This window comes from Chryseobacterium sp. 6424 (genome assembly GCF_003692615.1).
Lineage (GTDB): Bacteria > Bacteroidota > Bacteroidia > Flavobacteriales > Weeksellaceae > Kaistella.
On the sequence record NZ_CP023540.1, the window covers coordinates 807,401 to 865,071 of the forward strand.

Annotated in this window: 43 protein-coding genes (1 of these 43 cut by a window edge); 17 read left to right on the top strand and 26 right to left on the bottom strand. The window is 37.4% G+C overall.

Annotated elements, in window-relative coordinates; all coding sequences use genetic code 11:
• Nucleotides 1-628: 628 nt before the first annotated feature.
• The 23 genes from CO230_RS03800 to pnuC form a co-directional block, all read right to left on the bottom strand.
• Nucleotides 629-1,624: a DNA-processing protein DprA gene (locus tag CO230_RS03800; protein WP_122027380.1), complete on the bottom strand. Its 996-nt coding sequence runs from the start codon at nt 1,622-1,624 to the stop codon at nt 629-631.
• On the bottom strand, nt 1,625-2,893 hold the full coding sequence (locus CO230_RS03805; RefSeq protein ID WP_122027381.1) for an HAD hydrolase-like protein: 1,269 nt from the start codon (nt 2,891-2,893) through the stop codon (nt 1,625-1,627). It abuts the gene before it with no gap.
• Nucleotides 2,894-3,031: 138 nt separating this feature from the next.
• Nucleotides 3,032-4,282: an exodeoxyribonuclease VII large subunit gene (locus tag CO230_RS03810; RefSeq protein ID WP_122027382.1), complete on the bottom strand. Its 1,251-nt coding sequence runs from the start codon at nt 4,280-4,282 to the stop codon at nt 3,032-3,034.
• A gap of 20 nt (nt 4,283-4,302) precedes the next feature.
• A complete protein-coding gene (locus CO230_RS03815) occupies nt 4,303-10,143 on the bottom strand; it encodes a DEAD/DEAH box helicase (protein ID WP_122027383.1) in 5,841 nt (1,946 codons plus the stop codon).
• Nucleotides 10,144-10,152: 9 nt separating this feature from the next.
• Nucleotides 10,153-13,200: a hypothetical protein gene (locus tag CO230_RS03820; RefSeq protein WP_122027384.1), complete on the bottom strand. Its 3,048-nt coding sequence runs from the start codon at nt 13,198-13,200 to the stop codon at nt 10,153-10,155.
• Between the two features lie 135 nt (nt 13,201-13,335).
• Nucleotides 13,336-13,650 carry a hypothetical protein gene (locus tag CO230_RS12325; protein WP_228438178.1) on the bottom strand — a complete coding sequence of 105 codons (315 nt, stop codon included), beginning with the start codon at nt 13,648-13,650 and terminating at the stop codon, nt 13,336-13,338.
• The gene (locus tag CO230_RS03825; RefSeq protein WP_228438179.1) at nt 13,617-16,307 is read right to left on the bottom strand and encodes a type I restriction endonuclease subunit R; all 2,691 of its coding nucleotides are present in this window, start codon (nt 16,305-16,307) and stop codon (nt 13,617-13,619) included. The genes CO230_RS12325 and CO230_RS03825 overlap by 34 nt, the downstream gene beginning before the upstream one ends.
• A gap of 15 nt (nt 16,308-16,322) precedes the next feature.
• Nucleotides 16,323-17,663, bottom strand: a complete 1,341-nt coding sequence (locus tag CO230_RS03830; protein ID WP_122027385.1) for a restriction endonuclease subunit S — start codon at nt 17,661-17,663, stop codon at nt 16,323-16,325.
• A complete protein-coding gene (locus CO230_RS03835) occupies nt 17,663-19,405 on the bottom strand; it encodes a class I SAM-dependent DNA methyltransferase (protein WP_122027386.1) in 1,743 nt (580 codons plus the stop codon). The genes CO230_RS03830 and CO230_RS03835 overlap by 1 nt, the downstream gene beginning before the upstream one ends.
• Before the next feature lie 66 nt (nt 19,406-19,471).
• A complete protein-coding gene (locus tag CO230_RS03840) occupies nt 19,472-20,428 on the bottom strand; it encodes a hypothetical protein (RefSeq protein WP_122027387.1) in 957 nt (318 codons plus the stop codon).
• 3 nt (nt 20,429-20,431) lie between these two features.
• Entirely contained in the window at nt 20,432-21,994 is a 1,563-nt protein-coding gene (locus tag CO230_RS03845) for an AAA family ATPase (protein WP_122027388.1), read from the bottom strand.
• Nucleotides 21,995-22,009: 15 nt separating this feature from the next.
• Nucleotides 22,010-22,948 carry a hypothetical protein gene (locus CO230_RS03850; protein ID WP_122027389.1) on the bottom strand — a complete coding sequence of 313 codons (939 nt, stop codon included), beginning with the start codon at nt 22,946-22,948 and terminating at the stop codon, nt 22,010-22,012.
• A gap of 6 nt (nt 22,949-22,954) precedes the next feature.
• Nucleotides 22,955-24,769: a DUF3696 domain-containing protein gene (locus CO230_RS03855; protein ID WP_122027390.1), complete on the bottom strand. Its 1,815-nt coding sequence runs from the start codon at nt 24,767-24,769 to the stop codon at nt 22,955-22,957.
• Between the two features lie 117 nt (nt 24,770-24,886).
• Complete coding sequence (locus CO230_RS03860) at nt 24,887-25,876, bottom strand: helix-turn-helix transcriptional regulator (RefSeq protein WP_122027391.1); 990 nt, start codon at nt 25,874-25,876, stop codon at nt 24,887-24,889.
• 346 nt (nt 25,877-26,222) lie between these two features.
• Nucleotides 26,223-28,376 carry a VapE domain-containing protein gene (locus tag CO230_RS03865; protein WP_122027392.1) on the bottom strand — a complete coding sequence of 718 codons (2,154 nt, stop codon included), beginning with the start codon at nt 28,374-28,376 and terminating at the stop codon, nt 26,223-26,225.
• A 314-nt stretch (nt 28,377-28,690) separates the two neighbouring features.
• Nucleotides 28,691-28,972, bottom strand: a complete 282-nt coding sequence (locus CO230_RS03875; RefSeq protein WP_088470040.1) for a helix-turn-helix domain-containing protein — start codon at nt 28,970-28,972, stop codon at nt 28,691-28,693.
• An 89-nt stretch (nt 28,973-29,061) separates the two neighbouring features.
• Nucleotides 29,062-29,664, bottom strand: coding sequence for a hypothetical protein (locus CO230_RS03880; protein WP_122027394.1), 603 nt, complete (start codon nt 29,662-29,664; stop codon nt 29,062-29,064).
• Nucleotides 29,601-29,969, bottom strand: coding sequence for a hypothetical protein (locus CO230_RS03885; RefSeq protein WP_122027395.1), 369 nt, complete (start codon nt 29,967-29,969; stop codon nt 29,601-29,603). Before CO230_RS03885 ends, CO230_RS03880 begins: the two co-directional genes overlap by 64 nt.
• Before the next feature lie 271 nt (nt 29,970-30,240).
• Nucleotides 30,241-31,458, bottom strand: coding sequence for a site-specific integrase (locus CO230_RS03890; protein WP_122027396.1), 1,218 nt, complete (start codon nt 31,456-31,458; stop codon nt 30,241-30,243).
• Between the two features lie 392 nt (nt 31,459-31,850).
• On the bottom strand, nt 31,851-34,427 hold the full coding sequence (locus tag CO230_RS03895) for a TonB-dependent receptor domain-containing protein (protein WP_122027397.1): 2,577 nt from the start codon (nt 34,425-34,427) through the stop codon (nt 31,851-31,853).
• 121 nt (nt 34,428-34,548) lie between these two features.
• On the bottom strand, nt 34,549-35,583 hold the full coding sequence (gene mltG, locus CO230_RS03900) for an endolytic transglycosylase MltG (protein WP_122027398.1): 1,035 nt from the start codon (nt 35,581-35,583) through the stop codon (nt 34,549-34,551).
• Between the two features lie 25 nt (nt 35,584-35,608).
• A complete protein-coding gene (gene dapF, locus CO230_RS03905) occupies nt 35,609-36,385 on the bottom strand; it encodes a diaminopimelate epimerase (protein ID WP_122028878.1) in 777 nt (258 codons plus the stop codon).
• A 97-nt stretch (nt 36,386-36,482) separates the two neighbouring features.
• A complete protein-coding gene (gene pnuC, locus CO230_RS03910; protein WP_122027399.1) occupies nt 36,483-37,154 on the bottom strand; it encodes a nicotinamide riboside transporter PnuC in 672 nt (223 codons plus the stop codon).
• 163 nt (nt 37,155-37,317) lie between these two features.
• Here pnuC and CO230_RS03915 point away from each other — a divergent pair, with 163 nt between their 5' ends.
• The 3 genes from CO230_RS03915 to hemN all read left to right on the top strand — a co-directional run bounded on the left by CO230_RS03915 (nt 37,318) and on the right by hemN (nt 41,535).
• Complete coding sequence (locus CO230_RS03915; RefSeq protein ID WP_122027400.1) at nt 37,318-38,859, top strand: APC family permease; 1,542 nt, start codon at nt 37,318-37,320, stop codon at nt 38,857-38,859.
• 36 nt (nt 38,860-38,895) lie between these two features.
• The gene (locus tag CO230_RS03920) at nt 38,896-39,909 is read left to right on the top strand and encodes a glycosyl hydrolase (RefSeq protein ID WP_122027401.1); all 1,014 of its coding nucleotides are present in this window, start codon (nt 38,896-38,898) and stop codon (nt 39,907-39,909) included.
• Nucleotides 39,910-40,161: 252 nt separating this feature from the next.
• Nucleotides 40,162-41,535 carry an oxygen-independent coproporphyrinogen III oxidase gene (gene hemN, locus CO230_RS03925; protein WP_122027402.1) on the top strand — a complete coding sequence of 458 codons (1,374 nt, stop codon included), beginning with the start codon at nt 40,162-40,164 and terminating at the stop codon, nt 41,533-41,535.
• A 33-nt stretch (nt 41,536-41,568) separates the two neighbouring features.
• Here the strand turns inward: hemN and CO230_RS12330 are convergent, their stop codons facing one another.
• The 3 genes from CO230_RS12330 to CO230_RS03935 all read right to left on the bottom strand — a co-directional run bounded on the left by CO230_RS12330 (nt 41,569) and on the right by CO230_RS03935 (nt 44,497).
• Entirely contained in the window at nt 41,569-42,213 is a 645-nt protein-coding gene (locus CO230_RS12330) for a T9SS type A sorting domain-containing protein (RefSeq protein ID WP_228438180.1), read from the bottom strand.
• Entirely contained in the window at nt 42,131-42,925 is a 795-nt protein-coding gene (locus CO230_RS12335) for a PQQ-dependent sugar dehydrogenase (RefSeq protein WP_228438181.1), read from the bottom strand. Before CO230_RS12335 ends, CO230_RS12330 begins: the two co-directional genes overlap by 83 nt.
• 477 nt (nt 42,926-43,402) lie before the next feature.
• On the bottom strand, nt 43,403-44,497 hold the full coding sequence (locus CO230_RS03935; protein WP_122027403.1) for a tyrosine-type recombinase/integrase: 1,095 nt from the start codon (nt 44,495-44,497) through the stop codon (nt 43,403-43,405).
• A gap of 175 nt (nt 44,498-44,672) precedes the next feature.
• Between CO230_RS03935 and CO230_RS03940 the strand changes: the two genes are divergently transcribed.
• The 14 genes from CO230_RS03940 to CO230_RS04005 form a co-directional block, all read left to right on the top strand.
• Nucleotides 44,673-45,122, top strand: a complete 450-nt coding sequence (locus CO230_RS03940) for a GNAT family N-acetyltransferase (protein WP_122027404.1) — start codon at nt 44,673-44,675, stop codon at nt 45,120-45,122.
• Nucleotides 45,123-45,296: 174 nt separating this feature from the next.
• Nucleotides 45,297-46,136: a hypothetical protein gene (locus tag CO230_RS03945; RefSeq protein WP_122027405.1), complete on the top strand. Its 840-nt coding sequence runs from the start codon at nt 45,297-45,299 to the stop codon at nt 46,134-46,136.
• A gap of 270 nt (nt 46,137-46,406) precedes the next feature.
• The gene (locus CO230_RS03950; protein WP_122027406.1) at nt 46,407-47,324 is read left to right on the top strand and encodes a type II restriction endonuclease; all 918 of its coding nucleotides are present in this window, start codon (nt 46,407-46,409) and stop codon (nt 47,322-47,324) included.
• Nucleotides 47,321-48,310, top strand: a complete 990-nt coding sequence (locus CO230_RS03955; protein ID WP_122027407.1) for a DNA adenine methylase — start codon at nt 47,321-47,323, stop codon at nt 48,308-48,310. The genes CO230_RS03950 and CO230_RS03955 overlap by 4 nt, the downstream gene beginning before the upstream one ends.
• Before the next feature lie 259 nt (nt 48,311-48,569).
• Nucleotides 48,570-49,319 (top strand): carbonic anhydrase family protein, encoded by a 750-nt coding sequence (locus CO230_RS03960; RefSeq protein WP_122027408.1) that lies wholly within the window; start codon nt 48,570-48,572, stop codon nt 49,317-49,319.
• Nucleotide 49,320: 1 nt separating this feature from the next.
• The gene (locus tag CO230_RS03965; RefSeq protein WP_122027409.1) at nt 49,321-50,103 is read left to right on the top strand and encodes a DUF2490 domain-containing protein; all 783 of its coding nucleotides are present in this window, start codon (nt 49,321-49,323) and stop codon (nt 50,101-50,103) included.
• A 231-nt stretch (nt 50,104-50,334) separates the two neighbouring features.
• Nucleotides 50,335-51,093, top strand: coding sequence for a subclass B1 metallo-beta-lactamase (gene bla, locus CO230_RS03970; RefSeq protein ID WP_122027410.1), 759 nt, complete (start codon nt 50,335-50,337; stop codon nt 51,091-51,093).
• A 317-nt stretch (nt 51,094-51,410) separates the two neighbouring features.
• Complete coding sequence (locus CO230_RS03975; RefSeq protein ID WP_122027411.1) at nt 51,411-51,713, top strand: hypothetical protein; 303 nt, start codon at nt 51,411-51,413, stop codon at nt 51,711-51,713.
• 60 nt (nt 51,714-51,773) lie between these two features.
• Nucleotides 51,774-53,459, top strand: coding sequence for a DUF262 domain-containing protein (locus CO230_RS03980; RefSeq protein ID WP_122027412.1), 1,686 nt, complete (start codon nt 51,774-51,776; stop codon nt 53,457-53,459).
• Between the two features lie 280 nt (nt 53,460-53,739).
• Complete coding sequence (locus CO230_RS03985; protein WP_122027413.1) at nt 53,740-54,255, top strand: hypothetical protein; 516 nt, start codon at nt 53,740-53,742, stop codon at nt 54,253-54,255.
• A 231-nt stretch (nt 54,256-54,486) separates the two neighbouring features.
• Nucleotides 54,487-54,900: a hypothetical protein gene (locus CO230_RS03990; RefSeq protein ID WP_122027414.1), complete on the top strand. Its 414-nt coding sequence runs from the start codon at nt 54,487-54,489 to the stop codon at nt 54,898-54,900.
• Between the two features lie 235 nt (nt 54,901-55,135).
• Entirely contained in the window at nt 55,136-56,440 is a 1,305-nt protein-coding gene (locus CO230_RS03995) for a DUF2268 domain-containing putative Zn-dependent protease (protein WP_122027415.1), read from the top strand.
• Nucleotides 56,418-57,065 (top strand): hypothetical protein, encoded by a 648-nt coding sequence (locus tag CO230_RS04000; protein ID WP_228438183.1) that lies wholly within the window; start codon nt 56,418-56,420, stop codon nt 57,063-57,065. Before CO230_RS03995 ends, CO230_RS04000 begins: the two co-directional genes overlap by 23 nt.
• Before the next feature lie 370 nt (nt 57,066-57,435).
• Nucleotides 57,436-57,671: the 5' portion of a DNA-methyltransferase gene (locus CO230_RS04005; RefSeq protein ID WP_122027416.1), read on the top strand. The gene runs 643 nt beyond the window's last position; only the first 236 of its 879 coding nucleotides appear in the window; its start codon is at nt 57,436-57,438; its stop codon lies beyond the right edge, outside the window.

The following is a 57,671-nucleotide window of genomic DNA, read 5'->3' on the forward strand; positions in this document are numbered from 1 at the left end:
CTCGCAAAATTATAAAAAGAGCCTAAAAAATCAAACTTATACTGTAAGCGGTTGCTGCCTATGTCCTGGAGGAATATGGGAAAGCTTCGGCAACTCCATTGCGATAAAGAAGTACTAAAGGAGCTGGAAAGACAGCGGTATGGAGGGCAATGGAAAAAATGCGTGATGGTGCTGGAGGGGGGCAAAGGGAAAGCGATGGCTTACGCATTTTTTTGTTGCCCAGAATACTGCTGTGCGCGGTGCTGAAGTGCATAGCCTGTTGACTTACCTGTATTTTCAGAAACTGAATTTGGTACAGGCTGTGGACTGCAGGCACTTGGCTATTTTAGAACCGTACTTTCCGGGTAGCGCAGTGGATTGGGAAAATAGACTTCTAAATTATAACTATCCTGGCGGCTGGAAGGCGGTGGCTTGTGTGGGCTTCGCACAGACAAAAGGAAAGCATTTAGCATAATTTTCAATTATAGGTGATAATGGTGCTGGTTTGCACGTAACGCAGCGGAGCGGAGTGGAGGGCAACGGTTTGCGATGGCAAATTGACTATAATTGCAATTATGTTATTTGCTGTGGCAGAGTGGGGATTTTAAGCCGAATACTGGCTAAGTTCAATACCATAATAGCTTTGTAACTAGAATAAGGTATTGTTGCCTTCCGCGCTTTTTTTTGCTTCAAGCATTGATTTTTCAAATGAAACATAGTCATCTTTTGATTTAATTGTGTGAAAAGACGATATTGCTATTTTTTCAGATTTTAATTCTGTCATTTCAGTAATGCCCTTCCTGGAATTATGAATTATTTCAATATTTGCTTCGTAAAACTGTAAGGCATCAGCATCACCGATTGGATTGATTACCGCTAACGGCCGATAATGTTCAGCAAATGCTTTTACTGTGTATTTTGAGCCACCGGTCAGTGAACTTTGAACCAGCAAGAGGCCATGTGACATTCCGGCTTGGATTCTGCAGGATTTTACTACTGAGAATGTATCCTCTTTTTTGTTTATGGGCATTTCTGATATCAGAAGCCCACTGTTTTCCAAGATTTTCTCGGCATTTGCGACTGTAGACTTAAGTAGTGTTTTACTAGAATTGTAGTTCAGCCCCCCTGCAAGAACACCGATCACATTCTCATAATACTTTGTACCATCTTTTATTGAAAAAGTATCAATTCCCTCCGCAAGGCCATTGCATATACTCCATTTGTTTTCTGAAAAATACCTTCCCACCCGTTTAGAAATTTCTTTTCCTATCTCATTCGGTCCTCTTGTTCCGATGATGCAGACTGTATTGCTTTGGAGATTTTTTAAGTTGCCCTTTAAAAAAATAACCGGTGGTGCATCTTTGAGGGCTTTTAGCTGCAAAGGATATTCATCGGAAAAAATGGACACAGCCTGAATGTTATTTTCTGCTGTTTCGCTGTAAATTTTGTAAGCATTATCGATCTGAAAATTAACCTCGTCAGCATCAAATGTCTTTTTTCCTACAGTCAATATATTTTCGATTTCATCCAGTAGATTATCCGAGGCAAAATGAGATGTATTTATATATTTATTTATAAAGGCGGGACCAATTCCCTTTAAGGAAGAAACTGCCAACAAACCAATCAGTTGAGTATTGCTTTTCATTTAGTTAATATTTTCAATGTGACCACAGCCATTACCGCCAAACCTTGCCGGCAGACATGAATAGAATTTTGAACCTTCGGTTCTTTTGACTTTAATTTTTAAAGGGAGACCGCATTTGGGGCATGGTTTACTAACTATCGGACTAATGAGGTAAAAAAAGGCAATAAACAAGATATTTTTGACCCCTTTTGCTCTTAACTGGTGACAAATTTCCCACGCCGTAGCTGAAGATGTAAACTGATCATCCACTACAATAATGTTTTTACCCTGTAATTCAACGGAAGAGTTTATTTGTAGGTATCTTGAAATGAATTCACGCCTATCTTTGTAATTGGCTTTATTTCTTAAGCTTCCTTCAACATCTCCTGACCATTCAAACAGCTTATTTTTTGGTGTCTTGGATATTATCATGTCAAAAATTTCCTGCATTTTGTTCGGTGGAACTGTAGTTTTTTTGTCTGAAACATAAGATAAATAATCCCAGTGATATTCCGGAAATCGTTCCACAAGATTTAAATAATTAGAAATTCCTTTAGAGAGTGTTTTTAGAAACTCATCTGATCTGTCAGGATTATCAATTTGATAGTATTTATCCGCCCTGGAAAAACGGTCACACTCTCCATCTTCCTGACGAGCCAAACATCTGAATGCTATAAAACCTTCAGCACTTTTTCGGTACATAAATCTCACCATTTTTTCCGAATCCACATTCTGAAAAGCAGCTTCAACAGCCAAAAGATTGAGAAAAGGGTTTTTAATTATATTCTGAATATCTTCATAATTGGTAGCGTAAAATGTTGGACCCATTTTTATGGCTTTCCATGACTGGCCGATGCCGTCTCTTTCTTCCACTGACGATGCTTTATAAAAATCTGTTAAGACGGTACTCATACCAAGCCTTCTACCAAGTTCAATATCTAACCAGCTGTCACCTATCATAAGACAGGCATCCTTATTTAGGAATTGTGTTTTTAAAGATGGATTTTCCCCGATAAACTTTAGCGTTTTGTCTGTATTTGGCTTATCAGTCAGACTTACTGCCGGAATATTGAAGACCTCTGCAGCAATTTTGTTTACATATCTGGGGTGACTATCTGAAACAATCACCGGCGTATGCCCATCATTTACCAGCTGACGAATAAACTCCTGCGCCCCATTGAACAAGGGAATACTGCTCACTGCGAAATCATTCAAACCATCTTTATAAGGTTTGAAGTTTTCGTGAGCTGTATCGGTTAATGTACCGTCAAGGTCCAGAAGAATAAGCATGCTACTAAACTAGTGAATTTTTAATTTCAGATGCTAGGAGAGACCTATGGCTTTTGATTGCCAATCCTTTACAGTTGTTGTGAGAATATGATCGAAACTGGATTTTGACATGCTGTACAGATCCTGCCATAATGATGTTCAGAATTTAGAAATTAGGAAACCAATTATTAATCCGATGACCAGCAACAGTATGTAGGCCATGACATTAGATTTTTTCTTATCGAGCTCAGTTTTCAGACTAGTGTTTTCTGTATTCACCACTTCTATTTTTGCATTTAGCAAAGCGGTTTCTGACTGGATGGCGGATTTCAGGTTTTTCTCGTATAGCGCTGCAATCTCTGCTTTATGTTTAGCTGTTTCGTCTGCCTGGGCTTTCAGCTGCTTCTGATTATTTTCATTGATCTGGGTAATGTGCTTTGCAGTTTCTTCCTGGAATTTAAAGAATTCTTTATTCTTCTTTCCTAACTGTTCCGTAAGGGTTTTTACCTGTTCTTCAAACTGTTTTGTAATGTCCTTTTTGACTTCGTCAATCAGGATTGCTCGGGAGTTTGATTTTTCTTCTCTGAGCTTCTCGATGATTTTATGAAGGCCATCGCCATAGTCGTGCGGAACGTGGAATCTGCGGTCTGCCAGTTTATCGAGCAGACTTTCGTCAACGGTGTGCCCAAGGGCTGTAATGGTGATGCTTTCAAGGTTAATAAATTCATTGGCAAGATCCACATCACTGAATACATCAAAGCTCTGGCGGTCTCCACCGCCGCGAACCAGTGCGATAATATCGAACTGCAATGGCTTCAATTCCTGCAATTTCTGAAGGATGGAAGTTGCTGAAGTGATATTGCAGGTAAAATCGGTGATTTCAAATTCACCGGAAGAGATGTTTAATCCTTCGTTGAAATCGTGCTGAACTATTGCGGAGTGGCCGTAGATGTTTGCAATTCTTATAGGTTCGTTACGCAGTTTTTTTTCACGAATGAAAGTTTCCAGGTCGCGAGAACCTTTTTCGAGTTTTGCCTGAATTAAATCGTATCTTTTTAAATCTTCTTCTGAAAACTGTCTTTCCTCCTGCTGTACTATTTCTTCTGCTGCAAACCGTAAATCAATACTGGAGTTCCTGACACTTTTTTCAATAAAACCTTTGAGTATATATACTTCACCATTTACCAATTTGGAGCGAAGTATACCGGATAGCTTTACGCTGATACTGGTGGTATCGGATTCGGAATACAGGAAATCGTAGTAATAACCGGCATAGGCTTTTCCCTGTCCTTGAGTGTATCTGCCTTTCAAAAAGATTAAACTAACGGTTTGAGGCAAACGCAGGGCATTGTTGAAAACCCCAATTACAGAAGCGGGTGAATAAACCTGCAGAATATTTTCTTCTGTCATTTCCAAAGATTTTCTAATAGTTACTTGTCAATTGAAATGGTGTAGAGAATAGGATTTAGATCTGCCTTTTTTATTTCAATAACATCAACATCGAAGATGTCCTCAAATTTCTGTGCATTCTTGGCAAGCCAGCCATGTTCAACGCCTGCATCAGGTCTTATTATTATTTTAAGATTAGGTGCTTTAAATACAAAAAATCTGTAATGCGGAATTTTTTCTTCAAGTACTTCCACATTCGGAATATCAAAATTATTTTCTGCATATGACTTTATAAACTGATTTCTTTCAGAAGAATTTTCGAAGTTATTGAAGAACATTTTTTTATATGAAAACTCTGAAAATTCTTTAAAATGCAAAGTAAAACTTTCAATATTAAAATTTAGATTTTGCCTTAAGCTGTCTAAGAATTGTACTAACAAAATTGATGAAAAAGGAGATTTCACATATCTATCAAAATACGAAACCTCAAAGTTTTTACCAGACATTTCTTTCTTTAGATCTAATCCTTTGTTTTTTAATTCGTTTACAACAAGTAATGAAATTTCATTAGAGTGAATTATATTTTGTTCTTCAATAAATAATTCAAAAGTCGGTAATCCAAAAGACGGTTCTGCTGCTTTGTCAAAATTTTGAAGTTCTTCTGTTTTTACTCTGAAAGAAGCCCCCTGGGTAACAGTACCCCAATTTTTATTAAATAAATTGTCAAACATTTCTGCAAAATACTCATAAGTTGTCCCATCAATTAACTTAATAACTGCAATCTTTTGTAAGGAAGCTTTGGTTTTGGTATTGTTTAACAATATTGAGCTCCAAGAGTTAACATTAACGAATGTTATTTTATCTTGCTGGTTTTGATAAGTCGCTTCCTCATTCAGCACAAAATTAATGTTAACTTTATTACGTAAGCGGTTAATAAAATTTGCATCGTCAGGATCCCAAAAGTTTACTTTTGAATCCACAAAAAACCATATTTCCGAGACTGCATTTCTGAATATCTGTTTATTAATATCATCTTTTGCATTCCCAATTATTTTTTTAATATCGGGAAATTCCTTAACCAGATTTTCAGCAATTGTTTGATCAAGGGCGCTTATGATCCATTCAATCGCAGGATTTCTATCTAAAAGATGTAAATTTTTACTTGTATGTCTATCGACAAGGCACTTTGTACAAGCATTTTGACAGTCACAAGTTTGCAATTTTCGAAGTGCAATATTTAGGATTGATTCTAAATGAAATGAAAACTGAGATGAATATCCCGCGCCACCGCGTGCCGTGTCAAAAATAAAAACTGTTCTATATTTATCGTACTGTTTTACACCAAAACTTAATTCCTGCTCTTCAATCGCCAAATATTCAGCTAGTGTTTTTGTAAAAATAACACCCAAGGAATACAGTAATGATTCGTTGTTACTATATTCTCCATTTTTTTCTCTGATTCTTACTTCACAAAAGTCCGTCTGATAACGTCCACCCAGAATCACATTCTTTCTTATGGAGTATTTATTTTCGTTTCCTTCACAGATGTCATTTTCATTTTGGTTTTTACCTCCACGTAAGCGTTTATGGTTCTCCAGACGCTCCTCTGAAAGTTCTGTACGGCCACAATTTAAACAAACAGCAAAACCATCCCCTTTTCCTTTATTGTAGTATAAGATTTCAGCATTATCTGAGCTTTCCCTAACATCTATTAACGATGATTCATCGGTGGACCAGGGTCTAATATTCATTAACAATGGTTCTACAACGTTGAAAGACGAAGACTCAGAAATTTTTCTAGATTTTGAATCTCTGATATCAACTGCAAAACCCACTGGTTCGATCAATTCTGTAAATCTCCCACTACGTGCATTTTTAAAATTAATTCCGGTGTAATTTTCTTCACCGCAATGAGGACAAGGTGAATTAAGTCCATTTTCAGCAGTGTTTTCTACAATACGTTGGAAACCACAAGATTTACATGACTGAATTATATCCCGACGTGCCTGATTACCATAAATATTTTTTGTAATGATACCGCCTGATGTGTAACTCCAGCCATCTAAAACAATTTGATTGCCTGGCGCAAAATCTACTAAAGCTCTGGTAATATGGAAAGATGGATTAGATTTTCTAAAATTGCCACCTTTACCTAAGTCGGCTACGGTGGTAAGATCCATATCAACAATACCTGTAGGAATACCGGCGCTTGGCGTAAAGCCTTCTTCTGCAAAATAAGTCAAAGCATTTTTGCCAATAAACTGAGTAAGCTGATAATTCACGGCTTTATATTCCGGACTTGTTGCCCCATAGGATTCTGCAATTTTTGATAAAGACGTCTCGAAGTTTCTGATACGTTCAGCTACCTTCGTACTTAATTTTTCAAAATTAAATCTTGCCTTTATGATATATACCGCATTAGCTTTTCCAGAGAGAGTCGTTCCCTTTACGAGCTGTATAATTTCTTTGTTATATTCATCTTTTGATAACGCAAGCAACCAATTTGAGAATTGCAAACCTAATGGATTACTGCCAGTGAAGAAACCTTCAATCTTTTCGTTCACATTAATACCCTGAACTGCATCTGACTGAATAAATTTTCCCAAGAAAAAAGCATTTAAGTGTCTATTAACGACTTCCGGACTATTAAATGACAACATAGGTGGTGCAATTTTATGATCCAAAGCCCAAGAAGGCGTATTGAAGGCGTTCGCTCCGACAGGGTTTGGTGCACAAATGGTTAATGCCAAAGATTTGTTTTCAGATCGTCGACCAGCTCGACCGGTTCTTTGCAAGTAATTTGCAGGACCTGGTGGTACATTGTTCATAAGTACTGCAGAAATACCACCAATATCCACGCCCATCTCCATTGTTGTTGAGCAATTCAGTACATTTAGCTTTCCACTTTCGAACTTTTCCTCAAGCTGTTTTAATCTTGCTTCTTTCTGTTGAGCAGAATGTTCTCCTGCCACAAATAAGGGTTTAATATCTATGACTCTCTCATGAAGACTATTCCAAACTCCATTGTTTCTCAACTCAACAGAGTTTTCACGTATCCATGTCAATGTTTGATTATGGTCAACAACATTTTCACTATTGAGATTGAATGGAAATGGGAATATTGGAAAGTCTACTTGCTTTTTTATTTTGAAATGTCGGATATTATCAGCTGATAAACGACCTGTTATCCAAGGGGAGTAACCTTTAAAAGCTCTGTCAATAAGTCTTTGCTTGACAGGACACAGGAAAAGCTTCGTTGCAAGCTCAAATTCCGTTTTCTCTTCAAAATTTAATCTATACCTTCCTTCATCATTAGTCAGAATATTTGTTGAAATAACTTTCCACAATTCTAGAATTAAATCATTTATTTCATCAACTTTTTCAGCGGTTAATTCTTCCTTTTCAGTAATATTTAAACCAGCGCAAATTAACAATACAAGTCTGTTCTGTCTGATACTATTCTCATTTACCTGTGGCCAATCTTCTTTAGTTAATGAACTGCGCCGAAAAAATGAATTAGAATAATTCCACACCGTCTGCGGGATATGAAAGTTAAAATTTGCTCTCACGAAATAGTCCATAGAAATCTTCAGCAAATCTTTCCACTCGGCTAAATCAATACCTAGTTTTTTTGCAATATCAGGTAATTGAGCTTTATCGAAATGGGGATAAACTAAATTTACCATTCCAAGATTCTCCAAAGATCTTTCCCGCGGAATTCGTCGTGCAAATTGGTCAAAAAACAATGATTGCAGGAAATTCTTCCATTCGTCGTTGTAATTACCACCAATATTATTATTGAATAGTACTTTTAAGCCAGATTTTCCACTTAATAATTCATATAACCGATTCCATGATAATCTAGGAGCTGAAGGATCACCTACCGAAGAATTTGCTTTTCGTAAATTATCTATCTGGATTTGGATTTGTGTTCTGAGCTGATCGTTTGGCGCAAATTCCAACAATTGTTCCAGCTGTTCCGTTCCTAAACCTCCTGAACTATTGGTTGTAGCAGGTTTATGATCTTTAGTCTCCTTACAAAGAAAATGATAAACCATTGCTCGTAACCAATTTTTCTCATTGTCTATATTAAGAAGTGCAGAGATTCTAGCTGTGCCCTGCCGGCTGTCTGTAAATGAAATGTATTTCCGACCATCCCACAACATGGATTCTGTCACGTTTGCATCTTTAGGTGTTTCTTCCAAAAGTATGTCCGACAGTATTCTGTTAATGAAAGTCGAAGAAATTCTAAAATGTATTGGGTTAACTGTATTTTCTGCACAAAAAGGACAATTTTGTTCTGCCCCCAAATGAGACATAAAATGGGAACTGCTTGAATTTGTTCTGCCATTAATATCAAATCCCAGAGACTCCCAATCATCAATTGCCAATTTTTGACCAGCAATATTTCGAATAATCAATACACGATTACTTCCGACTTGGTCTAAATCTCGATTAGTTTCATCATCTTCCGCATCAAGGTCAAATGCCGCTTGAGTGACATTACTAATCTGGGTAATTATACGAGCTTTGTTCGAGTCTGATTTTAGTTCACCTTCGAGCATAAAGTTTCCGCAGGATCTGCAGGCAATTAGTTCTAATAAAGGCCATCCGCAATCACAATTTTTTGCTGATACAGTATGGAATGTACCTGGAGCTGAAGCCGGTTTATTTGCACCATGTATATTGCAACTCGGATTTGTACAGACGAAAACTCCTCCTATACTTCTGGAAAAGAAATGACCTCTAACCGGAAGCGCACCTGTTTCGGCCAACTCATCAACCCATTCAAGAGTATTTATTTTTGGATCTGAATGAAAATACTTGGAAATATTACTTCTACTAAGGTAGTTTTTGGCAAGAATATCACTTCTTAACTTATCTACCAATTCTTTGTCAATATCTAATGCAGCAATACTTTTAGGATCATAAGAATTCAAAACTCTTTTACCTTTTATTATGGAGATTTGGGAGGAATCAATCCCACACAAATCAGACATAAATTTTATTAAATGTTCATCGTTTCCATCACCAACAGTTGCAGAAGTTATAGCAAACCTAATGCTTTTAATATCTGTTTTGAAAGCATCAATTACTCTCCTTATCAGTAGTGCCATTTCCGACGCTGAAGAACCAGTTAAGGTGTGAGCCTCATCCAATAATATCCATCTTAGTTTTCCTTCTGAATTTTTTAGAAGTTCTGTGTCTTTATTTCTAATCAGAATGTACTCCAACATTGTTGGGTTGGTAAAAAGGATTTGCGGAGGAGATTGCCTAACCTGTTTTCGAGAAATCAATTGAGGTAAACTTTCAGTAATAGCGCTTTGTGGAGCATCTTCCGATGTGTTCCCATTGTATACTGCATAGTTGATACCAGGTAATGCTGTACACCATTCATGAATTCTTTTTTGTTGACTTGCAATTAGGGCATTTAAAGGGTACAGAAAAATAGCATTTACACCTGTGTTATTCCTACAGTTTTCATATATATCCTGCAAAACAGGCAACATAAAACACTCAGTCTTACCAGAACCGGTACCAGTTGTAACTGCAATTGATTTTTTTTCTTTTAAGAGTCTTTTCCAACTTTCAATCTGGTGTTTATATGGATTTCTGTCAGCTGGAAATTGAAAATCTTTTTTCTTGATTTTATCTAAAGCTTCAATAAGTTTGGGATCAAAAATATCCGTTAAATCACTCATTTTTTGTTCTGAAGGTTCCCAAGGAAAAGTATTTTGAAAAATTGGTTCGGCTATTAGAGGCTTCTTTTCAAAAAGATAATCAAAATACCTCTGCATCGTGCCATCACCTGTAGCCCATAGTGAAGTAATAGAGTCCCTTAAACGGCTTTCTGTCTTGTTGTAAAAATTATTAAAATTCATGATTATTGCTTATTGCATTTTTTGTAAACTATAAATTAAAGCTTCAGTAAACCACTCCGGGTTAAGATCTGTGGAATACTTAATATTACGGCGAACAGTATCACTTCTAAAAGAATTATCCCAAATATCATTATCTCTGTCCTTTATTGATTGTGCAACCGCAACTGGTGATTTAAGTAGAATCTTCACGAATGCATTATCTTTATTCACAGGGATGATGTTTTTGTATTCTTCAGAAACTTTAGGGCAAATAGTTGGAATTTCACTAATTACTCTTGCACCTAAGGACATCCGCAAATTATAAATTTTAGAGCCGAGGGGAAAAGCAAATTCTGGCATACCTGTGCCATAAAAAAAATTAAGAGGAATATGCATAAAATTACTGTTAGCTACACTATTTCCTAAAAACTGCCCTAAATCGTCTAAATAAATCTTAGGATTTTTTATCCAATTCATTGCTAAATGCCAAGAACCACTTGAAAGCCAGTGATAGCTAAAACCTAGATCGTTTTCAAAAATTGGCAGAGTTTGATACAAAAATTCCTCTTCTGGGTTGTACATTCGGAGAAAGAAAAATGACTTTGCTGCAATCTCAGGACAAATAGTAACTGTTTTCAAAATGTCAAATGTGGAGTATGGTAAGTCATTAGCTTTGCAAATGAAAAAATAGTTAATAAATTTCTGCCAGCTTTCATCAGTAAATGCTTCGTTTAAAAGTACTGTTTTATGTTTCTCGACTCTTTCAAGTCTGTCATCATCACTTGTTTCTATATTTTCTTCATTCGCAGAAATAAAAAGCGGTAAAACTCTTTCTTCGGTATTGTCTGAGGAAGAAAATAAAATAAATTTTTGAATCTCCGGGTTTACCATACCAAATTCAAAATTATTATTTTCTTCTTTTACCAAAGCCTGAGTACTTATTTGCGAAGCATTGCAGTCCAGTGGAACTGCAAAAAGATCATTCTCGCTATCTCTAACATATCTTAGTCTCAAACTGCCATCTACAAACTCTTTTGATACAGCATTACTATATTTTCTAACAAAAAATTGCTTTTTAACCCTTAAAGATTCATCAAAATTTTCTGTACAAAGCTCCAACGTTACTGCAGTTTCAGGATTCAATACATCTGAAAGCAAAAAAAGTTTCTTGAAATCTTCCAGGAAGGAGTTTACAGGAATAAGTTCCCCATTACATAAACGGCTAATTTTTATTTCATCTTTAAATGTATTTTTAAATCGGACAAAAATTCTACTGTCCAATCGATTTAATATACGTAAACCATATAAATTGTTCAGCAGTAGTACAGACTTGTCATCAAGTATTTCTCCATCTGAATTTAACAATTCAAGACCTCTGAATGGAGATGAAATTTCAGTCAGAAGTGATTTGGTGTCTGCCAAGAATTTAAAACTACATTTTATAGATTTTGGAATTTTGCGGTGATCTTTCAATCCAATTTGAATATTGCGGTTTTCTCCAATTCTATAATTGCAAAGGGGATTTTCATTTATGGAAACTCCAAAATTCTCTCCTGCAAAGCGAAGCACGGCACTACTTGTATCTGCCGATTTCATATCCAATGAAAATCTACCGATATTATAAACAAAATCTCTTTCTGAAATACCATCTTTTGTTATTTCTATTTCAAGAATACCCAATGGTAATGTATTTGGATAATCATTCCAAGCATCATTATTTTTTCTGAATATGATAGATTCTGCAGGTAAGGAATTACCATTTTCATCAAATACCAGAACTTTTAAAGAACCTGTGACAACTGGTATATTAGATCTAAGCATCCAATCAGGCTTATCTCCAGTAATAATATAATCCAGTGAGGGCTGACCGGTCTTAAATTCAACATCACCATCTGTATTACTTATAATTACAGAATTTTTTAAATCAACATATCTGAATTCAACCCCATTTACTTCTATAAAATTATAATTACTAGTTTCAAAGCCATTGCTAAACAATACAAGCGCAGCTTCAGCTTTGGTTTTGTTAGATTTTTCCAAAATCCACTGATATTCATTTACCTGACCCCAAAGCATCGGTGTTTCAATTGAGGGTAAGGTATTTATGATTGATGTGTTGGACCATTTTTCTCCTTTATTATCTGTAATAAATACTTCGGGCAGAATTTCATAAGGATCCCAAAGAATTTGAGATCTATGCCAATAAGCGTTATAATTCCCGGAAATATTTTGAATCAGTTCGGCAATCAGAGTATCTCCAACAAAAAAAGAATATCTTTTGTCCAGATCTTCACTATTCAATTTTGGAAACAAACCTAACAGTGAACTCTGTTCAAGCGTTTTGGGAATCTGAATCTGTAAATTTATTCTGTATTTATCCTCTTCTTTCGTTAGAATCCAGTTACTTTTGATTGAACTCTTTCTGACTACATTTCCCAATCGGCTTTTTTTAGTAACCAAGCCTCTTATTATTCTCTGCACATGATGTTGCTCTGCAAAAATGTTTGTGTATGCAGGATCTTCATTCCAAATAGCCTGAACAATTTCCAAACAGCTTTCATAAATTATTTCGTTCCTTAAAGTCACAGGCAATATACCTATGATATCCGGATCATATGCAAAATCTTCAATAGATTCAGGTCTTAACTCCAAAATCCGATTAAGGAAATTATCATAATAGTTATAATTTTGACCTAAATGACGAATAGGTAAACCTCCTTGCGTCAGTAGGGTTCTAAAGAAAAGGGTATTCTGTTTCTGCAGCCATTTAATTCCCAATTGCTTGGCTCCCTTTTTTGCGTGTTTGTAAAAATCCTGAGCATCAAAACTGAAATAGCTGTTACCTAGAGAGTTAAATATATTTTGCTTAGAAGGCTTGCCACCAAAATACTTTTTCTGCCACCAAAATGCATAATACAAACCGGCGTCCCTAGGATCAAGTGCACTAATTCTGGTATTATTGCAAATCTCTGCTTTTAATCTTTCGAACTCATCATCCGTTAAGCGTAGTTCTCGGAAACTTCGCAATGTATTTTTATCAATATTTTTTTCTGCAAGAAGGGTGTTGAAATATGACATAAACAAATATTTTTTTCAAAAGTAAAAATGACCTGTGCAACCCATCCGCACAAGTCATCAAAATGCTCACTCTACTAAATTAGCAATAAATCTTTCATCACCCAAAATAGCATTGTCATTTATTGACAATCAACTCTATATCCCCCTCACAGCTCTGTCATAAATTTCATTGAACCAAAGGCGTTTAAATTCTTTGTTGACGCGGTCTTCGGTGAGTTTGTTGTAGAGAGACAGTTTGCCGTCTATGAAGTTTAAGAGTTCGTCATCAATAGTGTCATTGAACTTGTCCTGAATGTTGGCTTTTGAATTGTTTTTGTTGAAGAAGGCCATTAAATCTTCATTCTGATACACATTCTCTTTCATCTTGAAGAAATCCACTTTGTCTTCATCACGAAGATCAATTCCGAAAGTATCATTCAGAACTTTAATAATTTTGGTGAGTAATTCCAATTCATCTTCATCGGGGCCGGAAGCGCGGCAGGTTTTTGACCACTCATTGCATTGTTGCCGGATTCCAATGGTAAATCTGTGGTAAAATTGTGCTGAAGTTTGTAAGATTCCAAGTCCACATCTTCCAAAACTTCAAAAGGTAACATTGTTTTTTTGTAAGGCAGTTTTTTGTACAAAGCGGTTAAAAGGACATAGTATTTTTCCAACTCCACATCGGTAAAGGAAATGATCTGCGAAAGGAAGCGATACAGACGGATAAAGTCGTTGGCATCGGATTTAAACGTTTCCTGTTCTTCTTCCGGCAAGGCTTTGTATTTTTCTACAATGGCGTTAAGAATAGGCTGTAATTTCTCTTTATGATCGCCTTTGCGGAAGAAAATCTCTGCAAAAGATTCCAAATCGTTTTTGTAAATGAGGTTGGTGGATTCTATTTTGTTCAAAACATCATAAACGCTGTTCTGATCGGTCTGATCTTCCAATTCCATAAAATTACTGCCGTAATAAGCCTGAAAGTCTTTCTGGATTTTCTCGGGATCGTTTACAAAATCCAACACCATTGTGGTGTTTTTGCCTTTTTTGGTGCGGTTGAGTCGGCTTAATGTCTGCACCGAACTTGTTCCGCCCAATTTTTTGTCCACAAACATGGTATGCAACAGCGGTTCATCAAAACCGGTCTGATACATATTGGCTACAATCAGGATGCGGTATTTCGGTAATTTCAATGCTTCAGGAACTGAAATTCTGCCTTCCAAGTCGTTCATTGACTGCATTGTATTTTCAGTGTTATTTTCGTGATCCGTTACGGTTCCGCTGAATGCTACCAACGCTTCATAAGGCAGATTCATTTCGCGCATAATTTCATCAAACTTGCGTTTGTAGCGCACGGCGTGAAGACGGCTTCTGGTTACCAACATTGCTCTGGCTGTGCCCTGAATTTCCTTTTGTGTCTGCGAAACAAAATGCTCCAACATAATACGGGTTTTCTTTTCAATGGCATGATCCTGAAGATCGACATAATTGGACAGCAAACGCACGGTTTTCTTTTTCGCGTATTCTTTGTCTTCCACTTCGGAACGCTTTACGAGTTTGTAATAGCGCTTCCACGACATATAATTTTTCAGAACATCGAGAATGAAACCTTCTTTAATCGCCTGTTCCATTGAATACAGGTCGAATTCCTTTTTGGTTCCGTCCGGCTGAACAGTGCCGAAAATCTCTATTGTTTTCGGTTTTGGTGTGGCTGTAAATGCAAAAAATGAAATATTTTTCTGGTCGCCTTTGCTTGCGATTTCCTCTTCAATGATAACATCAATGCTTTTTTCGGTTTTATCGGCAGATTCGGATTCTTCCAAAGACAATGCCTTACGCAAATGGCGTGCAGATTCTCCGGCTTGGGAAGAGTGGGCTTCGTCTATGATCACCGCAAAATTACGGTCTGAAAAACGCGAAACCGTTTCTGAAATTACAGGGAATTTCTGTAAAGTAGTTACAATAATTCGGCTTCCGTTTTCTATGGCTTCTTTTAAATCCTGCGAGGTTTTACTTTCATCAATGTAAGCGACAGCACCTGGAACCTGCTCGAACTGTCGAATGTTGTTCTGGATTTGTTTATCCAAAACGCGTCTGTCGGTAACCACAATAGTAGTATCGAACAAAGATTTTGCATCGGAAGGATTTTGGTAAAGATCTGAAAGACGGTGCGCGAGCCAAGAAATGGTGTTTGATTTTCCGGAACCGGCAGAATGCTGAATCAGATATTTTTGTCCGACTCCTTTTGAACGGACATCTGACAACAATTTGTTGACGGCTCGGCGTTGGTGGTAACGCGGAAAAATAAGGACTTTGGATTTTTTAGAATCTAATTTTTTGGTCTCGTTATTATAAAATTTTTCTTCGTTTTCCTGAATATTCACGAAATTCTGAATCAGGTCGAGCAACGAATCTTTGGTAAGAACTTCTTCCCACAAAAATGCGGTTGCAAAACCATTGGGATTAACATTGACCAAATGCTCGTTGAACGGTAGGAAATAAGTGCTTTTGCCCTCTAACTTTGTCGTCATTGCCACAGATTCTGTAGAAACGGCAAAATGCACGAGGCAACGCTGAAACTCGAAGAGTTTTTCGCGTGGATCGCGGTCGTTTTTGTACTGCTCAATCGCCTGTGAAAGGTATTGCCCTGTTAAAGCGTTCTTGAGTTCCATTGTAATCACCGGAATACCGTTGACAAACAGCACGATATCCAAAGAATTTTCATTCTGGTTGGAATATTTTAACTGACGAACCACAGCCAAACGGTTTTTGCCATATTTCTCCAAATGTTCCGGGGTGCGGTTGTGGTTGGGCTTGAAAAACGCCATCTGCAGTTTTACACCACGATCCTTGATGGTGCCTTCGCGCAGAATTTTTATAGTTTTGTTGGTGTTGATAGATTTGGCCACATTTTCCACGATTTTACGGTCTGTATCTTCACCGTATTCTTTGGAAAGCTGTTCGTATTCTTTGGGTTGTGTGTCTTTTACAAAGGCAATAACCTCTGCCGGAATGAGGCAAAGGTCTTTATCGTATAACGAGCGGTCTAAAGGCGTGTATTCTTCGAAACGGCCCAAAGATTTTACCACGTCGTATTCAAAATCGGATTCTTTTACTCCTTCTGCCATAGTTTTTTAATTTTTTTAATTTGAAACTGCAATTTTTCCCGTTACTGCTTCAGATATTATGGATTGGCGATATTCTTTAAGTTTTTCAATTTGAAAATTTAATTTTTGAGATACTTCAAAAAATTTCTTTTCATAATTATCAAGATATTTTGCAATAGATTTTTGTTCTTCCAAACTCGGCAAAAAAATAGTCAATGATTTTAATAATGTTTGGCTTAATGACGCTCTCGTTACCAAATTCATTTCTTTCGTAAAACTTATTCTTACATAATTGCTTCTAAAAAAATATTTTGAAAAACCTTCAAATAAGCTACTGTTTAAATCAGGTCTAAATCTTATAGTAAAACCTGAAAAAACTGCATTCGGAATAGTTTCTAAACAGGTTGACGCAATCCCAATTTCTTCTATAGTTTCTGAAGTTCTTGTAAAAAAAACATCTCCCTTTTCCACAGAATAACTAATTCTATCTTCTTCAGTAGAATTTGCCAATGCTTCAACCTTTAATGGTAAAGAGAAATTTTTATAAATATCTCCATAATTAACAAAGGGATAACCTGTTCCAAAATAATCACCGCCTTTACTTACACCATTCTGAAAAGAACCTAAATAACCAAGTTTAGAAACCTCCCAACTCTCCGGAATATCGCCAATCCATTCAATCCCTGAATCTTTCATGGGAACATTTGGGTTGAGACCTTTGGTAACGGCTTCATTGATGACGGATTTTTTCTTTTCTTCGAGGAGCTGGAGGAGTTTCTGTTTTTTCTCGATGATGGTGTCATTCTGCGTGGTTTTCCGGTCGAGGAAATCGGCGATTTTTTGTTGTTCTGAAAGTGGCGGAACAGGAATTTCAAAATCATTTAAATTGGTTAGCGAAACACCACCAATTAATCCCGATAATGAACTTTGAAACTGATTTTTAAACTCATTGGATTGAAGAAAATAGTATACGAATTTAGAATGAGTAGTTTCTGTTGATTTAAAACAAGCTAACTTATTAACAAAACACACGTCCTCCGTTGTGAAAGTAATTTTTTTACCTGCACTTCCACCTTCAATGCAAAGCAAAGTTGAATTAGACGGTGCTACTTTATATTTTGTTTCTGAAGTAGGAATAATAATACCTGTGTCGTAGTTGCACATTCTGGTGCCAACATCAATATCCTTAGAGGAAATATAGTTATAGCCTTTTAATTCAGGATTCTCATCAAAGGAGAATCTTAGTTTTTCGCCATCATTCAAGCTATTTCCGGTAAAGATGTTTACCAAAAATTTAAGTTTAGAAATGTGCCAATCGTCAGGAATTTGATGAAACCATCTTGATGCGGCGCTTTTGTAATGAATCTCTTCTGTCATTAAGCAAAAAGTTCTTTAATTAAATTTGATATTCCTTTTTCGCCATTGTCGCCGAATTCTAGGGCTTCAATTTCTGCCTGCACTTCTTTGGAAGGACGCAATGGCACATACTGGTAGAAGTATTTGGAGAAATTGATTTCGTAGCCAATTTTTATTTTATTGGGATCAGGAAATGCACCGGGAAGATGCGGAACAATGTTTTCCGCAAAGTAATCTTGGATCTTCGCCGTCAGCGGTATGCGCTCGGTGCTGTGCTTTTTTGCTTTCGCTTTGGGGTTATCAGGATCTGCTACAAATACATCGGCGCTGAAGTAACCAAAGAAATCGTTTTCAAATATTTTAGAATAGGTATTTTCCTCAAAAGCGGTGTAGAGTTTTACCACTTCATCAATATGTCGATCGAGAATATCATTCCTTTTATTTCCCAAACTGCGTTTGTTGACTACGGCGAAACCTTCTTTTCCAGCACGGCGGTCTTCCACATCGGAAGCGTTGATGAGCTGCACCTTGCCACGGCGGTGTGCTGGTTTGTTATTGTCTAAAAACCAAATATAAGTGCCAATGCCGGTGTTGTAGAACATATCTTTCGGCAGGGACACGATACAGTCGAGCAAATCGTTGGAAATTATGTATTTGCGGATGTCGCTTTCGCCACTTCCGGCACCACCAGAAAAGAGCGGAGAACCATTGGTAACGACGGCAATTTTACCACCGTTGTGTTCCATTTTGGAAATCATATGCTGAAGAAACAGCAACTGACCATCGCTTTTTGCAGGAAGTCCGTTGTAGAATCTTCCGGCAGGATTCATTGCCTCATTGGAAACGAAATCGTAATCCTTTGCCCAGGTAACGCCATACGGCGGATTTGCCAACTGGAAATGAAATTTTTTATCGGGAAACAAATCGTTGGTAAGCGTGTTGCCGTGCTTGATATTGTCCACATCGCCACCGGTAATGAGTGCCTCTGCTTTTGCAATGGCATAAGACTGTTCGTTAATTTCCTGCCCGTAAGTGAAAATAGTTGGTTTTTGATTTCCTGAAACCAATTCATCCAAAATATAATTTTTCGCCAAGTTGATCATACCGCCCGTTCCGAGTGTGGGATCGTAGATGGTACGGATGGTTCCCGGTTGTGAAAGTTCTTCCTTTTTGGTGGAGAACATCACTTTATACATTAACTCGATTACATCGCGTGGGGTGAAGTGTTCCCCCGCAGTTTCGTTGGACTGCTCATTGGAAATGCGGATGAGTTCCTCGAAAATGTAGCCCATCTGGTGATTGTCGTAATTCTGTAATGACAAATCTACCCTCGTGATAGCCTGAATCATTTCGTAAAGCAGTTTGTTTTTGATGAGACGCGCCACGATTTTCTCGAACTGGAAGTTGTCCAAGATTTCTGTTACGACCGGATTGAAACCGTTAATGTAATTGTGGAAATCAATTTCAATGGTTTTGGTGGATTCTTTAAGGGATTCCAAGGTGTGTTTTGAGATGTTGTAGAAATTGAGATTTCCGGCTGACTTTTTCAGAATCGGCTCGAGTTTGTCATCGGCAACTTTGCCTTTGAATTTTTCGTAGGCAGAGCGCACCGCTTCGTTTTTGTCTTTCAGAATGGAGTCGATACGGCGAAGCACAACGAAAGGCAAAAGTACATCTCCAATTTCGTTTTTCTTGAAGGTGTTCCAGAGGACTTTATCGGTGATTTCGAAGATAAATTTAACGTCGGGGCGTTTTTTGGACATGGTATATGAGGGGTTTTATTTTGTGGTGTAAAGATATGATTTTGGTGTGCAGGGGAAGTGCATTGGTTAGGGAAAATTTAAGAACCTGGAAACTTTGTCGCCTATGATGTACTGTTTATCAACATTATCTAAAATTTTTTGGTATTTACTTAATAACTGAAAATACAGGTCATAATAGTTTTTGTTTGCAATACTCCGGAAAGAAATTATATCTGGCTTCGACATCGGTTTCCCTGTAGGATAAAAATATGCGTTAAATGTTGGGCCGGAATTAATTAAAAAGCAATTATTAAGAATAAATCTATCATGTACCATAAAAGACTGGATGATTGTTATATTTGGTTCTTCTTCGTGAAACTTTGCAACAGCGGCTTTCATTTTCCTTTGTATTTCTAATAGATCCAAATTAATTTCACCTTGCTTAACAAAAATTACTATGTTGATTTTTTTTCGGTATGTACATCCAATAAAATTTTCTAACATTGGAAATAAGTTCGCCTCAATATTATCTTCATTTTTAAAGAGGAAGTTGTCTACAATAATTAAATCTGTATAAGGTACATTATGTTTTTTTAAATAAGACCACGAACCAAATTTTTCTATAGTTTTAACATCTTCAAAAAAATACTTTGTGTTCTGTAAGAACAACTTTGTAAAAAGCTCAATTTCTTCCCCAACATCTGCGATTAAAATATCAGATCTATCTTTCAGTTTGGCCAGATTATCATCTTTAATAAAAAAAGCAGAAGTCAATTGATGTACATCAAAATCTTTATGAGTGTTTGATTTTATTGTGCGAGCCGGAAATTTTTCTGGAGCAAAAATATGCGTGTTATCTCCACGGCCTTCCGCTAACAACTTTGGAATTAACATTAACAATTCTGATTTTTTTAACTCATCCTTACTGAAATTAAAAACTAAGTCTAATTCTTCCTGAATGAGATTTAAACAATTCTGAAAAAACTTATCTTTTGGACTTGATAAAAAAGATTCAAGGTTTTCTATATCAAAGTATGCTGTCATGTCTTAAAGTAATTCAAAAGCAAGGTTAGTTGACTCGTCAAAAAAGCCGGTCCCGAATTCGTTTTTGAATTTGCCATCTTCACGGTATTGCATGGACCATGCTATTTTTTCCTCATCAAAATAAAGCACGGTGAAAGGATTTTCATTTGGAGCTATCTGCAGTTCTTTTTCTTTGACAAAAAGTTGAGTTTTTCGAATGAGGTATTCGGAATGTGTTTCTATAATTAGTTCTATACCTCTTGAATAAACATCGTAGAACAAATCGCAAAGTTCACTCTGTAATTTTGGATGCAAGTTCATTTCCGGCTCCTCTATGATGATTATCTTTTTTCTAACATCTGAGCTCCTTTCAAATATGCAAACAGCCAACTGTATTACCAATTTTACTATTTGCACAGCACCCATCCCTAAATCAGCTAGTAATATCTTTTTATTGTCGGCTGAAACGATTTCAACAATGGAATAATCCCCTTCTATAACTGATACTTCCAGCTTCTCACCGATATCAAAAAAACGAAACCACTTAGTTATAAAGATATCGCACTCGGACCTATTTTCAAAATCCAGATTAGCATACGCATAAGCAGCCTGGCCAAGTTTATTCTCCTTTGAACGAGTTGGCAATAATGATAATTGTTTTTGCAGAGTTGCCGGTAGATATAATGACGCCCTTTGTTTTTGTAATTCAAGAATAGACGACATAGTATATTCGAAATATCTGATTTTTTGATAAAAATATCGTAAATTCTCGAATTCGAGAAGACTCTTACCTCTAAGTGTCTTTGATTGAGATTTTTTAAATAGTATATCATATTTGGAGAGGAATGTTTTAGTAACCTCGCCAAACAGTTTACTAGGAATTGAAGTAGTGGTGTTGCACTCCAGGAAAAAAGAAGCTATGTCATTAGACTTATTTAAAGATTTTGACTTTTGTTCTTTTAGACTTCTACTATACAGTTGTTCCAACCTATTTCTTTCAGTTAGGTTTTCAATATATTCCGGTGACAATTTGTTTTCAATAGAATCTAATTCTAGACTTATGTTTTTAATTGCACCGGTAATTTGCTTTAGGAATTCTTCGCCTTTACCGTCTTTGTGCTCATCTTTAACAATCTGTTGATTTCTGAAATATTCTGTTTTATTTTCAATTTTAAAGTAGTTAATAGCTGGAAAAAATGAAAAAACAAATTGGTCAGCTAAATCACTAAAGGAAATTTCTAAAACATCTGCTTTGGTATTATTTTGATTTCCAGTAACTTTTATATAGAATTGATATACTCCGATTCGATAAATAATATCTATAAAATTACCGCGGGACCGATAATCTAAATTTTTATGGTAAGCTCGTGAATACGTTGAAAAATTGACCGAATCAGCATCTTGACTGTCAAATTTGAAAACAGACCAATCTTCGGATTTTAAAAACTGCTCGAATAAAACCAGTGCTTTAATAAAAGTTGATTTTCCGGAATTATTTTTACCTACCAAAAAGGTGATGTCGCCAAACTCAATGCTTGGAAATTCTTTGAATTTTCTAAAGTGGTGAAAACCTAAACTATTGCTCATTTGTAACTGTATATCTTAGAGTGTCATCGATTTAAACGGCGTGTTCATTTGAGAAATTGAATGCATGTAATTCGTTACCATTCTTCTTCTATGTCTAATCAAGTCGTAACCCCATTTGTCTAAAAGTGAGTAGCATTCAACTTCTGTGTTGACTGACTTTCTTCCCACTCTTTCAAAGCCTTTTCCGGCTTTTACGATATAGTAAGGTGTAATAATATTTCTATCGTGAAAGTCATAATCGCCGTCTAATTCGGCATTAACTACAGTGATTTTTATATCAGGGTGTAGGCGCTCCTTTAGGTAAGAGGACAGAGCAGTAAGTTTTTTCTTTAGATCATCATATCTTCCTCTATCCAAATCTGATGATTTTATCAGTACCTTTAAATGTTCATCCCCAGAATGTAAAATTTTATTTATCAGAAAAACGAAGTTATTATCAAATTTTTTTATGTTATTTTTATCTAAATACGCAGCTAAAACATACTTGTCTGTAATTGTTATCGTAGAAACTAAATTAGTTCGAAGACTCTCAAACTCCTGCCAGGAGTTATTTTCGTCTGGAATAAATTTAAACGTAAATTTATCCTCAAAGGCCTGTAAAGTTTTAGCAAATCTCTCCGGCGTTAAAAGTAAGACTTTGTGTTTTATCTCCTCATGCCAATCTTTTTTTTCGGCAGCAAGATATATGTGAGCATCATCCTGATATTTTTTAAGGTCTTCTTTAAAATCCTTAATCACTAACACCTCATTACTTCCTTTACTACTGATTTTCGCGAATAATATGTCTGAGACCTCTCGTCGTTCAAAATCCTCAAGTGAAACATCAGCGTTAAAGACCCACGTCACTTCCGCATAATTATCAATTATATTCCACAGGATTTTCACCGCCTTATTATGATCTCTGGGTAAGGACAAAAAATGATCCTTAAATCCCTGTTCTACATACACCCTCATAGTCTATTAATTTAGCTGTTCGCTATTTAATTTCATTAAATCATATCGAAGTCTGATGGCTTCGTCGTAAAATCCAGGGCCGAAGTCTTCGGTTAATGTACCATTTTGGTTAATGTTAATCGACTTGACTTTAGGTTCGTGTTCATTTACAAATTCATCAGCGTTAAAATAGTAAATCTGAGTAGCATCGGTATCCAGCTCTTTCTTTGCAGTAAGATATTGTAATTTTCTAATTATATACTCGCTGTGTGATTCTATTATTAAACGGAGATTTGGAAAGGTTTGCACCGCAAGAACAAAGAAGTCTGCCAGTTTGGATTGTAAATTTGGATGGAGATTAGCTTCCGGCTCTTCAATAATTAAAATATTTTCATTACTGTTGATTCCTATGAATTTATTACCTGAAACAGCAATCTGCAGAATAATAGGAACAATCTGCGAAAACCCAAATCCCAAATCTGCAAAAGAAATTTCTTTGCCACCGACTGACATGTAGGGAACCATTATGGTATTTTCAAAACTTTTAACTTCAAATTTTCCTTTGATTTCAAAAATATCAAAAGCTTTTTCTATAAAGGGCGAAATTTTGGAATTGGTCTTGTTACTTATATTTTCATACTCTATCAGTACTCTGTTCATTTCCAAGTTGCCATTGTTTAACAGCACTCTTTCGGTTGATCCTCTTTGCGCGCTTAAAAAGTGAACCTTTTTCAAATAGTTTTCAAAAAGCTGGATCTGTTTCGGAAATTGCTGAAAAAAAGTAAACCCGGAATCATTATCGCTCCAGTCCCAACCCACCAATTTTTCATTAAAAAGCAATCTATAGATATCATTTTCCTTTAATACCAATGTATCAACGGATTCGTCAAATAGCTTCAATTTTACGAGATGCTCCTGAAAATCTTCTTTAATTTTTTTAAATGGCAACATTAAGGTGCTTTTTAAAATTAGTGAGAAATTATCACCCGGTATATAATGTGGGATTTCTAAAAAGTTTTTAATCAACAGCTCATCTTGTACTTTAATTAAAATATCAGTCAGTGAATCAGTAACATTAATATCATTAACGAAAATATCATATAGGGCGTACCTGTTTTTATTTTTAATATTTTTATTTACAACACTATTTATCAGAGAAACAGTTGGAAAGTATTCCAGATCGATAAAAGAAGTTTTAAATGACAAGCCATCACGTTCTTCTTCATTCTCTGAATCATAAATTCTGGGATAATCTATACTAAGGATACTTTCAGGACTTCTATAATTATGAAAAGAAATGGCATCTGTTGAATAAGGATATGTACTCAATTTATTATAACTTACCTTTCTACCGCTAATACCGGAAACAATATCTATGTCCTTCTCAAAAAAACAGTCTATAATTTTTTTGTAATTTATCTTTAGGATTAGACTGTCCCAACTCACTGTGCCTGTGATATCCTCGGGATGTGTAGCAATTGCTGTATATATTTGAAATTCGAAAAAAGCAGTTTCTGAATCACCTATCTCCATTTTTTTAACTGCCCCATCACGGAAAGTTAATTTAGTTGTAAGGTCACTCTTAAAAAATTTAAAATTTGATGAGAAATCAATTTGAAACTCTTTAACTTCGCTTTGCCAATTTACCGCATTTTCAAATTCTCCAAGATTATGTCTTCCTATTTTTAGCTCTAAATTGTCGACACCTAATTTGAGTAACTCTAACAGCTTGGTAAAAGCACTTTTTCCACTATTATTAGGTCCTGTTAGCAGAACAATTGGCTTGATATTAAAAGACTGATAATCTTTAAATATTCTGAAATTTTGCAGTCCAATTTTCATATGTTATTTTTATTTAAGAAATATTTATATTTCTTTTGAGTTTAATGTGATAATTTTTTCTCCTTTTATGTTGTTGAAGACCGCAAAGGTATCCTGATACAATGCAGTACAACTGCATTAATAAAAACTAATTAATTTTTTGATCTTTCCTTTCAATTCTTTGACTAAGTTATCCGGTTCCAAGACTTTCATATTATCTCCAAATGACAAAATGAGAGATGTGAGTTCATAATTTAGTTTTACATTAATTTCCAAAATTTTGCCTCTAATTTTTTGTGATCCATGAAGTGGTTTGGATATGATATATGGTAAAATGGAATCGGAAAGCTGAATCAATATTTTTTCCGGTTTCTTTTCCATATCATTACTAACTCCCACAATATCTTCAAAATAATCTGTGAAATTTATGGAGCTGACTTCAAAATCCGAGTCACCAGATTGAATACTAATAATACGGTCTAAAGCCAGATTCTGGATTTTCCTCACCTGATGGTTTAGCCCAAACAGAAACCAGCGGTTATTGTACTGCTTCAGATAATAAGGAGAAACTGTAAAAACATTTTCCTTATCTGCACTAAATCCTTTGTAGGTAATTGATATGCATTGATTATTTAGTATAAACTGATACAAAGGATTAAGAAATTCCAGCCCTTTTAAGAATTCATTTTCTTCGAAACTTATGATCTGATGTCTTTGCTTTCCTGTACTAATGCCAGATTGCAGTTTTGTCTGCAGAGAATTTACCCAGTCGAACCCCGGTATATTATTCATGCGACTAAGCGTTTCCAAGGCTTCCTGTAGGGAATCCATTTCTGCGGGATTTAGGGGTTTTTTAAGAATTGTAAATTCAGGGTCTGAATATCGGTAAAAAACTTTTCGGCCGTCTTTTACACTTTCAATTGGCGCATCAAAACCGGCCTCGCTTTTCATGAAATCCATATCGTCAAACATCTGGCGGCGGGAAACCGTAGTTTCCTGAGCATAATGATGGGAAAGAATATCGGAACAATAATCAATTAAATCATCGATGTAGAATTTTCTGTACTGGTTTGCAAAGCATTTGTCCAAAGCTTTGTATCTTATCTGAGCATTTTTATTTTGAGCCATTCCAGGATTTCGTGTGAATCTCAAATATACGCATTGCATTTGAAAGTAAAAAAGGGAATCTGTAAAAGGGAGTAAGTAAGTAAGTGAATTTGGGCAAAATATTTTTTTTATTTTTTGGTTTTGAAAACATGTATTAAAACGAATATTTTAAATGCAAAATAATAAACAGTAAGTGATTGTTTGCAGCCCCTTACACTGGATTCATATGTTTTTTTTAGCAGAAAAAAAATAAATTTTGTTTTGCGAAAAAGTACTTACTCCACTTACTCCCATAATTCAGTGAATGTAAAAGAAAATGAGTGCACTTTTTGCACTCATTCATTTTTCAGGTAAATATGGTAAGATTTTACTCAAATAATGCCTCCTCCAATTTATCACCAGACTGCTTATTTTCCTTATCTACTGCCTCGAATTCCTTGAGTAAAACAGGGTAAACGTAGGTTTTGTTTTTGGAGATTCTTGTAAAGCCATGTTTCTTGAGGGCCATCCCGATTTTCCGGATGGTTGTTTCGGTGATGTTTAAGTTTGCTCTGGAGGAAAGCACCTGCGCGATCTGTGTGGTGGTAAAGAAATATTCTGCACTGTGTTTTTCTGCTGGTTCGAACCATATCAAAAGGAGTTCTTCTTCAGGACTTTTCAACTGATACTGTTCATTATTTGCATCAATGTTTTTAATTTCTTCCTTGTTGAACCAATGGCGGAAGCCGTCTTTGTAAAGTTTTAATGCCTGAGCATAGCACAAGTTGATATCTACTTCGTGTTGGTACTCGATGTTTTCGAGCTCGAAGCAGAGGAAGCGGCGGGAGCCGGTGGTGTCGTTAAGGAATTGGGCGGTGTTTACGCTGCCGGCGAAGCTGGCACGGCGTGGCATATTTTCGTTGTTGTGGCCATAGGCTTTTCGCATTCTGATGTGCGTTTTTGTGATGAGTTCTTTCAGGGAACCGATTTCTGTACGGTTCAAATTTTCGAGCTCGTCCAGGTTGATGAGCATGCATTCTGCCAGGTGAATTAAGGTGTCCTTGTTGTTTGGGTTTACGGTTCCTGAAAAGATGTACTGTTTGAGTTCCCTAGGCATTAGTTTTTCTATCCAGGTTGTTTTTCCGAGTCCCTGTTTGCCGGAAAAGACAATTACAGTTTGATTGATTTGCTTTTCGTCCAGAACACACGCAACCATTGCGACAAACCATTTTTTGAAACATTCTTTCCAGAGATCCTGTTTTGTAGTGGTAATCGTTAAGGCTAATTCTTCTATGTAGTCTTTATCTCCCGTATATTCCGGCAAATTTTCGAAATAATCTTTGAACGGATCGTACATTTCGCAGAAGTCGGAATGAAGCAAATTTCGAAGAGAATTGATGCTGCAGCGGACTTTTGCTTTCTGGATTTCGCGAAGGATTGAGTTTTCTTTAAAGTCGGTGATGTATTTCCATACTTTGCCGTTTACACGTTTGTATTCGAGTTTTCCCAGGACTTCGTTGTAGCGGAATTTGTATCGGTTGTTAAGGAAGTTTTCGAGCTTGTCGATTTGGGCGGGTTCTTCTTCATCGTCGATGGCCATGGATTGTGATGCGGTGGCTGGCGCGGATGAGTCACTATCGATTCTTCTTTCGCGCACGGATTTCACAGATTTCACAGATTTATTTTGGGGCGTGAAATTGTCGGTGGCATGTTCGGAGGTATTGGAATAGGCGCTTTTTACGGCGGTCATTACTTCCTGGGTGTTGTAATCGTAATCGGCTAAAATGTAGCCTAAGGCAAGACTTTCGGGAACTCCTTTTCTGTTCAGGTTGTTGGCTAAGGTGAATACAAAGTAATTGCGGCTGCCTTCTACAAACTGGTATTTTTTCTCGGTGAATTGGATGCAGTGGGCGTACAAAGCATCGTAATTGTCAGAAGCTGGAAGCTGGGTGCTGGGTGTCGGTGCAGGCTTTTCTATTTCAGGTTGTTCTCGTGATTCAATGACCGAGAATTCTTTTGAGTTCTCATTGAGATAAAGTTCAGGATCATAGGAAAAGAAGCAAAGTCGGGTGATGTCTTTGCCGGATTTGTCGATTTCGAGCTGGAGAAGGTTTTCGAAATATTCCTGAAGTTTCAAGAATGTTTCTTTGTGTTCGGTTTTGTCGGTACTGACTTTTACAAAGATTTTCAGGCCGTTTCCTGATGGGCTGGTGAAGGCTGCAAATACAAACTCGTTTTCTGCGAGTTTTTCTTTGGATTCAGTGAGTTTTTCTTTGGTGATCTTGTCAATGTCGAGAACTACTAAAGCATTATAGGCTGTTAGGAATTCCATTTTCCTGCCGCCTTTAAAGGTAGCTGAGGGTGTGAATGCCGGAAGGGATTTTTTGGCGCGTTCTGCGGCTTCTTTTTTGTCCTCGGCAAGGGATTTTCGGAGGTAAGTGATGGCGTTGCGGTAGGTTCCGGTTTTAATATCGTCGAGGATTTTCAGGATGTCTTTTTGTTCGATGACTTCATTGAAGTTTTTGAATATGGTAGATTTCATTTGGGGAGATTTTAGATTGTGGATTTTAGATTTTAGATTGAGATTCTTCGCTTCGCTCAGAATGACAGATTCAAGGTTTAAATGTTCTGTTTACTCTTTTGTCTTGAAACAAAAGAATCAAAAGTTCAAGACTGGATTTATTTGCTAAAATTTTCGAAGGGTTTCCTAAAATTCCCAGAACTCGCGCGATTGTGGCTGGTTTCTTCGGTTGAAGATTTTAGCGCGCTCAAACAATGGAAATTTTTTAACGGAAACCCTTCAAAATTTTTTAACGCAAATAACTCCTAGGTCATTTTTTCAGTGCCGGATTATTGCTATTTTTTAGCGAAGGCGGAATTGCGGTAGTCCTGGATGAATTTTTCTACGTCGGAGAGTTTGTAGTAGATTTTGTTGCCGACCTGGGAAAAGGTGATCTTTCCTTCGTCGCGCCAGGATTGTGCAGTGCGGAGAGATACATCAAGCATTTCCATGAACTGTTTGTTGTTCAGATAGGTTTCTGTTTTGGCAGATCTGGAGGAATTCAACTTTTGATTGATTTCTTCGATTTTTGAAAGGAGCTCGTTGAACTGGTCTTTGGTAAGGATGATTGCTTCCATAATTTTTATTGGGTTTAAGATTATGAAGCAAAATTGCAAGATAGAATGAAGTCCCCAGGTCCCCATTTGGTCCCCGGGGACCAAGTTTTTTATATGAGTGTATTCAAATCTATTCTTTTACCGTTGTTTGGGCGTTTTTCTTCTTTGGAAGGTTTCAGAATTGTCTTTACCGTCTGGGGACTTATTGGATTTCCGTCCTTATCGACGAAGTTATTGACGATAATTTCGGCTAATTGGTTGGTGTTTGCATCGATATAAGGCAGGTTGTCGGGAGTGCGCAACGTGCTTAATTGGTAGAATACATCGGCAATCTGGTTGATATTGATGTTGATTTTTATTTTAGGCTGAACGGTCCCCAGGGACTTTTCAAAAGTCACTTCTTTTTCCAGGTCCTGTTTGAGTTTTTTCATGGCATAAATCTGCTGGATTTCTTTTTCGCACTGTTCATCATACGCCAGGGTGTTGATGTTTACCGTCTCAATGCAGGATTGTTGGTACTCGAACTTTTCTTTGGTAAGCAACATGATCCGTTCGGCATCACAGCCCAGATTTGCAAGGTCTTTTTTTAGTTCATGGAAGGAGAAATACCGGTCTTCGCTTTCGGCGTTGATGTATTTTTTGGCAGGTTTTACCCTTGTTGTTTTGGCTTGCTCGTCCAGGATCCGGTTTCTTTTCGTTTCAATGCTGACCATGAATTTTGTATGCCGGTGCTGGTTGCGAATGCCATTAAAAAGATCGTCGTTAAGGAAAGCAGTTTTTCGAATTTATTGAGCCACTGTACAGGATCTTTCACCAAAAGGCAATGATGGCAGATGAACTCGGGGATCTGGGAGTGGGTGATGCTGAAAGACCGGTTGATGAGCTGCTGGCAATATTCATCCAGAGTCTGCTTGGGTGTTTTTTCAATATCGAATTCGGGGTTAAAGTCATCCGTCGGTTTTACGGATGAAAATTGCACGAAGGGTGCGGTTTCTTTCAGCAGATACTTTTCCGACATAGCAGATTTGTGTTTTTAAAATAATAATACCGTTAAGGGAGGGGGAAGTTCTAATCAAAGCATCGGGAAACAAAAATCGCGCGGCAAAAGGCAAAGCTTAGTGGCAGATTCTGTTCTTTTCATCATCAAGCTAATTTATGAAATTGGGTGCAAAAAAACGCACCTTCTTTTGAAAAGAAAGTGCAAAAGTTTTCAACAAAATTTTTTTGGAATTATGATCTTATTAATTTGGTAGTCAGGCAGAGGGAAAACATTTTTTTGGTTATAAAAACTAGAAAATGTATTTGTCTACTGCATCGTCGAGTTCGGAATTAACGATTTTTGCATAAATCTGAGTGGTGCTGATATCACCGTGATCCATCAGTTTGCTCACGTATTCGATCCGCATTCCGTTTTTTAAAGCATTCGTTGCGAAAGTATGACGGCTCAGGTGAAAAGTCAGGCTGAATGGGAATTTTAACTCTTTGCCCAGTCTTAGTAAATGGTATCCACATAATCTGTTAGTTCTTGCAATCTCCTTAGATTTGTTTTCTTTGCTTTTTTCGAAGAACGCCACGTCTTCTAAAACCGGAAATATAAAGGATTCAGGATTACAGTTTTTCGGTCTGTACCTCTTAATAATATCCGAGGCTTTACTCGCTACTTTGAACTGATGCTGCCTGTTGGTTTTTTTAATCGTTTTAATGACTCGGTGTTCTTTGAGATCATATTCTGACCATTTTAAGGAAACGACGTCGCTGAATCTTAATCCGCCAGCATATACGGCAAAAAGGAACATATCGCGGAACACTGAACATTTTCCCGGGCCTTCTATTTGGTGGTTTTTGAGTTTTTCCAGCTGATCATTGTCCAGGAATGTCCTGGTTCCTTTTTCTTTTTTGAGTTTGATTTTTTTGAAAGGGAAGAGGGTGTCCTCGATGAGATCTTCATTGTTAGCGCTGGTGAACATATGTGAGAGCGCTTTTAGTGAACCAATTATCGTATTGCTGCTGTTGCCTTTCACTTTCCGGAGATAATTGATATAATCGTTTAAAAGCAGGACGGTGATATCGTCAAAATCCAAATCCCGGGTACCCACAAAGTTTTCAAATTTTTTAATGTCCATTTTATAATTCCGGCAGGTGCTGACAGAGTGGGTGAGTGCAAGTTTTTTTAATCTGTCATCGGCATAATCGAAGAAATTAACGGTCGGCTTTCCTTTGATGGCATCTTTTAATCTGCGGGCTGATATGTTGTTTGTTTTGCGCTCACTGTCGGCCAACATAGCGGACGCATCTGACAATTGTTTCAAAAGAAGGGCATTCATGCGGGCACTGTTAGGGTGATTCTTCTTTACTCTTCCATTTTCGTCATCCCATTCGTTGAGTTTTAATTTTACTCCGGTTGTGATAAATTTTGTTTTCCGGTCCTTAATCACGCGGATATAAATGGGGTAGTGGCCAGTGTTGTCTTTCTTTTGAGTTCGCAGAACCAATTTTAATGATGCCATGATGGTACAATTTTTTAAGATTTGTTTTTGAGTGCAAACGGATGAAATTCATGTAGACTGCCTATTCATAATCAACTGCATCCTAATACAAAGGTACAACATTAGGTACAACAAATGCTTAATTTGCTTGCATTTTGTTGCATTATTTTAATAGTATTTTTTTTAATATTGTCGATTTAATGGGCATTTAAGAGTAATTACTTCAAAAAATTTGAATATTACTGTTATCCTGGGAATGGCAGAAGTACTTGGACACGGGTAAGTCGATAGAATATTAGCTACAGGAACGTTGCCTTCGCCATTGTACAAAAAAAATCCTGGAACACATATGTTCCAGGAATTTCTATTATGTGGGTAGATTGTGCAATCCGCCGCAGTTATTTGCAGTCGCCTTACATTGGGCCCTGCATTTCCTCATCGCCGGCAGCATTGCTGTTGATGTCTTTTTTGCGGCGTGGCTGGTCAATCTTCTCACCCTGTCTGAAGCGGTAAGTGAGCGATACGCTGAACTGACGTGGCTGCCACTGCATCTCCATCTCGCGGGTAAACTGTGGGGTGTCCGAGTAGTTTCGCATTCTTCGGGTGTTGAAGATGTCGCGCACATTCACTGCGATGGTACCGTTACCGTTCCAGATCATCTGTGAGGCCCCGAAATCAAATCCATACATCGCTTTCCGGTTGTTCATAGCCGTTTTCTCGCCTGCTCTGTAGAATGACTGTAACTGCATGCTTAGGTTTTTAGTAGGCCTGAAGATATTGTTGAAACGTATTCTGTAAGAAAACCCGTCCCCGGAGAAATCATTTGCAGTGATAGGATTATCAGGGAAAAGGTTGTAGCTGCCTTCGTTCTTATACCCATACAGATCGGTAGAGAGCATGACTTTCCACCATCTGAACGGGTCGAAAGTCGCATTAAGGTCTAACCCGTAATTGGTTTCTGTACCTGCGTTTACCGGGATGGTGTTGATGGCGCCCATACCGTCAACGTACTGGTAACGGTTCTGTTCATCCTCAGATTTTTTGAAATAGATGGTAGGGTTGAAGGTTATTTTGTTCTTTGAAAGGCTGTAGCCAAGCTCAAAAGAGTTCTCATAGGTAGGGTTTAGGTTCGGGTTACCACGGAAGTAGTTTCTGTCGTCATCAAATGACATAAACGGAATCAGGGAGAATGCTCTTGGCCTGTTGATCCTTCTTGAATAATTAAGCAATATCTGGTTGTTCTTGCCCAGATCATAACTTAAAAATACCGACGGGAAGAATTGCGTGTAGTTTTTCTTTACCTCTGGTTGTTCAATGGCCTGTCCAAAGTTGTTGAAATTGGTAAAATTAATGTCGATGGCGGAAGTTTCACTTCTTAAACCTAGCTGGTAGCCTAACTTTTCGCCCAGTTTGCTTTTGAACTGTGCGTAGGCCCCCAAGATACTTTCGGAGTAAATGGTGTTGCTCGTAAAATCATAGCGGGTATAGAAAGCCTGGCCGTTGTCACTTTGATTTACAAAATAATCGTACGTGTTTTTGTTATAATCGTAACGGATACCGGCTTCAAGTTTTGATGTTTCACCGATGGGCAGTTCATAATCTGCCTTACCGATGAAGGTGTCGCTTTTAGAATCTGTAGTTACGTTGTTAATAGAGTTACCGGTGGCCTGCAACACATTGCCGATAAAGGTATTCTGTACAATCTGGTTGCTGCCTTCGTTTTTATTGTTTTGGATGCTCCCTGATAGCGTCAGCAATTGTCCGTTGTCGCCTATTTTCTGGTCTAAGCCGAAGTCGATCTGAGTAGCAAAGTTGCTGTTATCACCGAAACTGTTACGGTTTCTGTTAATATCATTAAATGCCGAAGCGTTTGTGTAGATTCTTTCTTCATAACTGTTCAGTGTGTTTGATTTGTTATCAAAACTTCTCAGCATTCCCGAAAAATTTATTGAAGTTTTATCGCCAAGATCATGCACGAAACCGGCGGTCAGGTTATAATTTTCGCCGTCGCGCTCACTTTTCCCTATCTGGTTTGAATATTGTGTGAATGGGAAGGCGCTGCTGGCAAGGCTGCTCAGGTTGTCCTTTCGTGTAACGGTATTCTTGCTGGAGCTTTCATTCTCACTGTAGCCACCACCACCGTTCACATACCAGGTCCAGTTGCCTTTTCTCCAGTTAAGGTTCGTGTTCAGGTTTGTTCTTGGTAAATATCCTAAAGTACCCGTCACGGTACCGTTGAACCCCATCTTCTTATCCTTTTTCAAGATGATGTTCAGAATACCTGCGGTTCCGCTGGCTTCAAATTTCGAGGAAGGATTGGTGATGACTTCAATTCTTTCAATCTGTTCCGCCGGGATCGACTGTAAGGCATTAGCGCCGTCATCAATACCTAACAGAGAGGAAGGTTTCCCGTTGATGAGGAATCTTACATTGGTATTCCCTCTCATCGAGACTGTTCCATCGGTATCTACAGAAACCGATGGCACGTTTGAAAGCACATCCTGAAGGTTTCCGCCTTTTGATACGATGTCGAGTGAAGGGTCATATACTTTTTTGTCAATTTCCACACGGTAAGGCTTTACGGCCTGCGCGGTAATCACTACACCCTGGATGTCCTGTGTCTTTGCGCTGGTAAGCGAAGCTTCAGCCTCAATTGTTAGATTTCCCAAACTTCCACCGGAGGTGATCTGGCGGTTGAATACGGCTGTCTTATAATCAATGGCTTCTACGGTAATGTCGTAATTTCCGGGTGCCAGCGCAAGGGTATAGGCACCTTTTTCATCAGTTAAAACTGCATCGCTGAAGAGTTTATTGACCTTGTTGCTAAAGCTTACAGAGGCGTAAGGTACGGCGGCATTTCCTTTGTCGCGAATAACGCCCGATACGTTTACTTTCTGCTGCGCAAATGCTAAACTTGCTGCACCGAGGACAAAGGTGAGGCCTAATGTCCGCTTTCTGATCATCGATGTAATTTCAATTTTGTCTGTCATAGGTATAGTTTACTTTTTTATACTGATGGTTTTTTTTAGGGTTAGTTAAATGCCGCTTACCCATAAAATCTCTGTTCAGTACACAACTGGCTGAACGGTAGGAGGTAAGACCGCTGAAAAATTATTTAATATTTTTTGAATTCAGCCAGTTTTGATAGTCTTTGGCATTTTTGGCATGTTCTGTATCGCTGGCCGTGAAACGATGGTAACCCAACCTGTCGGGATCGGCAGCCATGAAGATGTAATTGTTGTCCTCGGCGTTTAAGACCGCGTCCACCGAGTTCTTATCGGTAATACAAATCGGGCCTGGCGGGATGCCGGGATTCGCGTAGGTGTTGTATGGCGAAGGGTGAGAAAGATGTTTGTAAAAAACCCTTTTGATTGGTGTGGTAAAATTACTTTCTTTATTGATGGCATATATCACCGTTGGGTCGCTCTGCAACTTCATGCCTTTACGATAGCGGTTCAGGTAGAGGCCGGCAATGGTTTTCTGCTCATCGGGTTTTCCGCCAGATTCTTTGTAAACAATGGATGCCAAGGCGTAGATCTGGTTACGCGTAAGCCCGCTCTGCTTTTCTTTGGAGACGCGTTCTGCGGTCCAGAAGCCGTTATACTGATCTTCAAATTTACTGAAGAACTCTTCGGGAGTGACAGTCCAGTAAAAGTTATACGTATCGATGAAAAAGTATTTTTTAAGATCCTCAGCGTCGCGGTAGCCTTTTTTAACGGCGATGTTGTTAAGGTCTTTCACAAACCGCAACGAGTCGAGTTCCGTTTTTCGGGTGACGCGGCCGATCATTTGGTACACATCACCAAAATCCCCAATTCTGAAGGTGTCTTCGGTTTGGTTACCGGCTTTTATCATGTTCACAAGGGCAGAGTTGTCCGCGCCTTCCTGTATGTGGTAGCGGCCGGCATGGTAAAACTGGTCCAGGTTTTTGCTCAAAGCCACCTCTTCAAACTGTTTGGGATTTTTCAGATAAGGGGAAACCGAATCGAGTATCGCCTTGAAATTTGAGTTATGAGGAATCAGCACGTAGCCTTCTTTCGCCACATTGTTGCCGAAGAACTTCTGATAATAGCGAAAGCCGAAAACTGCTAACACCAAGAAAATGACTGCGCCCGCAATAGCAAGCACTTTAATATTTTTATTCATAGATTACACGATTAAATAATACGCTTTAAATATCCAACTTACCCCGGAAAACCTGCTTTGCAGGGCCTTCGAGCCAAATATTACGGAACGAATCTCCTTCGCGGTCCGCATAAATACGGAGGTTTCCGCCCAATACCTTCACCTGTACCGACCTTAGATCGTGCTGCTGCATGAACACGAGTGCGGCAGCCGTGGCACCGGTCCCACAACTGAGGGTTTCATCTTCCACGCCACGTTCATAGGTACGCACGAAGATTTCTGACTCCGACAGCGCTTCGGTGAAGTTTACATTAATCCCTTCCGCAGAGTAAGTCGGCGAATTTCTTATTTTGTTACCTTCGGCATACACGTCATAGTCCTGAAGGTTTGTTACAGCCTTCACGAAATGGGGCGATCCGGTGTTGGTTACCCAGTTTTCACCATCTTTAAGCAGGTGCTCTACATCAATCATTTTTAACTTTACGGTCCCATTGTGGATTTGTGCTTCGTGCCCCCCGTCTATAGCCTCAAAAACAGTGGTGTCTTCAAAGATATCGAGGAAATGGGCGAAGGCGACAATACAGCGGCCACCGTTTCCGCACATTGTACTCTCGTTCCCGTCAGAATTGTAATATACCATTCGGAAATCGGCCTGATCATGATTTTCAAGCAGAATAAGCCCATCGCCGCCAATGCCGAAACGCCGGTCGCAGAGTTTACGGATGAGTTCTTGATCTTTAGGGAACTGAAGGTCGCGGTTGTCGATCATTACGAAATCGTTCCCGGTACCCTGATACTTATAAAATTCGATTGTATTTTGCATATATTCAGCCGCTGAATTGCGGATGGCAAAGATACTCAAATTCTTACCCGGCCATTCGTGGGCAGGGTGTTAAAAAACTCTTAATTTATATCGAAAGTTACGATAGCTGCGTATTTTTCGGTGATTTTCGCCACTCGAAATACCCGATAGTTGCCATTACAGTAAAAACCACATACTGCACGCTGGTGATTCCAAGGCCTTTATATAGCATGATCGGGACACAAATTAAGTCACCAATGATCCAGAAGATCCAGTTTTCAATTTTCCTTTTTGCCATCAGCCACATCCCGACCAAGAAGATGGCGGTCGTAAAGACGTCCAGCCAGTTGGCCCAGTCCAGATGACCGAAGCCGGCTATCGCCTGCTGTTGCGACAAATGCCCGTCGAGCAGTGGTTTATAATAATATACAGCCGTAATCAGCAATAAACTGATGATGAACAGGATGCTGACCACCACCCATTCCTTTCTGCTGGTGTACGAAACTTCTACATGTACATGATCATCGGCGCTTTTAGCCCACAATACCCAGCCATAGACACTCATCGCAGTGTAATATACATTAATCAGCATATCTCCCAACAGCCCGAATTTATAAAGGATATACACATAAAGTGCGGTAGAGATGATGCCGGTAGGGTACACCCAAATGTTCTTTTTGATGGAAAAAAACACAGAAAGCAAACCAAAGAAAGCCGCGGTAAACTCCAGGGCGATCTGGTAAGGTTCATACGTTTGGTAAGGCACGATGAAAAGTTCGTATATACTCATACGTTCAAAGATAAAATAAAATCCGGAGGATTTTAATTTATTATTTACATATGAAAATCAGATTTTTAGGTTATATACAATAATTTATATAAAGAAAAACAACGGAAAAATGCTGGTGGTGTTTAAATTTTTATATTTTTGAAAATCTTAAAATTAAATAAAAATGGCGAATATCTGGATTAAGAAACCCATGGAAGCGTATGAAGCGGACATAAAGAAGAGTCAGCTGAAACGTGTACTTGGGAAATGGAGTTTAACAGCAATTGGTATCGGGGCGATTATTGGCGGGGGCATCTTTGTACTTACCGGTACCGGCGCATATTATAACGCGGGTCCCGCGCTCGCACTTTCTTTTGTAATCGCGGGGATCGCGTGTGTTTTCGCGGCGCTTTGCTACGCTGAATTTGCGTCTATCCTACCAGTGGAAGGTTCTGCTTATGCTTATGCGTATGGCACCGTGGGTGAAGTCTTTGCATGGATCATCGGGTGGGGCCTCATCCTCGAATACGCGATGGGCTCCATGACGGTGGCTGTATCATGGTCCGGGTATTTCGCCAAATTCCTGAAGATGTTTGGGCTGCATCTGCCTGCCTGGCTTACCACCGATCCTCAGACGTTTGCCGCGGCTGGCGGCAATGGTTTTTCAATGAATCTGCCGGCGTTGCTTATCGTACTTTTTGTAATTTCTATTCTGATCCGTGGTACCAAGGGCGCCGCGAAAGCCAATAACCTGATTGTGATTATGAAAGTATCTGCCATCATCTTCGTTATTGTGGCAGGTGTATTCTTCATTAATGTTGATAACTGGATTCCTTTCATCCCAGAGCCAACGACTATTGTTGAGAATGGTGTCTCGCATTCTGCCTATGGTTATGCAGGTATTGTAGCGGGTGCTTCGGCGATTTTCTTTGCGTATGTAGGTTTCGACGCCGTTTCCACCCAGGCTGGGGAAGCCATCAATCCGAAGAAAGATGTTCCGTTCGCTATTATTACATCACTGGTCATCTGTACCATACTGTATATTTTGGTATCCTTGGTATTGACTGGGATGATGCATTATTCCGACTTTAATCCGCTCGGTAAATACCCGGACGCGATAAAAGCTCCTGTAGCGTATGCCTTTGATATCGCCGGGCAGGCCTGGGCCGGATACATTATTACCATTGCTGCGACTGTAGGTCTCATATCTGTACTGATGGTGATGATTATGGGGCAGTCTCGTATTTTCTTAGGCATGTCTAAGGACGGTTTAATCCCCAAAACATTTTCAAAAGTAAACCCAATAACCGGTGTACCGAAGAAAAATTTGGTCATTTTGGGGGTTGTCATCTCTATTGTAGCGGCATTTACTCCGATTAACGATTTGGCGCATATGACAAGTTTCGGTACTTTATTCGCCTTTACCATGGTGTGTGTAGCGGTATGGATGCTGCGTGTGAAGCAGCCTAACCTGCCAAGGAGTTTCCGGGTGCCGTTTTTACCGGTAATCGCGACATTGGGGATTTTAATCAATGTATATCTGATCATCAACCTGAGTATCGAAGCACAGACGTACTCATTCATCTGGTTGCTGTTAGGTGTAATCATTTACTTCCTGTACAGTAAAAAACACTCTAATCTACAAAACGGTGGTTTTGGTGAAACCTTTAAGGCAGAGCAGGAGCCACTTGAAAAAGTAGATGTAGATATTGATAATAAAAAATAAACGATAAGTCCGTATTTGCGGACTTTTTTTATACCTATGAAAAAGATCATCGCTGTCATAATATCCTGTGTTACCGTACATGTGTATGCCCAGAAGGTTTCGTTCACACCACTTTTAGAAGACGCTGTATCCATCCGCTCGCTGCAAATCTGGGATGGAAAAGTCTGGTATTCGGGCACAGATTCTAAGTTTGGCTATGTGCACCTAAATAATCCGTCTGACAAAAAACAACTGAAACTCACCGCAGAAAAATTGCAGTTCAGGACACTTGCGCAGGACCATCAGGCTTTCTACGCGATCAATATTGAAAGTCCGGCGCGTTTTTTCAGGATTGATAAGTTGACGCTCAATTCAGCAATTATATATCAGGATCCCGCTGAAAACGCCTTTTACGATGCCCTACACTTTCATAAAAACCGCCTTTACACCTTCAGTGATCCCGAAAAAGACCTGCGTTTGAAATTCGCTGAGATCCTCATCCAAAAAGGTAAGGCAGAACCCAGGTACTATTCAAGCTATATCCTGAACTCCGGCGAAGCAGCCTTCGCGGCAAGTAATACCAATATTGCGGCACGAGGAAAGTATGTGTGGTTGACTACAGGTGGCACTTCTTCACGGGTTTTCCGGCTGAATACCCGAAAGCGTAAGATTGAAATCTTTGATACACCATTCATTCAGGGCAACTCTTCGCAGGGAATCTACTCGATTGATTTCTATGACAAGGATTTCGGTATCGCGGTGGGTGGGGATTACACCAAGCAGACCGAGAATACCAACAATATCGCTACGACGCACAATGGCGGTAAAACCTGGCAGATACAGGCCTCCGGAAAGAATGGCGGTTATAAAACCTGCGTGAGGATCCGTCCCGGCTCCGGTGGAAAAGAAATTATTGCCGTCGGTGACCAAAATATTGAATATTCAAAGGATTTTGGGCATAGCTGGACGACCATTTCGGAAGAAAAAGGGCTGTACGTATGTGAATGGACGAGCGCAAGCACCGTGGTCTTAGCCGGTAAAAACAGAATAATCCAGATGAAATTCGAGTAACCTATAACATTAAATGGATATTGCTTTTTCATTGAATACATATTGTAGTCATCTAAAGCTGATGCGAATATCCTCGCTTGACGAAGTATGAAGTATGATGGTTGCAGTATTTTTCCCATTTAACACATAAGTAAAACGAAGCAGACAACGAGGTAATATTAGGTGGAAATGAATATTTCTTTAAAGATTTTCCCATCTGCAGCTTGACATTTCTCAGCCGATTGCCATAAATAAATTGCGTATTTTTGCAGGATGAATACTTCACTCATCGACAAATATAATATCCCAGGTCCGCGGTATACCTCTTATCCTACCGTGCCCTTTTGGGATGATGCCGCTTTCAGTGCGGATCTGTGGCAGCAGTCGGTCATCCGTTCATTCCGCGAGAGCAACGCATCCGAAGGGATCTCTATCTATATACACCTGCCGTTCTGCGAGCAACTTTGCACTTTTTGTGCCTGTCATAAACGTATCACCAAGCAACATTCTGTAGAAACGCCTTATCTGGAGAGCGTACTGAAGGAGTGGGATCTCTATCTTGAACTTTTGGCTACCGAAACCGGCCAAAAACCCATCATCAAAGAACTTCATCTAGGGGGCGGAACACCGACTTTCTTCTCACCAGCCAACCTGCGTATGCTGCTTGAGGGGATTTTCTCTAAAGCCATCATCGCTGAAAACCCTGAGTTTTCCTTTGAAGGACACCCGAACAATACCACGTACGATCATTTGAAGACTTTGTATGATCTAGGTTTCCGCCGTTGCAGTTTCGGGGTTCAGGATTATGATCTGCAGGTTCAGAAAGCCATCAACAGGGTTCAGCCTTTCGAGAATGTAGCGAATGTCACCAATTGGGCACGGGAAATCGGCTACAAGGGCGTTTCGCATGATCTGGTTTTCGGTTTGCCTTTCCACACCTGGGAAAAGATGGAATATACCATTAGAAAAACCCTTGAATTAAAACCTGACCGCCTTGCCTTCTATTCCTATGCGCATGTACCGTGGATCAAAGGAGTCGGACAGCGTGGCTTTGATGAAAATGACCTGCCAAGTGGTGAAGAGAAAAGAAAACTGTACGAAAACGGAAAAAAACTGCTGGAAGAACTCGGTTATAAAGAAGTCGGGATGGACCATTTCTCGCTTCCACATGATGATCTATATCAATCCATGATTTCAGGGGATATACACCGGAACTTTATGGGTTACTCTTCCAGCAAAACCCAATTGATGATCGGTCTTGGGATGAGCGCCATCTCCGATTCCTGGTATGCCTTTGCACAGAATGAAAAAACGGTGGAGGGTTATCAGAAGATGGTGAATGAAGGGAAGATCCCGGTGGTGAAAGGGCACATCCTGAATACGGAAGACCTGAACATCCGTCAGCACATCCTGAATCTGATGTGCCGCCTGGAAACATCCTGGACGCTGGAAACAGCATTCCCCGAATTACCAAACGCCTTGGAAGCCTTACAGGAAATGGAAAAAGACGGTTTGGTGGAACTCACTGAAAGTTCGATAAAAATCACCGATAAGGGCCGCGCTTTCACCCGAAATGTAGCGATGACCTTCGACCTCCGGATGATGCGGAACAAACCCGAAACGCGCATCTTTTCGATGACGATTTAAAGAATGATAAAAGCGGCCTTAGCCGCTTTTTTGTTATTTCACCATCAGTTTGCCGGTGTATATTTTAAATTGCGATTTTTTTACCGTTATGTAGTAAATGCCGGGTTCCAGCGCGGAAATGGCAAGGCTGCCATCCTCAGCGATAGTGCTGTCTAGCACAAGCCTTCCGTCGGCTGAGATGATTTCTGCGGTGTTTCCTTTGCCCTTCAGACCGTGGATGAATACTTTATCACGTGCCGGATTCGGATGAATTTTAATGGATTCCGTTTGGTTTTCATTGGTCGCAAGGTCAGTAGTGGTGATTTTATATATCTGGCCATTGTTAATGGCTGCAACATATAATTCTTTATTCACATCCTGTCCGAAAGTACTGAAGTTATTACCGGTGAATGCAGATGACCACGTAATGGCACCATCTGTATTCATGATCCCGATCTGTGCAGCGCAGTAATCTGCGAAGATGTACTTACCTGAAAAAACAGGATACTGAGTGCCGCGATACACATATCCGCCCGTGATAGAGCATTTGCCACCGGAGTGGTTATACACCGCCAGAGGGAAGATCATGGCAGAGACAGGCGCGCAGCCTGTATCGTTATATTGTAGTGTTACCTTCGTAGCAGCGCCAGCCGTAATTGACGCCGGATTGTGTAATGAACGTGCGGTTGATCTCTTCAAACTGTCCTTGGCCGACATCAGCGATCAAGACATTCCCGGCAGTGGTGTCAAAAGAGAACTTCCAGGCGTTTCGCAATCCGTAAGACCAGATTTCATCAGCACCATTGGCTCCAACAAACGGATTATCGGGTGGGATGTTGTATGCCCCGTCCGAATTAACATCGATCCGCAGCATCTTCCCGAGCAAAGAATTGATGTTTTGCGCGTTGTTGTTTGGGTCGCCACCGCTGCCACCATCACCGGTAGAAACCCACAACATGCCATCTGGCGCAAAATGTATGCTTCCACCGTTATGATTTGTAAATGGTTTTGGTATCGTAAGCAGCACTTTTTCTGATGCGGGATTTGCTACGTCTGCATTGCTGCTGACCGTATAACGAGCCACGGTGATGGCCCCGGCCATGTTGTTATAGAACACAAAAAAATAGCCGTTTGAAGCGTATTGTGGATGGAATGCCAATCCCAACAGTCCCTGCTCGCCACTGAATGTTATTCTGCTGCTGATATTCAGGAAGCTGGCGCTGTTTACCACTCCTGTAGGTTGTACGATACGGATGATCCCGTTTTGCTGCACTACAAACAGGCGACTGTCGTTGGCGTGGGTAATTTCTACGGGGCTCGTAAAACCTGTGGCAAAACTGCTCAGTACAACACTTTGTGCCGAGACTACGGCAACGATAAAGGTGGCCGATAATAATAAAAATTTTTCCATAATGATTTGGTGTTTAGTGTTTTGTGAAGTTACGTATAATTTCATTTATCAATGCTACACCTTAGATAAGGTATGAAAAGATCAAACAGCTAAAGCTGGGTTGATTGCTGACACTCAATTTGAAAAACCAATAATTTGATCCAAATATTGATGGCGGAGATTGAGATACTGGGATAATGAATATAAAAGGAATGAATGAAACAGTTTCTGCATCAGGTTAAACCCATTTAATATAGAACGGTTAGATTATCTTTTAGTAATCCAAGAACTGGAAGAAACTGATGTCGGAAATGTCTATATAAAGAATAGTCACAAATAATTTTATAGTATGAGTTTGCTGGGCAAATCTTCACAATAAGACCAAGAGATAAAAACCCTGGAAATTCAAATAATGAAATGAGCTAAAAAGCTAAAATTAAATGAATAAATAAGGAATGTCTTCAGAATGTATGACCATTTGACTGATCTGTCATTAATTCATATATCAGAAAGGCGGTCGAGTGGGGACCGCACGGTACGGGTGTTTTTATCGGCGATATGGGTGTAGGCGAGGGTGGTTTTCAAGTCCTGATGCCCCATCAGTTTCTGGATGAGGGTGATATCGGTACCGCATTGCAGCAGGTGAGTGGCGTAGCTGTGGCGCAAAGAATGTATGCCGACTGTTTTTACGATGCCCGCCTTATTCATGGCGGTTTTGAACACGCTTTGTACAGTCCGGACATTGATTTGCCCGCCATACATACCTTCGAAAAGATATTCGCGTGGGTGTTCCTTCTTGTAATACGCACGGAGTTCGTGTAATATGCTTTCAGGCAGGTTGACATAGCGGTCTTTTTTGCCTTTTGCCCTAGAAATAAGTACGCGCATGGTGCCACTGTCGATGTCCTGAATCTTCAGGTTTACGATTTCGCTCACGCGCAGGCCCATTCCGTAGCAGAGTTGGATGATGAGTTTGTGTTTGGGGTTTTCGGTTACTTCAATAATTTTTAGAATTTCTTTTGTGTTAAGGGCTTTTGGCAGGAGCTGAGGTTTTTTAGGTCGAGGAATATCAAGGAATATTTTAGGCTGGTGCAGTACTTTCTCGAAATAGAACTTCACTGCATTCATACGGCTGTGGATTTGATTTTCTGAAAGCTGAAGTGTCCGGTGGCAATATAAAAAGTAGCTCTGCAGTTTTTCTCTTGAAAGGCGCTCTACCGGAAACTCGCCAAGTAAGTAAAGCAGTTGCGCGAATTCTGTAGTATAGGTACGGATGGTGTTGGTAGAAAAACCTTTGAGTGTTAATTGATTTTGATAATCGGTAAACGCAGGGAGGTTTGTGGGATGAATTTTACTCAGGGCCTGTTTACCAATATTTTTGGGCGTAAGGTTACATAATATTCTGTTCTGTTGACTGTCGGGGATATGCCAGGCCTTATTTTTTGAGGACCAACGGGCTTTTACGTTTTGGCGCAGCATGGTAATAAGTTCCTGCTCGTAAGGAAACTTAAGCCAGATTACCTCCTTTCCCTCATATTCACCTAAAGAAATTTCATACAGCAAAGGGTTGAAAACAGGTTTCGCATTTTCCATAAACTGTAAATAAATTTATATCATATACGCAAATATACATTATTTGTAAGCCACTGAATCTAATGGTTTTATGGTAATTTGCAGGAATGGATTATTTGCGTATATTTGGGAGTTAGCGGTCAGGCTAAAAAAACGTGACACAGAATAAAAACATTCAACAATTGAGTATAGAAAAATGACAAGTTTAATTACGATAAGAGAATATGAACCAAGCGACAAAAATGATGTAATTAATTTGATTAAGTTGAATACACCAGAATTTTTCGCAACTGACGAAGAAGAAGACTTAAAAAAATATTTAGAGACCGAAAGAGAGCTATATTATGTATTACTGTATGACGAAAAAATCGTTGGTTGTGGCGGAATTAACTTTTCAGGCGACAAAACAATAGGCAAAATTAGTTGGGACATATTTCATCCTGACTATCAAGGAAAATCTTTGGGAACAAAACTATTGAAGCACAGAATTGACAAACTTAACTCAATTGACGGTATCCAAAAAATTACTGTTAGAACTTCACAGGTTACTTACAAATTTTATGAAAAGCAAGGTTTTGAACTATTTGAAATTAAAAAAGATTATTGGGCAGATGGATTTGATATGTACAATATGGAATACAAATAGCACTGAAAACAAAACTGACAAAAGAAGCCCGAACCGCTAACAAGGTATTGCCAAAAGCGGGGCTGAACGGCTTCGATTGGGCATTTGTGCAAGGTTCAACTTTCGTTCTTCGATTGAACTTTAGTACTAAAAATCCCCGCCTTCGGCAATACCCAAACCGTTAGCCGCAATATTATGACAAAACCCCTCATAGACAAAATTCGAGAAGGAATTGAAAAATCAGGATTTCCATTAGAGATGAAAATTGGGAATATTTTACAAAATAATAATTGGAGATATTCTATTGGTAATATATATGAGGACTTTGAAACAGGGAAATTTCGAGAATCTGATATAAGTGCTTCAAAATTGATTAATGGCATTCAAGTTGACATTTTTATAGAATGCAAAAAATCCGTTAATAGACAAATTGTTCTTTACGCACCCAAAAATCAAAAAAAAATATTTTTAGCAAGTTCTTGGTTTAAATATTTTCCAAAGGTTAAAAAATTTTCGCTTCTTAAGCAGTTTTATGAGAACACTTCAAAGTTATTACTTTTTGATGAACAAATACCCTTTTCAAAAAGCCTAATAGTTATGACCGGCGATAAAGTAACAGAGGAAAATATTAAATATTTAAGTTCTATAAATGGACTTATAAAACGCTCAATAAGTACTGGTCGTGATGGTTATATTGAAACAAATTTTAGAATTTTATTTTTCTATGTCGTAATCTTCGATGGCGAATTATATCAACTATCAAGTTCTTTAACGGAAAATTTTGATTTGAAAGAGATTGACTATGGTCAATATGAATATACTCATAAACACATTTTCAATTCTGAATTTACAAATGATAAAGATTTAATTGATACCGCAAAAATGTTAGGTGACAAATACGTAGTTGAATTTATGAAACCAGAAATATTTGAAAATCATTTGCTTAAACTTGAAGAAAGTATTTCGAATTTTGATAATGACAAACTGAAATTTTGGGGCGATAAGTGGCCAATTGTAAATTTAAATAAAAAGTAATACTGCGGCTAACATAGTATTTGCAAAAGGCGGGGTTGAATATTTAATAGAACCATTAGTTGCATTTAGTCGCGCCTGCTTTTTCGTTCCACAATTTTTTTGTAGTTTAGTTCCACGAAAAAAGCATTCGCTTCGGTTGGTCAAAATTGAACCTTTCGGTTAAATTTAGCCCGCCCTTCGCAAATACTTTTTCCGTTATAGGCAATGCGATTTGAGAGACTGCTAAAAATTAACGGTTGAACCAAAACTAAAATTTGCTATCTTTGAAGAATGGATTTGAAAGAAAAAAATAAGTATAAAAAGGCATTCAAAGAAGCATTAGACAAGTTTACTGACAAACTTGAAAAATACGTTTCGACTGAAAATGGAGATTGGTCTGTGAAAGGATTTATTGATGTTTATAAAAACATTTACACTATTTCTTCTGATACAAAAATCGTTTCCAAAATTCTTGAAATCCATATTTTTCCACAAATTTTGCAATTTGCAGAAGAAAACGATTATAACATCATTCTTACTGAACATCAAAACTATTATCCTGATTTGACTTTTATTCACAAAAAGAATGAAGAAGTTAAATTTGCTGTTGATTTAAAAACTACATACAGAAAGAAGAATGGAATTTCGAGTTTTACACTTGGAAGTCACGGTAGTTACTTTAAAGAAAGAGATAAAAAGAAAAATATTCAATTTCCTTATAGTCAATATTTAGGACATTATTGCTTAGGTGTAATTTACACAAGAACAGATATGTCTGATGATGTTTCTGAAACAGAAATTTATCAAGTTCAAGAACTTCAAGAAGAATATGAAACTCCTAACAAAAAAGTTGGAGAAAGAGAAGTTACAACAGTTGATAATTTAAAGTCTATTACTTCAGTAATTAAAGACTTTGACTTTTTTGCTGCTGAAAAATGGAAAATTGCAAGTGATAAACAAGGTTCAGGAAATACTGCGAATATCGGTTCGACTTTAAGTATTGAAGATTTAAGAAATGAAAACGGAATTTTCAGCAAATTAGGCGAAGAATGGTTTGACGAATATTGGATAAATTATGGTTCTGCCACAATGGTTAAAGATGGCAAAACAACTAAAATAACCAACTTAAAAGACTTTTTAGAATTTAAAGGTCAAACAGATTTATGGGATAAAATTGTAACAAGAATTTCTAAAAATTCAAAGAAATGAAAGTAATTGTTCCACCTATAAAAAGTCAAGGTATTAAAACCAAGCTCGTTCCTTGGATTAAAGATTTAGTTGCTATTGCCGACCAAAAAGGAAAATGGATTGAACCTTTTTTGGGAACAGGTGTTGTGGCTTTTAATTCTGGTTACAAAAAAGCAATTCTGAACGACACAAATCCGCATATTATAAATTTTTACAAAAGTGTTCAAATAAAAAAGATTACAGCACCTTTGATGAAACAACATCTTGAAATTGAAGGAAAGTTGTTAAGTGAAGCAGAAAATAACGGGTATGAACATTATTTAGAGGTACGTTCTCGTTTTAACAGCGGAGAGTTCTCTCCTCTCGATTTTATCTTTCTTTCAAGAGCGGGTTTTAATGGAATGATGCGTTTTAATAATAAAGGGCATTGGAATATTCCTTTTTGTAAAAAACCTGAAAGATTTGCTCAAGCATATATCACCAAAATAACAAATCAAGTTTCGACCGTATCTCAAATTATACAGCCAGAACCCGATTGGACTTTTTATAACAAATCATTTGCTGAAATCATCCCTTTAGCAACAGAGAACGACATCATTTATTGTGACCCTCCTTATTATGGAAGACACGTAGATTATTATAATGGTTGGACAGAAAAAGATGAAGAACATTTATTTACGTTATTATCTGAAACTAAAGCAAAATTTATTCTTTCAACTTGGCATCATAACGACTGGAGAGAAAACGAAATGATAAACAAGTTTTGGAATAAATTCAACATTATTACCAAAGACCATTTTTATCATAACGGAGGAAGTATTGAAAACAGAAGAACTGTTGTAGAAGCATTAGTTTGTAATTTTGATGTAGCAAATATTGAACAACATAATCACGGACAAAAAGAAAAATATAAGACCAAACAATTAGAATTTGAATGGCTTACTGAAAAGTCCGCACTGCCTATAACATCGGTTTTGCAAAAGAGCGGGTTAAATGCAAAATTGTAAGTTTGTGCTTTTTATCCGCAAAAACCATTTTTTATTTGCTCTTTTTTGTAATTTAGCAAATAAGAAAATGGTTTTGCTTACGTTGATGCAAAGTTGAAAGTTTCGCCTTTCTAATCCGCTCCTTCGCAAAGCCCTTTTCCGTTGTAGGCAATTTTTGCAGACCGCTTAAACAAAACAGACAAATAATTGTTTAACCTAAAAATCGGACAAGCCGAACACCGAGTTAAGAAGTAGGCCAAACAAATAATTTTAGTTTAAAATGAAGGTAAAAATTTTAGCGACATCGCTTCTAACATTGACCATTCTTTCTTGTAATCAAGGAGAAAAAACTGAAAGACAAAAGGAAGTTTCAGCAGAAAAAAAAACAGAGCAGACACAAGTCGTAAATCACGTTATGACTAAGGAGCAACAGGCAGCTTTGACACCAGACGCTGTCGTTCAAGACTTTATTGAAGGGAATAAACGCTTTCATTCAGGTGTTAAAACAGTAAGAGACCACAGCGAACAAATACGTAAAGCTGTACCTGGACAATTCCCAAAGGCAGTAGTTTTAAGTTGCTTAGACAGTCGTGTTCCTGTAGAAGATGTTTTTGACCAAGGTTTGGGCGACATTTTTGTAGGTAGAGTAGCAGGTAACTTTGTTAACGAAGACCTATTAGGAAGTATGGAGTTTGCATGTAAAGTGGCAGGTGCGAAACTAATTTTAGTAATGGGTCATCAGCATTGTGGTGCTGTAAAAGGTGCAATTGACGATGTAAAGTTGGGTAACATTACTGCAATGCTTGCCAAGATAAAACCTGCTGTGCAAATGAGTCAAGATTTTGCAGGAGAAAAAACGAGTAAAAACGATGAGTTTGTAGAGCACGTTTCAGAAAATAATGTAAAATATGCCATGCAGCAAATCAGAGAAAAAAGCCCTATTTTGAAAGAAATGGAAAACAAAGGCGAAATCAAAATTGTAGGTGCTTTTTATCGTTTAACGGACGGAACTCTTGAATTTGTAAAGTAAAATGCAGAGAAACATATTGATTATACTTGTTTTGACTTGTTTCGTTAGCAATAATGTTTCAGGTCAAAACAATCGTATAAATACAAACGAAAATATTGGTTGGTACAACTATTTTGGCACTTTCAAATTGTCAAAAAAAATGGGTTTACACACCGAGTATCAGTGGCGTAGAGATAATTACATTACAAATTGGCAACAAAGCCTTTTGCGAGTAGGTGTAAATTACCAACTTAACCCAAGAGTATTGTTTAGGGCAGGTTATGCTTGGATAGAAACGTTTCCCTATGGCGAAATACCTATTAACGGATTTGGTAGAGATTTTACTGAACATAGAATCTTTGAGATGGTGCAGCTTTCGCACAAAGAAGGAATTTTAGATTTTTCTCACCGTTTTATGTTAGAGCAAAGATTTGTAGGAAGATATAGTTCAAGCAATGTAGAGAAAGAAGATGAATTTCCGTTACTAAACAGATTGAGATATATGGTAAGACTTCAATTACCCTTGAAAGGAAAAGAAATAATAGACAAAACCCCTTATTTAGCTCTTTATGACGAGATTTTTATTGGCTTTGGAGAGAATGTAAATGCAAACATTTTTGACCAAAATAGAATTGGTGTTTTATTGGGTTATCGCTTCAACAAAAATGTAAGAATTGAAGGTGGGTATCTAAATCAAATCATTCAATTTGGCAGACAAATAAATGGACAGAATGTTTTTCAAAACAACAATGGCTTAATTCTAAACGCCAACTTTAATATTGACCTGACCCAGAAATCAAATTAAAACTGCCTACAACATCGCATTGGCAAAATGGCGGGTTAAGTGCAAAACTCAACTTTTGTGCTTTTTATTCCGCCGAATGTGTTTCACATTCGCTTTTTTGTTGTAAGTTAGCGATGTGGAAACACATCGGCTCGCTGTCGTGCTAAATTGAACTTTTTGTCCAATTTATCCGCCACTTCGCCAAGCCGTAAACCGTTAGCAGAAATTCTAAAAAACAAAGAAATAAACAAAATGAACAAAATAATAAGAATAATTGTAGTATTAATATTTTCATGCTTTTTTCTAAGTTGTCATTCTCAAAAAACAGAATCGTTTAATCCAAAAATATTGTACAAATCTGAGAATTTAATTATTACTCAGGTTTCAAAAAACACCTTTGAACATACCTCATATAAGCAAACTGATCAGTGGGGAAAAGTTCCTTGCAATGGATTAATTGTACAAGATGAAGGAGAAGTAATCGTTTTTGATACTCCAACAAATGATGCCACTTCAGTTGAATTAATTAACTGGATCAATACTAAACTTCACAGTAAAATTGATGCAGTTGTTCCTACGCATTTTCATGATGATTGTTTGGGAGGTTTAAAGGCATTTCACGATCGTAAAATCCCTTCTTATGCTTATTCCAAAACGATAGAACTTGCAAAAGAAAACAATTTTGAAGTTCCTATTAATAGCATAAAAGATTCAATGACACTTAAAGTTGGAAAGGAAGTTGCTTTGGTCAAGTTTTTTGGAGAAGGACACACCAAAGACAATGTTGTTGGATATTTCCCAAGCGACAATGTTTTGTTTGGAGGATGTCTAATAAAAGAACTGAACGCGAGTAAAGGTTATCTTGGTGATGCCAACACAGAAGCCTGGTCAAGTACAGTTGATAAAGTGAAAAAACAATATCCAAATGTAAAAGTTGTTATTCCAGGTCATGGTGAATTTGGAGATAAAAAACTACTTGATTATACAATTAAACTATTTGAAATAAAATAAGAACTTCTGCTAACATTGTATTGGCAAAATGCGGGGTTAAATATATAGTAGAAAGATTTGAAATATTTATCCGCCGCTGCTTTTCATATAATCTTTTTTCACTAAATTAGCTTATCTGAAAAAGCATCGGCTCCGTTTGGTCGAAATTGAACATTTTGTCCAATTTAGCCCGCACTTCGCCAATACTTTTTCCGTTACCTGCTATGTTAGGACGACCGCACAGAACGACACGTTTTGACCGATTTACATCCGACATTTGCAGAAAACGGGAAAGCTGAAAACCGAACAGAGTAGGCAAAAAATTATAAATCAAAATAATGGCTCTATCAGACGTAAAAACAGACGGAAGTTGGATTAAAACTTTCGATGAAAAAGGAAAACACATTTCTACAATGTCATCATCTGGAAAAGATGTGGTTGGTATTGGTTCAGACTTTTTTGTATGCTTAGAAGGTTCTTGGATTAAAACTTATGACGAGAAATGTAAACACATTGCAACAATGTCAAGTAGTGGGAAAATTGTTCGTGTTGCCGCTGGACAGACTTTTACTTGCAAAGAAGGTTCTTGGATGAAGACTTATGATAAGAACTGTAAACATCAAAACACAAGAAGTGCATAAAATAATATTTTATCAAAGGTGGCTTTGCCACCTTTGATATTTAAATACGGAATTTATCTAATGGAAGCATCAACAACTATAAAACAAATGTTGGCAGGCAACAAAATTTTTGTGCCGACATATCAAAGAGCATATTCTTGGGACACAGAACTTGAAAAAACAAATTCACCAAAGCAGACAAATGTATTTTTATCTGACTTGGAAGACTACAATAAAAGTTCGACCAAATCAAAATACTATTTCGGACACTTTTTATTTGAAGAAAAAGACGAGAAAAAGTTTGGAATAATTGACGGACAACAGCGAATGACGACAATCGTCATTTTCTTATCAGCATTATTCAGCAGACTAAAACAAATCCGACCTTTAAACGAAAACGAACAAGAAACATTTGAAGACATCATAAAACGGAACTCAACTTATCGTTTTGAAACAGTTGATTATGACGACAGATTTTTCAAAGATTGCGTAATTGACCAAAGTAAAAAAGACAGAAATGGAATAAAAACAGTTTCTGCAAAACGCATTGCAATTGCATTTGACTTTTTCACATCACAACTTGCAGACAAAGACGAAACGTATTTGTTAAAAATGTTGGACACGGTTCAAAACGCATCTTGCACAACACATCCAGTAAAAGACGCATCGGAAGCAATCCAAATGTTTATTTTCCAAAATAACAGAGGTAAAAAACCTTCAAATTTGGAAATTATCAAGGCTCAATTTATGTTTAACGTTCATCTTTATGGTGGCGAAGAAAAAGAAAGTCTAATAAAAGAAATCAAAGACCGATTTGAAGAAATTTACAAATCAATTTCATCAATTGAATATAGAATTAACGAAGACGATGTTTTGGTTTACACACTTCGTGTTCATTTCAATTCACTTTGGGAAACAAACGCAATCGACAAAATAAATAAGTTGTTGTCGGAAGCAAACCCAATTCCATTTATCAAATCTTTTACTCAATCGCTTGCTATAAGTTTTGAACATCTAACAACATTTTTCAGCAAAGACGAAAGAGAAAATTTAGAAATTCATTCGCTTGTAACACTTGGCGGAATTGGTATTGCAATGCCTTTCATTATCAAAGCATATAAATTTGGTTTGCCAATAAGTCAAATCAATTTGCTTTGTAGCAATTTGGAAACAATGGTTTTACGACACAGACTAATCGGAACAAGAGCAGAAATAACGTCACGCTTAAATGATGTTTACCAAAAATTCACTTCTGAAAATCCTGACATTACACCAATAAATGTTAGAATTGATTGGATGAAAACTACACAAGATTGGTGGTGGTCATATTGGGGAAACAAAGAATTGGAGCGTTCAATTCAAGGCGGAATAAATCACACGACCGCAAAATATTTACTTTGGAAATACGAAAACCATTTAGAAGGACAAGGAAAAAGTGGTTACACAGCAACACGTTTCGACAAAATCGTTAGTCCAGAATTAGAACATATTGCACCGCAAACTGAAAATCCAGAAACAGGCTATGACAGTTATGACGAGGAATTTGTAAATCAATACATCAATTGTTTAGGAAATTATTTGTTGCTTTCTAAATCACATAATTGTTCAGTTGGTAACAAACCATTTGCAGACAAACGCAATAGTTACAACCATTTGGAGCAACAACGAGAAATACAAAAAATGACGGCTGAAAGTGCGACTTGGACGAAAGAACTTATACAGCAACGTAAAGACAAAATCATTAAATTCGTAATAGAAAATGTGTAACCAAAAACAACACAGCAGGTAACAGCAGTTTGGCAAAATGGCGGGTTCAGTGCTAAATTCAACGGCAGTTCTTCGATTGAACTTTTGTGCAAAACTGAACATTTGTGCTTCGATTTCCGCCACTTCGCCAAGCTGCAAAACGTTATCTGCTATCTCATAAAAAACACTGTAACAAATTGAAATTTAAGAGATTGAATTTAACGGGCGTAAAATTAACCAAACAAAACCCTTCCTTTTCGTCCTTAACTTCAGAGAGAAGTAAATTGGAAAACTCAAAACTATGAAAAAACTACTCTTTTCTGTTGCTCTGACTTTTGCAACTCTGACAATTAACGCACAAACTAAAGAAAATTCTGTTGAAGGATATAGTTTCGCTAAATATCCTGCAAAAACCGAAAAAGTTACAAAAGCAAAATTGAATTTAACAAGTAACTCTCTCGGAAAAACTTACAAAACTCAAATCTCTAACCAATACAAAACTGAAAAAATAAACTTTGGCGGACATTATGTATTAACTTTTTGGGGTGCTGGTGCAGGATTAACACAGGGAGCAATGATTGACGCAAAAACAGGAAAAATCTATGAATTGCCATTAACGGAACAAAACTCGATTAGAGATTGTGTGTATAACGATAACGAAAATATTTTTTACAAACCAGACAGCAACTTATTTGCAACCTTTAAATGCGAACCCAACAAAGACGAAAAAATTAAATTGACATACTCCTTCTACAAATGGGACGGAAAACAATTTAAATTTATTGGAAAAAAGGAAAGAATAACAAACGTTGAATAAAAGAGACAGCAGATAACATGGGTTTTGCAAGATGCGGGGTTGAAGGAAATCTCAGAGAAATTCTAGAAAGTACCCGCAAAAAACTTTTCCATTTTTTAGTTTTTTCGTAATTTTAAAAAATGGAAAAAGTTTTTGCTAGCTATCGGTTCTCCTCTCCACTTTCGGTTGCAGTAGCCCGCACCTCGCAAAGCCCTTTTCCGTTAGCTGTAAGTTTCCAAAAAAACCGTATAAATGAAGAAAATATTTACATTGTTTATTTTATTAACAACTTTAATTTCTTGCTCAATAAATGATAAATCTCTTGAAAACTATATTTCTACTGAAATAGAAAATTCAAATAAATTAAATCTTTCTAACTATCATGAGTTTGATTGGGATTCTATAATAATTCTTGGTCCATATTCTAATTTGGCAAAAATTGAGAAGGAAAAGAATATTGATTTATCTAATGTGAATAATTCTATTGAAAGTTTGGATAGTATAAACCTTATAATATTTTTGAAAGACAGTAAAGCTGTGAAATATTCTGAAATTAGTAGAAATATTACAGATTTTGACACTTACCAAGAAATTATTAAAAAGGAAAACGCAAAATTTATTTTGGACGCAAATCAAAATAATTCGAAAATTCTAAAAATAGAATAAAACCTACAGCTAACAAGGGTTTGGCGCAATGGCGGGTTAAGACTAAAATTGAAGTATCGGCTTTCTATTTCGCAAAAAGCCAATTATATTGACTTTTTTCTTTAATTTATTCAATTAATTGTCTTTTGCTTACTGTGTCGCTAAATTGAAACTTTTCGCTTCAATTTCCGCCACTGACGCCAAGCCCCGCAACGTTGTAGGCAATGCTACAAAATAAAACGCATAAAAGACCAAAATGAAATTGAAAATTTTTGTAATATTTTTATTCGCAACAATAAATTTATTCGGACAAGTTACCAAGAAAAACTTTGTTTATTCCGATATTCAGAATTTTTGGAACGCTTACGACAAAATTAGAACAACAAAAGATTCTACACAACAATATAACTATCTAAATTCACTTTTTCTCGATAAAGGAACTGAGGGGTTAAAAGCAATAATGGGAGTAAGAAATTACAACGCAAAATCTTATATTGATGCTATAAACAACTATCCAAAGTTTTGGAATTCTGTAAGAAATAACACTTTGCGGGCAAAAGATGTTTCAAAAAAAATTGAGAAAAATATAATCAAATTCGGAAAATTATATCCACAAACAAAGCCTGCAAAAATTTACTTTACTATTGGTGCATTAAGAACAAACGGAACAACTTTATCCGATAAAATTCTTATTGGAAGTGAACTCGCATTTGCAGACGCACAAACTGAAACCTCTGAATTCCCTAATTATTTTTCTCACTTATCCAATTATTTCAAGTCGAATCCCATTAAGCATATTGTTTTTTTAAATGTTCACGAGTATATACACACACAACAAAAAAATACCATTGGAAAAAATTTATTGGAACAGTGTATTATTGAAGGAGTTGCCGAATTCCTTGCAGAGTTATCGACAAAACAAAATTCGACTGCACCTGCAATTTCTTATGGAAAACAAAACAACCAAAAGGTTAGAGAAGTTTTTGAAAAACAAATGTTCAATAAAAATAATGGATTTTGGCTATATTCCAGTGCAGAAAATGAATTCCAAACCCGAGATTTAGGTTATTATATTGGCTATGCTATTTGCGAAAGTTTTTATAAAAGATTTGACAATAAAAAGCAAGCAATTAAAGAAATGATTGAACTTGATTATGAAAATCCAAAATCTGTATCTTCGTTTGTTGACAAATCTAAATATTTCTCAAACTCCTTTGACGAACTGAAAAATAATTATGAACAATCCCAACCAAAAGTTTTGGGAATTAAAGAATTTGAGAACGGAAATAAAAATGTTAACTCTAAACTTCAACAATTCACTATTTTATTCTCCCAACCGATGAATAAAAATTACAGAAGTTTTGAATTTGGACCATTAGGAGAAAAAAATGTATTAAAAATTTCAAAAGTCATCGGCTTTTCAGAAGATGGAAAATCATTAACAATTGAGACAAAATTAGAACCTAATAAAGTATATCAACTATTAGTAAATGACGGATTTAGAAACTTGTCGGGAACGAGTTTGAAACCTTATCTTATTGACATTAAAACAACTGAATAAAAGTCATATTTTAAAAAACCCGTCAAATCAAGAAAAAAATAAAAAATTTAAAAAATATATGAAGAAAACAATTTTACTTTCAGGAATTTTATTTATTTCAACATTTTCTAATGCTCAAACTTCAAATTCACAAAACTCTACAGTTGAAAAAAGTGTAACGGGAGCGCAAATTGGACTTTTTGGTCTTGACATTTATAATGAAGCAAGACTTGCGGACAAAGTTGCGCTAAGAAGTGAAGTAAGTTTATTTCCTGCAGTTTGGGGCGGAGATATGTATGCGAAAACAGGATTTGCTTTTTATCCTGCATTAACTCTTCAACCTAAATATTATTACAATATTTCAAAAAGAGCCGAAAATGGGAAAAACACAAAAAATAATTCCGCTAATTATTTTGGTTTGCAAGTAAGATATATTCCGAATTGGTTTGTAATATCAAATGACAAAAATTTGAGTTTAACAAATCAACTGAATTTTATTCCAACTTTTGGAATAAGAAGAAATTTTTCTGAAAATTTCAACTATGAATTTAGAGCAGGATTTGGTTATGGAACAACTATAGGAAATGATAAAAATACTTCGGGGGGAATTCTTGACTTGAGTATAAAAATTGGATACGACTTTTAAAAATATCTGAGAAAAACAGCAGATAACAGATTCTATGAAATGCAGGGTTGAAGGTATAATAGTAAGTGTCTGCACAAGTGGGCAAATAAAAGCACTGCCTACAACATTGTATTGGCAAAATGCGGGGTTAAATGTATAATAGAAAGACTTGAAAAATTTAGCCGCCGCTATTTTTCCATTCCACTAAATTTTTGTAAGTTCGTTACATGGAAAAAATATCGGCTCCGTTTGGTCTGAACTTGAACATTCGTTCAAATTTAGCCCGCACTTCGCCAATACTTTTTCCGTTGTATGCAATATTTTCCAAACTCTCGCCCTGAATCCAAAATTTTTACGATATTTGATTCCAAATAAAAGATGGTATTTGGTAATGGAAATATTTACTGACATAAAACTTGGAGACAGCACGGAAATTTTAAAAAAACTTCCTGACAACTCTGTTGACTTAATTTTCACTTCACCACCTTACGCAGACCAAAGAAAAAATACATACGGCGGAATTCACCCAGATAAATATGTTGATTGGTTTTTACCAATTTCAAAAGAATTATTGAGAGTTTTGAAACCTACAGGAACTTTTGTTTTAAACATTAAAGAAAAAGTTGT

Excerpts from the sequence above, each read along its gene's own strand:
- CO230_RS03840 (WP_122027387.1), bottom strand. The coding sequence starts at position 20,428 with ATGACAGCATACTTTGATATAGAAAACCTTGAATCTTTTTTATCAAGT.
- bla (WP_122027410.1), top strand. The coding sequence starts at position 50,335 with ATGAACAAAATAATAAGAATAATTGTAGTATTAATATTTTCATGCTTT.
- mltG (WP_122027398.1), bottom strand. The coding sequence starts at position 35,583 with ATGAATAAAAATATTAAAGTGCTTGCTATTGCGGGCGCAGTCATTTTC.
- CO230_RS03940 (WP_122027404.1), top strand. The coding sequence starts at position 44,673 with ATGACAAGTTTAATTACGATAAGAGAATATGAACCAAGCGACAAAAAT.
- CO230_RS03950 (WP_122027406.1), top strand. The coding sequence starts at position 46,407 with ATGGATTTGAAAGAAAAAAATAAGTATAAAAAGGCATTCAAAGAAGCA.
- CO230_RS03860 (WP_122027391.1), bottom strand. The coding sequence starts at position 25,876 with ATGGCTCAAAATAAAAATGCTCAGATAAGATACAAAGCTTTGGACAAA.
- CO230_RS03990 (WP_122027414.1), top strand. The coding sequence starts at position 54,487 with ATGAAGAAAATATTTACATTGTTTATTTTATTAACAACTTTAATTTCT.
- hemN (WP_122027402.1), top strand. The coding sequence starts at position 40,162 with ATGAATACTTCACTCATCGACAAATATAATATCCCAGGTCCGCGGTAT.
- CO230_RS03810 (WP_122027382.1), bottom strand. The coding sequence starts at position 4,282 with ATGACAGAAGAAAATATTCTGCAGGTTTATTCACCCGCTTCTGTAATT.
- CO230_RS03815 (WP_122027383.1), bottom strand. The coding sequence starts at position 10,143 with ATGAATTTTAATAATTTTTACAACAAGACAGAAAGCCGTTTAAGGGAC.
- CO230_RS03945 (WP_122027405.1), top strand. The coding sequence starts at position 45,297 with ATGACAAAACCCCTCATAGACAAAATTCGAGAAGGAATTGAAAAATCA.
- CO230_RS03825 (WP_228438179.1), bottom strand. The coding sequence starts at position 16,307 with ATGGCAGAAGGAGTAAAAGAATCCGATTTTGAATACGACGTGGTAAAA.
- CO230_RS03960 (WP_122027408.1), top strand. The coding sequence starts at position 48,570 with ATGAAGGTAAAAATTTTAGCGACATCGCTTCTAACATTGACCATTCTT.
- CO230_RS03850 (WP_122027389.1), bottom strand. The coding sequence starts at position 22,948 with ATGAGGGTGTATGTAGAACAGGGATTTAAGGATCATTTTTTGTCCTTA.
- CO230_RS03995 (WP_122027415.1), top strand. The coding sequence starts at position 55,136 with ATGAAATTGAAAATTTTTGTAATATTTTTATTCGCAACAATAAATTTA.
- CO230_RS03890 (WP_122027396.1), bottom strand. The coding sequence starts at position 31,458 with ATGGCATCATTAAAATTGGTTCTGCGAACTCAAAAGAAAGACAACACT.
- CO230_RS03865 (WP_122027392.1), bottom strand. The coding sequence starts at position 28,376 with ATGAAATCTACCATATTCAAAAACTTCAATGAAGTCATCGAACAAAAA.
- CO230_RS12335 (WP_228438181.1), bottom strand. The coding sequence starts at position 42,925 with ATGGAAAAATTTTTATTATTATCGGCCACCTTTATCGTTGCCGTAGTC.
- CO230_RS03965 (WP_122027409.1), top strand. The coding sequence starts at position 49,321 with ATGCAGAGAAACATATTGATTATACTTGTTTTGACTTGTTTCGTTAGC.
- CO230_RS03800 (WP_122027380.1), bottom strand. The coding sequence starts at position 1,624 with ATGAAAAGCAATACTCAACTGATTGGTTTGTTGGCAGTTTCTTCCTTA.
- CO230_RS03830 (WP_122027385.1), bottom strand. The coding sequence starts at position 17,663 with ATGACAGAAGAGATTCATTACAAAAGCGCCGCATCAAGATGGTTTCAT.
- dapF (WP_122028878.1), bottom strand. The coding sequence starts at position 36,385 with ATGCAAAATACAATCGAATTTTATAAGTATCAGGGTACCGGGAACGAT.
- pnuC (WP_122027399.1), bottom strand. The coding sequence starts at position 37,154 with ATGAGTATATACGAACTTTTCATCGTGCCTTACCAAACGTATGAACCT.
- CO230_RS03895 (WP_122027397.1), bottom strand. The coding sequence starts at position 34,427 with ATGACAGACAAAATTGAAATTACATCGATGATCAGAAAGCGGACATTA.
- CO230_RS03835 (WP_122027386.1), bottom strand. The coding sequence starts at position 19,405 with ATGTCCAAAAAACGCCCCGACGTTAAATTTATCTTCGAAATCACCGAT.
- CO230_RS03980 (WP_122027412.1), top strand. The coding sequence starts at position 51,774 with ATGGAAGCATCAACAACTATAAAACAAATGTTGGCAGGCAACAAAATT.
- CO230_RS03955 (WP_122027407.1), top strand. The coding sequence starts at position 47,321 with ATGAAAGTAATTGTTCCACCTATAAAAAGTCAAGGTATTAAAACCAAG.
- CO230_RS03885 (WP_122027395.1), bottom strand. The coding sequence starts at position 29,969 with ATGTCGGAAAAGTATCTGCTGAAAGAAACCGCACCCTTCGTGCAATTT.
- CO230_RS03875 (WP_088470040.1), bottom strand. The coding sequence starts at position 28,972 with ATGGAAGCAATCATCCTTACCAAAGACCAGTTCAACGAGCTCCTTTCA.
- CO230_RS03855 (WP_122027390.1), bottom strand. The coding sequence starts at position 24,769 with ATGAAAATTGGACTGCAAAATTTCAGAATATTTAAAGATTATCAGTCT.
- CO230_RS03975 (WP_122027411.1), top strand. The coding sequence starts at position 51,411 with ATGGCTCTATCAGACGTAAAAACAGACGGAAGTTGGATTAAAACTTTC.
- CO230_RS03805 (WP_122027381.1), bottom strand. The coding sequence starts at position 2,893 with ATGCTTATTCTTCTGGACCTTGACGGTACATTAACCGATACAGCTCAC.
- CO230_RS03915 (WP_122027400.1), top strand. The coding sequence starts at position 37,318 with ATGGCGAATATCTGGATTAAGAAACCCATGGAAGCGTATGAAGCGGAC.
- CO230_RS03935 (WP_122027403.1), bottom strand. The coding sequence starts at position 44,497 with ATGGAAAATGCGAAACCTGTTTTCAACCCTTTGCTGTATGAAATTTCT.
- CO230_RS03880 (WP_122027394.1), bottom strand. The coding sequence starts at position 29,664 with ATGGTCAGCATTGAAACGAAAAGAAACCGGATCCTGGACGAGCAAGCC.
- CO230_RS03920 (WP_122027401.1), top strand. The coding sequence starts at position 38,896 with ATGAAAAAGATCATCGCTGTCATAATATCCTGTGTTACCGTACATGTG.
- CO230_RS03985 (WP_122027413.1), top strand. The coding sequence starts at position 53,740 with ATGAAAAAACTACTCTTTTCTGTTGCTCTGACTTTTGCAACTCTGACA.
- CO230_RS03820 (WP_122027384.1), bottom strand. The coding sequence starts at position 13,200 with ATGTCATATTTCAACACCCTTCTTGCAGAAAAAAATATTGATAAAAAT.
- CO230_RS03845 (WP_122027388.1), bottom strand. The coding sequence starts at position 21,994 with ATGAGCAATAGTTTAGGTTTTCACCACTTTAGAAAATTCAAAGAATTT.